Source organism: Bacillus sp. XF8 (assembly GCF_017498755.1).
GTDB classification, from domain to species: domain Bacteria; phylum Bacillota; class Bacilli; order Bacillales; family Bacillaceae_G; genus Bacillus_A; species Bacillus_A bingmayongensis.
This window is the reverse complement of sequence record NZ_JAGDQK010000021.1, coordinates 115,343-173,013: the sequence shown is the minus strand read 5'-3', so window position 1 is coordinate 173,013 and position 57,671 is coordinate 115,343. Positions and strand designations below refer to the sequence as shown.

58 protein-coding genes, 3 pseudogenes and 1 other annotated feature (1 of these 62 cut by a window edge) are annotated in these 57,671 nt (G+C 36.7%); of the genes and pseudogenes, 44 read left to right on the top strand and 17 right to left on the bottom strand.

What is annotated here, in order from left to right; translation table 11 throughout:
- The 9 genes and pseudogenes from J4P91_RS15070 to J4P91_RS15030 form a co-directional block, all read left to right on the top strand.
- Positions 1-1,608: the 3' portion of a polyketide synthase gene (locus J4P91_RS15070; RefSeq protein WP_207994781.1), read on the top strand. The gene continues 225 nt to the left of window position 1, outside the view; only the last 1,608 of its 1,833 coding nucleotides appear in the window; its start codon lies beyond the left edge, outside the window; the stop codon is at positions 1,606-1,608.
- A 30-nt stretch (positions 1,609-1,638) separates the two neighbouring features.
- The gene (locus tag J4P91_RS15065) at positions 1,639-2,487 is read left to right on the top strand and encodes a sugar phosphate isomerase/epimerase family protein (RefSeq protein WP_207994780.1); all 849 of its coding nucleotides are present in this window, start codon (positions 1,639-1,641) and stop codon (positions 2,485-2,487) included.
- Between the two features lie 45 nt (positions 2,488-2,532).
- Positions 2,533-3,735 (top strand): macrolide family glycosyltransferase, encoded by a 1,203-nt coding sequence (locus tag J4P91_RS15060; protein WP_207994779.1) that lies wholly within the window; start codon positions 2,533-2,535, stop codon positions 3,733-3,735.
- 212 nt (positions 3,736-3,947) lie between these two features.
- Complete coding sequence (locus J4P91_RS15055) at positions 3,948-4,415, top strand: DUF6323 family protein (RefSeq protein ID WP_207994778.1); 468 nt, start codon at positions 3,948-3,950, stop codon at positions 4,413-4,415.
- 2 nt (positions 4,416-4,417) lie between these two features.
- The gene (locus J4P91_RS15050) at positions 4,418-5,854 is read left to right on the top strand and encodes a DUF6179 domain-containing protein (RefSeq protein WP_207994777.1); all 1,437 of its coding nucleotides are present in this window, start codon (positions 4,418-4,420) and stop codon (positions 5,852-5,854) included.
- A gap of 29 nt (positions 5,855-5,883) precedes the next feature.
- On the top strand, positions 5,884-7,284 hold the full coding sequence (locus J4P91_RS15045; protein ID WP_207994776.1) for an MATE family efflux transporter: 1,401 nt from the start codon (positions 5,884-5,886) through the stop codon (positions 7,282-7,284).
- An 83-nt stretch (positions 7,285-7,367) separates the two neighbouring features.
- On the top strand, positions 7,368-8,189 hold the full coding sequence (locus tag J4P91_RS15040) for a methyltransferase domain-containing protein (RefSeq protein WP_207994775.1): 822 nt from the start codon (positions 7,368-7,370) through the stop codon (positions 8,187-8,189).
- 272 nt (positions 8,190-8,461) lie between these two features.
- A complete protein-coding gene (locus J4P91_RS15035; RefSeq protein WP_207994774.1) occupies positions 8,462-8,809 on the top strand; it encodes a YkgJ family cysteine cluster protein in 348 nt (115 codons plus the stop codon).
- A gap of 324 nt (positions 8,810-9,133) precedes the next feature.
- Positions 9,134-9,568, top strand: a pseudogene (locus J4P91_RS15030) (IS6 family transposase); the annotation flags it as partial.
- A 93-nt stretch (positions 9,569-9,661) separates the two neighbouring features.
- Here the strand turns inward: J4P91_RS15030 and J4P91_RS15025 are convergent.
- The gene (locus J4P91_RS15025; RefSeq protein ID WP_207994773.1) at positions 9,662-10,099 is read right to left on the bottom strand and encodes an IS3 family transposase; all 438 of its coding nucleotides are present in this window, start codon (positions 10,097-10,099) and stop codon (positions 9,662-9,664) included.
- Positions 10,100-10,273: 174 nt separating this feature from the next.
- Positions 10,274-10,522, bottom strand: a complete 249-nt coding sequence (locus J4P91_RS15020; RefSeq protein WP_207994772.1) for a hypothetical protein — start codon at positions 10,520-10,522, stop codon at positions 10,274-10,276.
- A 357-nt stretch (positions 10,523-10,879) separates the two neighbouring features.
- Between J4P91_RS15020 and J4P91_RS15015 the strand changes: the two genes are divergently transcribed.
- The 3 genes from J4P91_RS15015 to J4P91_RS15005 all read left to right on the top strand — a co-directional run bounded on the left by J4P91_RS15015 (position 10,880) and on the right by J4P91_RS15005 (position 14,361).
- On the top strand, positions 10,880-12,337 hold the full coding sequence (locus J4P91_RS15015) for a sensor histidine kinase (RefSeq protein ID WP_207994771.1): 1,458 nt from the start codon (positions 10,880-10,882) through the stop codon (positions 12,335-12,337).
- Between the two features lies 1 nt (position 12,338).
- The gene (locus J4P91_RS15010) at positions 12,339-13,028 is read left to right on the top strand and encodes a response regulator transcription factor (protein ID WP_207994770.1); all 690 of its coding nucleotides are present in this window, start codon (positions 12,339-12,341) and stop codon (positions 13,026-13,028) included.
- Between the two features lie 247 nt (positions 13,029-13,275).
- The gene (locus J4P91_RS15005; RefSeq protein WP_207994769.1) at positions 13,276-14,361 is read left to right on the top strand and encodes a hypothetical protein; all 1,086 of its coding nucleotides are present in this window, start codon (positions 13,276-13,278) and stop codon (positions 14,359-14,361) included.
- Positions 14,362-14,566: 205 nt separating this feature from the next.
- On the opposite strand, the gene J4P91_RS15000 is transcribed toward J4P91_RS15005, so the two are convergent.
- From J4P91_RS15000 to J4P91_RS14985, 4 genes are read right to left on the bottom strand one after another with little or no spacing between them, the layout of a single operon-like run.
- Complete coding sequence (locus J4P91_RS15000) at positions 14,567-15,406, bottom strand: alpha/beta fold hydrolase (RefSeq protein ID WP_207994768.1); 840 nt, start codon at positions 15,404-15,406, stop codon at positions 14,567-14,569.
- Between the two features lie 53 nt (positions 15,407-15,459).
- Positions 15,460-16,626 carry an acetoin utilization protein AcuC gene (locus J4P91_RS14995; protein ID WP_207994767.1) on the bottom strand — a complete coding sequence of 389 codons (1,167 nt, stop codon included), beginning with the start codon at positions 16,624-16,626 and terminating at the stop codon, positions 15,460-15,462.
- Entirely contained in the window at positions 16,623-17,267 is a 645-nt protein-coding gene (locus J4P91_RS14990; protein WP_207994766.1) for an acetoin utilization AcuB family protein, read from the bottom strand. Before J4P91_RS14990 ends, J4P91_RS14995 begins: the two co-directional genes overlap by 4 nt.
- Positions 17,268-17,284: 17 nt before the next feature.
- A complete protein-coding gene (locus J4P91_RS14985) occupies positions 17,285-17,917 on the bottom strand; it encodes a GNAT family N-acetyltransferase (RefSeq protein ID WP_017153859.1) in 633 nt (210 codons plus the stop codon).
- A 177-nt stretch (positions 17,918-18,094) separates the two neighbouring features.
- Here J4P91_RS14985 and acsA point away from each other — a divergent pair, with 177 nt between their 5' ends.
- The 10 genes and pseudogenes from acsA (at position 18,095) to J4P91_RS14935 (ending at position 25,591) form a co-directional block, all read left to right on the top strand.
- Positions 18,095-19,813, top strand: coding sequence for an acetate--CoA ligase (acsA, locus tag J4P91_RS14980; protein WP_207994765.1), 1,719 nt, complete (start codon positions 18,095-18,097; stop codon positions 19,811-19,813).
- Positions 19,814-20,013: 200 nt separating this feature from the next.
- Positions 20,014-20,571 carry a maltose acetyltransferase domain-containing protein gene (locus tag J4P91_RS14975; protein ID WP_207994789.1) on the top strand — a complete coding sequence of 186 codons (558 nt, stop codon included), beginning with the start codon at positions 20,014-20,016 and terminating at the stop codon, positions 20,569-20,571.
- Positions 20,572-20,859: 288 nt separating this feature from the next.
- On the top strand, positions 20,860-21,216 hold the full coding sequence (locus J4P91_RS14970) for a hypothetical protein (protein ID WP_207994764.1): 357 nt from the start codon (positions 20,860-20,862) through the stop codon (positions 21,214-21,216).
- A 1-nt stretch (position 21,217) separates the two neighbouring features.
- Complete coding sequence (locus J4P91_RS14965) at positions 21,218-21,856, top strand: O-methyltransferase (protein WP_207994763.1); 639 nt, start codon at positions 21,218-21,220, stop codon at positions 21,854-21,856.
- 59 nt (positions 21,857-21,915) lie between these two features.
- Positions 21,916-22,095: pseudogene (locus J4P91_RS14960) on the top strand (RNA polymerase sigma factor); the annotation flags it as partial.
- Positions 22,088-22,333, top strand: a complete 246-nt coding sequence (locus tag J4P91_RS14955) for a hypothetical protein (protein WP_207994762.1) — start codon at positions 22,088-22,090, stop codon at positions 22,331-22,333. The pseudogene J4P91_RS14960 and the gene J4P91_RS14955, both read left to right, overlap by 8 nt.
- Positions 22,334-22,411: 78 nt before the next feature.
- Positions 22,412-22,637: a binding site (T-box leader), on the top strand.
- A 68-nt stretch (positions 22,638-22,705) separates the two neighbouring features.
- Positions 22,706-23,962 (top strand): tyrosine--tRNA ligase, encoded by a 1,257-nt coding sequence (tyrS, locus tag J4P91_RS14950; RefSeq protein ID WP_207994761.1) that lies wholly within the window; start codon positions 22,706-22,708, stop codon positions 23,960-23,962.
- 147 nt (positions 23,963-24,109) lie between these two features.
- Positions 24,110-24,241, top strand: coding sequence for a transporter (locus J4P91_RS14945; protein ID WP_207994760.1), 132 nt, complete (start codon positions 24,110-24,112; stop codon positions 24,239-24,241).
- A gap of 93 nt (positions 24,242-24,334) precedes the next feature.
- Positions 24,335-24,870, top strand: a pseudogene (locus J4P91_RS14940) (helix-turn-helix domain-containing protein); the annotation flags it as partial.
- 316 nt (positions 24,871-25,186) lie between these two features.
- Positions 25,187-25,591 (top strand): DUF3942 family protein, encoded by a 405-nt coding sequence (locus J4P91_RS14935; RefSeq protein WP_207994759.1) that lies wholly within the window; start codon positions 25,187-25,189, stop codon positions 25,589-25,591.
- A gap of 703 nt (positions 25,592-26,294) precedes the next feature.
- Here the strand turns inward: J4P91_RS14935 and rpsD are convergent.
- Positions 26,295-26,897, bottom strand: coding sequence for a 30S ribosomal protein S4 (rpsD, locus tag J4P91_RS14930; protein WP_003201150.1), 603 nt, complete (start codon positions 26,895-26,897; stop codon positions 26,295-26,297).
- Positions 26,898-27,247: 350 nt separating this feature from the next.
- Here rpsD and megL point away from each other — a divergent pair, with 350 nt between their 5' ends.
- Positions 27,248-28,438 (top strand): methionine gamma-lyase, encoded by a 1,191-nt coding sequence (megL, locus tag J4P91_RS14925; protein WP_207994758.1) that lies wholly within the window; start codon positions 27,248-27,250, stop codon positions 28,436-28,438.
- 42 nt (positions 28,439-28,480) lie between these two features.
- Here megL and J4P91_RS14920 read toward each other — a convergent pair whose 3' ends face one another.
- The gene (locus J4P91_RS14920; protein WP_207994757.1) at positions 28,481-28,960 is read right to left on the bottom strand and encodes a GAF domain-containing protein; all 480 of its coding nucleotides are present in this window, start codon (positions 28,958-28,960) and stop codon (positions 28,481-28,483) included.
- A gap of 149 nt (positions 28,961-29,109) precedes the next feature.
- Between J4P91_RS14920 and refZ the strand changes: the two genes are divergently transcribed.
- Entirely contained in the window at positions 29,110-29,748 is a 639-nt protein-coding gene (gene refZ, locus J4P91_RS14915) for a forespore capture DNA-binding protein RefZ (RefSeq protein WP_207994756.1), read from the top strand.
- Positions 29,749-29,793: 45 nt separating this feature from the next.
- Here the strand turns inward: refZ and J4P91_RS14910 are convergent, their stop codons facing one another.
- Positions 29,794-30,738 (bottom strand): DMT family transporter, encoded by a 945-nt coding sequence (locus tag J4P91_RS14910; protein WP_207994755.1) that lies wholly within the window; start codon positions 30,736-30,738, stop codon positions 29,794-29,796.
- Positions 30,739-30,876: 138 nt separating this feature from the next.
- Between J4P91_RS14910 and J4P91_RS14905 the strand changes: the two genes are divergently transcribed.
- The 8 genes from J4P91_RS14905 (at position 30,877) to J4P91_RS14870 (ending at position 40,585) form a co-directional block, all read left to right on the top strand.
- Positions 30,877-31,704: a LysR family transcriptional regulator gene (locus J4P91_RS14905; RefSeq protein ID WP_207994754.1), complete on the top strand. Its 828-nt coding sequence runs from the start codon at positions 30,877-30,879 to the stop codon at positions 31,702-31,704.
- 381 nt (positions 31,705-32,085) lie between these two features.
- Complete coding sequence (ezrA, locus tag J4P91_RS14900) at positions 32,086-33,795, top strand: septation ring formation regulator EzrA (protein ID WP_207994753.1); 1,710 nt, start codon at positions 32,086-32,088, stop codon at positions 33,793-33,795.
- Positions 33,796-34,006: 211 nt separating this feature from the next.
- A complete protein-coding gene (locus tag J4P91_RS14895) occupies positions 34,007-35,149 on the top strand; it encodes a cysteine desulfurase family protein (protein ID WP_207994752.1) in 1,143 nt (380 codons plus the stop codon).
- A 6-nt stretch (positions 35,150-35,155) separates the two neighbouring features.
- A complete protein-coding gene (gene thiI, locus J4P91_RS14890; RefSeq protein ID WP_207994751.1) occupies positions 35,156-36,367 on the top strand; it encodes a tRNA uracil 4-sulfurtransferase ThiI in 1,212 nt (403 codons plus the stop codon).
- Positions 36,368-36,446: 79 nt separating this feature from the next.
- Complete coding sequence (locus J4P91_RS14885) at positions 36,447-36,644, top strand: alpha/beta-type small acid-soluble spore protein (protein WP_017153881.1); 198 nt, start codon at positions 36,447-36,449, stop codon at positions 36,642-36,644.
- 150 nt (positions 36,645-36,794) lie between these two features.
- Positions 36,795-38,381, top strand: coding sequence for an acyl-CoA synthetase MbcS (gene mbcS / locus J4P91_RS14880; RefSeq protein WP_207994750.1), 1,587 nt, complete (start codon positions 36,795-36,797; stop codon positions 38,379-38,381).
- Positions 38,382-38,504: 123 nt separating this feature from the next.
- Positions 38,505-38,936, top strand: coding sequence for a VOC family protein (locus tag J4P91_RS14875; protein WP_017153883.1), 432 nt, complete (start codon positions 38,505-38,507; stop codon positions 38,934-38,936).
- A gap of 86 nt (positions 38,937-39,022) precedes the next feature.
- Positions 39,023-40,585, top strand: coding sequence for an amidohydrolase (locus tag J4P91_RS14870; RefSeq protein ID WP_207994749.1), 1,563 nt, complete (start codon positions 39,023-39,025; stop codon positions 40,583-40,585).
- Positions 40,586-40,651: 66 nt separating this feature from the next.
- Here J4P91_RS14870 and J4P91_RS14865 read toward each other — a convergent pair whose 3' ends face one another.
- A complete protein-coding gene (locus J4P91_RS14865; RefSeq protein ID WP_207994748.1) occupies positions 40,652-41,455 on the bottom strand; it encodes an NAD kinase in 804 nt (267 codons plus the stop codon).
- 194 nt (positions 41,456-41,649) lie between these two features.
- Between J4P91_RS14865 and J4P91_RS14860 the strand changes: the two genes are divergently transcribed.
- The 5 genes from J4P91_RS14860 (at position 41,650) to ackA (ending at position 46,002) form a co-directional block, all read left to right on the top strand.
- On the top strand, positions 41,650-42,288 hold the full coding sequence (locus J4P91_RS14860) for a DUF2953 domain-containing protein (RefSeq protein ID WP_207994747.1): 639 nt from the start codon (positions 41,650-41,652) through the stop codon (positions 42,286-42,288).
- Positions 42,289-42,298: 10 nt separating this feature from the next.
- Complete coding sequence (gene ytfJ, locus J4P91_RS14855) at positions 42,299-42,694, top strand: GerW family sporulation protein (protein ID WP_207994746.1); 396 nt, start codon at positions 42,299-42,301, stop codon at positions 42,692-42,694.
- A gap of 134 nt (positions 42,695-42,828) precedes the next feature.
- Positions 42,829-43,329 carry a thiol peroxidase gene (tpx, locus tag J4P91_RS14850; RefSeq protein ID WP_207994745.1) on the top strand — a complete coding sequence of 167 codons (501 nt, stop codon included), beginning with the start codon at positions 42,829-42,831 and terminating at the stop codon, positions 43,327-43,329.
- A 196-nt stretch (positions 43,330-43,525) separates the two neighbouring features.
- Positions 43,526-44,515: a class I SAM-dependent methyltransferase gene (locus J4P91_RS14845; protein ID WP_207994744.1), complete on the top strand. Its 990-nt coding sequence runs from the start codon at positions 43,526-43,528 to the stop codon at positions 44,513-44,515.
- Positions 44,516-44,808: 293 nt separating this feature from the next.
- A complete protein-coding gene (ackA, locus tag J4P91_RS14840) occupies positions 44,809-46,002 on the top strand; it encodes an acetate kinase (protein WP_207994743.1) in 1,194 nt (397 codons plus the stop codon).
- 22 nt (positions 46,003-46,024) lie between these two features.
- On the opposite strand, the gene J4P91_RS14835 is transcribed toward ackA, so the two are convergent.
- Complete coding sequence (locus tag J4P91_RS14835; RefSeq protein ID WP_207994742.1) at positions 46,025-46,462, bottom strand: NUDIX hydrolase; 438 nt, start codon at positions 46,460-46,462, stop codon at positions 46,025-46,027.
- A 109-nt stretch (positions 46,463-46,571) separates the two neighbouring features.
- Between J4P91_RS14835 and J4P91_RS14830 the strand changes: the two genes are divergently transcribed.
- Entirely contained in the window at positions 46,572-47,405 is an 834-nt protein-coding gene (locus J4P91_RS14830) for an EcsC family protein (protein WP_207994741.1), read from the top strand.
- A gap of 31 nt (positions 47,406-47,436) precedes the next feature.
- Here the strand turns inward: J4P91_RS14830 and J4P91_RS14825 are convergent, their stop codons facing one another.
- A complete protein-coding gene (locus tag J4P91_RS14825) occupies positions 47,437-48,087 on the bottom strand; it encodes a YitT family protein (protein ID WP_017153894.1) in 651 nt (216 codons plus the stop codon).
- A gap of 1,081 nt (positions 48,088-49,168) precedes the next feature.
- Entirely contained in the window at positions 49,169-49,486 is a 318-nt protein-coding gene (locus tag J4P91_RS14820; RefSeq protein ID WP_207994740.1) for a radical SAM protein, read from the bottom strand.
- Between the two features lie 167 nt (positions 49,487-49,653).
- Here J4P91_RS14820 and J4P91_RS14815 point away from each other — a divergent pair, with 167 nt between their 5' ends.
- From J4P91_RS14815 to J4P91_RS14805, 3 genes are all read left to right on the top strand, one after another.
- Positions 49,654-50,859, top strand: a complete 1,206-nt coding sequence (locus J4P91_RS14815) for an argininosuccinate synthase (protein WP_017153897.1) — start codon at positions 49,654-49,656, stop codon at positions 50,857-50,859.
- The gene (gene argH, locus J4P91_RS14810; protein ID WP_207994739.1) at positions 50,856-52,244 is read left to right on the top strand and encodes an argininosuccinate lyase; all 1,389 of its coding nucleotides are present in this window, start codon (positions 50,856-50,858) and stop codon (positions 52,242-52,244) included. Before J4P91_RS14815 ends, argH begins: the two co-directional genes overlap by 4 nt.
- 220 nt (positions 52,245-52,464) lie before the next feature.
- Positions 52,465-52,806 (top strand): zinc ribbon domain-containing protein YjdM, encoded by a 342-nt coding sequence (locus tag J4P91_RS14805; protein WP_207994738.1) that lies wholly within the window; start codon positions 52,465-52,467, stop codon positions 52,804-52,806.
- A gap of 245 nt (positions 52,807-53,051) precedes the next feature.
- Here the strand turns inward: J4P91_RS14805 and J4P91_RS14800 are convergent, their stop codons facing one another.
- Complete coding sequence (locus J4P91_RS14800) at positions 53,052-53,231, bottom strand: ProA domain protein (RefSeq protein WP_207994737.1); 180 nt, start codon at positions 53,229-53,231, stop codon at positions 53,052-53,054.
- Positions 53,232-53,410: 179 nt separating this feature from the next.
- The gene (locus J4P91_RS14795; RefSeq protein WP_017153901.1) at positions 53,411-53,869 is read right to left on the bottom strand and encodes a universal stress protein; all 459 of its coding nucleotides are present in this window, start codon (positions 53,867-53,869) and stop codon (positions 53,411-53,413) included.
- Between the two features lie 148 nt (positions 53,870-54,017).
- Here J4P91_RS14795 and J4P91_RS14790 point away from each other — a divergent pair, with 148 nt between their 5' ends.
- The gene (locus J4P91_RS14790; RefSeq protein ID WP_207994736.1) at positions 54,018-54,815 is read left to right on the top strand and encodes an SDR family oxidoreductase; all 798 of its coding nucleotides are present in this window, start codon (positions 54,018-54,020) and stop codon (positions 54,813-54,815) included.
- A 129-nt stretch (positions 54,816-54,944) separates the two neighbouring features.
- On the top strand, positions 54,945-56,078 hold the full coding sequence (gene ald / locus J4P91_RS14785) for an alanine dehydrogenase (protein ID WP_207994735.1): 1,134 nt from the start codon (positions 54,945-54,947) through the stop codon (positions 56,076-56,078).
- Positions 56,079-56,219: 141 nt separating this feature from the next.
- Here ald and J4P91_RS14780 read toward each other — a convergent pair whose 3' ends face one another.
- Positions 56,220-56,654, bottom strand: coding sequence for a hypothetical protein (locus tag J4P91_RS14780; RefSeq protein WP_207994734.1), 435 nt, complete (start codon positions 56,652-56,654; stop codon positions 56,220-56,222).
- 2 nt (positions 56,655-56,656) lie between these two features.
- A complete protein-coding gene (locus J4P91_RS14775; RefSeq protein ID WP_207994733.1) occupies positions 56,657-56,914 on the bottom strand; it encodes a helix-turn-helix transcriptional regulator in 258 nt (85 codons plus the stop codon).
- A gap of 308 nt (positions 56,915-57,222) precedes the next feature.
- Here J4P91_RS14775 and J4P91_RS14770 point away from each other — a divergent pair, with 308 nt between their 5' ends.
- Positions 57,223-57,657: a hypothetical protein gene (locus tag J4P91_RS14770; protein ID WP_207994732.1), complete on the top strand. Its 435-nt coding sequence runs from the start codon at positions 57,223-57,225 to the stop codon at positions 57,655-57,657.
- The last annotated feature ends 14 nt before the right edge of the window (positions 57,658-57,671 follow it).

Sequence of the window (57,671 nt, the reverse complement as noted above, 5' to 3'; positions counted from 1 at the left end):
CGTATGCATAAAAACACTTTCTCCCCAGAATTGATTACGGGACTTATACAAGCCTTTGATTCCTTACGTACCAATAAGGACTGTAAGGTGGTAATCCTTACAGGTTATGATACCTACTTTGCTTGTGGGGGGACACAAGAAGGATTAATGGCACTATATGAGGGAAAAGCGAAAATGACTGATCTTCATCTTTATAGTATGCCGCTTGAGTGTGATGTACCTATTATCGCTGCAATGCAGGGGCATGGTTTGGGGGGAGGACTATGTCTAGGATTGTTTTGTGATTTTGTTATTATGAGTAGGGAAAGTACATATGCCTGTAATCATATGAATTATGGCTTTACCCCTGGTGATGGAGCGACGCTAATTTTACCCCGTGTTTTGGGTCATCCTTTGGCGCAGGAACTTTTATTTACTGGAAAGAACTTTAAGGGTGCTAATTTAGCTGAACGAGGAGCTTTAGTGCCTATTCTTCCTAGAAAGGAAGTCTTGAACCATGCAATCAAGATGGCAAAGGAATTGGCAGAAAAACCAAAGGAATCTTTGATGTTATTAAAGCAACATATGGTGTCTTCCTTAAAGGAGAACTTAAGTGAGGTAGTAGAAAAAGAATGGGCGATGCAAGAGAAATCTTTGGTTAATAGACCGGAAGTGCTAGAAAAAATGTTGCCGGCTTTTGATTCGTCGTCCAACTCATTGTCTAATTCATTGTCCTTTCCTGAACTTCTCCATTTGAATCAACATTTTAAAGGTCAACCGGTATTTTGGCTACATAGTGAAGGGGGGGGCGTAGAAGGGTATCAATGGTTGGCAGAGAAAAGTAGGCGGCCGTTTTATGGAATTCAGGCAAAAGGGCATATGACAGAACATGCTCTCATAAAGGGAGTAAAATCAATGGCTGCTTATTATGTAACAATGATACAAAGTAAACAGGCAAAGGGTCCTTATGATTTAGGTGGGTATTCAATGGGAGGAATATTGGCTTATGAAGTGGCCCGTCAGCTTCAGGAGATGGGGGAAACGGTTCGCAGTCTAGTGATGTTGGACACGCCGGATCTCTTAAGTTGGGAAAAAATTCGACTTAGTCCTCAAAGTAGGGCACTACAGGCGGTTAACATGGCCTTGTTAAATCGTAATCGAAAGGATGGGGATGGAATTTTACAAAAGCTGATTCATCATAAAGAAGTCTCTGAGTATACCGATGAAGAATCACTTTTGATGAAACTGATTTGCTTGGGAAGAGAGAGGGGATTGTCTTTAACGTTGTCTGAATCGGCATTATTGAAATTGTTTCAGCGTCATTTACGAATGCAGGAGGCTTTTGAGCTGGAACAATACACTCTATTACCCCTTCCTGATGCTTCTGAGGTTACTTGCTATTATGTCCGAAATCAAAGCGGTTTATTTTATGGTGAACTCGCGCCCTATCTAACGATGAATACCGATGAAATTACTATTGATCAGACATGTTACTGGGAGGAATGGGATCGGGTGTTTCCTCGTTTTCAGCTATTAGATGCAGCATCAACTAGTCATATGACACTCTTATTCGATCCAGCTGCACAAGTGGATATTATGTCGTTGTGTGAAAAGATATATAACTCATAAATAGTATAAACAAGAAAGGATGAAAGATAGATGAAATTTAGTTTAATGACCTATTCACTGGTTTCTCTGATGAGATCAGGTGAAATGAAACTTGAAGATGTGATTGCGTTTGCTGCAAATGAAGGATTTGATGCAATTGAATTATTGATGTTTGATTTTAGTAGGCCAAGCGATGAAATTAATACATTGTTGGAAAAACATCAGATGAAGATTTCATGTATTGATGCCTTTGTGGATTTAGCGGTTAAGGAGGAAGAGACTTATTTAGACAATATTGTATTATGCCAGCGGATTATTGACAAGGCGGTGGAGCTTTCTGCGCCGATGGTGATGTTAGTGCCAGCCTTTCCAGACCATATTGTCAGTGAAGAAGATAAACATCAAGCGCTTCCGCGTATTATTTCTGCGTTGCAGAGGATTACACCTTATGCGCAATCCAAAGGGATTGTACTAACCATAGAAAATTATCCTGCACTTCAGATGCCTTTTTGTAGTGCTGCTGAAGTGACAAATATTCTGGAACAAGTCCCTGGACTCAAGCTAACACTTGATTACGGCAATATGTTGGTGGCGGGAGATGATCCTCTTGAAGCCTATCAAAAACTTAAGGCATACATTGTGAATGCCCATTTGAAAGATTGGCAGTTGATAACGGATAAATTAGGAACGCGATGCGCGGACGATCGTTACCTGAAACCTACGGTTCATGGCGAAGGGATCATGGATTATTTGTCTTTATTTGACAAAATGGTGTCTGATGGCTATGAGGGGTATCTTTCTTTTGAATATGAAGGGGAGTTAAACGCAAAAGAAGCCACAAGAAAAGGGATGATGCATCTAAGGGAACAATTGAATCAAGTGGTAGTACAACGAGGATAAACAACATTTATAATTTTGAAAATTAAGAAAGGAGTGAAATATAAGATGGCAACAGTGTTATTTTTAAATGGTCCTTCGCATGGCCATGTAAATCCAACATTAGGTTTGGTAAATAAATTGGTTCAGCAAGGGGAACGAGTGATTTACTTTTGTACAGATGATTTTCAGTCGAAAATTTCCAAAACTGGAGCATTTTTTAGAAGTCTAGGGGAGAATGCTAAGCTTCCTAAAGGAAACCCTAATCTGGAAAAGAATCAACAATTATTTGATATTGCCCTAAGAATGATGTTATCAACGGAAAAGGTGGTTCATCATATTTTAGATGAAATTGCAGATGAACAAATTGATTATCTAATCTATGATTCTATGTATCCTATTGGTTATATCATTGGCCAAATTTTAAAGGTACCTACTGTGGCCTCTCATGCAGTGTTTGCCAAGCCAGAGGAAATGATGCCGCAAAATAAGAATACGGTTGGCATGGAGATGATGCATGATCATCCGGCTCTTAGTGAATACAGAATGATGGTAAAACGAATGAATGAAACTTATGGTATAGAAATTCCAAATCTAACGGGAATGACTCAAAATGATGGTGATCTGAATATAGCTTATACATCTGCTTATTTTGTCACTAATCATGCTGATTATGATGAGAGTTTTCGTTTTATTGGTGGACCTGCTAGTATGCTACAAGAAACAATCGATTTTCCTTTTGATCGGCTGAAAGACAAAAAAGTGATCTTTATTTCCCTAGGAACAGCCTTTAATAAGGTAAACTTAGATATTTATAATGTATTTTTTGATGCCTTTCGTGATGAAAAAGATACTGTGGTTGTTATTGCGGCTTATAATATAGATCTTTCATTTTTTGATATACCAGATAATGTGATTATGAGGCAATATGTACCGCAAGAAGAGATACTCAAATATACGAATATTGCTGTTACCCATGGGGGATTAAATACCACTAGTGATCTGGTTTATCATAATATTCCTTTCGTGGTGATGCCTATTGGTGGTGACCAACCTTATATGGCGGATCGATTTGCCAAGCTGGGAGCATCAGTTATCTTGAATAAAGATACACTAACATCAGCCGAGTTAAAAGAGGCGATTACTATCGTACAAAGCCCGAAATATCTTGATAATTTGAGAAAAATTAAACGTACCTTTGAAGAATCAGGTGGTTATGAAAAAGCGGTTGAAGCTATAGATATTTTTAAGAAAGAAAGGGGGATATCCTAATAGATTTATATAGCAATATAAAACCTGTTAGCATCGCTAACAGGTTTTTTTCATAAGCATTAAACCTATTGACATCTTTACATAAATCGGTTAAAATTCGAAATACACAACCGAAAAATAAACCATATATAAATATCATAACACACTTCATCGGTTGAGTCAATTGTTTTTTTATTTTTTTTAAAAACGTTTTATAGGAAGGGAGTGAAGCCATGGATTTATCCCGTATTTTGAATAATATCCAATTATCCCCCCAGTCCAAAACAATGAAGGAATTACTCAGTTTAAATGAAAAAACTAAAGAACGGGGTTTGGTTCTAACACCAAATGATGTGCAAACGTTGGTGGTGTCGAGAAATAAAGTGCTTCGTGATCATGCGAGAGTTGAACTGGGAATTGGAGTGTTAAAGGAATTAATTGAGGTGTTTTCTACTTCACCCTATATGGATCGGGATCAATATGTTGATACACTAAATGAACTTCAGGAGATTTTTTATTATCTTAGAAATGAAACGGAAGATAAGATTGGGGATGTGAAACTTATTCAGCAGATGAATGATTATTTTAACGGACCATGTGCGGGTTCTTTAGAACTATTAAGAAGTAAAATGGAAGAACTTGCAGAGAATTTCAGAAGGGATATGATGCGTCGTGACTCTTTATTTGAAGGTGATGAATAAGCGTGGAAATAGATAACTCACAAGATCGTTTTCGTTCGATTTCTAATATTACGATTGATCGGTCGCAGTTAAAACGAAATCAATATGTACTAACTCTTCTACAGGAAGGTCAACGGGTGGGGGTTATTACCAGTCAGAAGGCTTATCAGATACAAGTAGAGATTATAGAGATTCTACAGCAATTGATACGGCGGTATACTCAAGGAGAAAGCACGTCGGTGACATCGGAGACAGCAGAAGGGATCATGGTATCTTTGATGTACGCTATGGATGCCTATGCCCTTCATTTTAAGAATCCTGAAGAAGCAATTGCTCATTTGAATTTTGAGAGTATAAAGGATATACATGCTAAGGGTGTTAAGTTACTGCGTCACTACTTTGAGGAAGCTAAACAAATATATCAAGAAATAAAAAAGATCAGATTAGATGTACCAGTCGATGCTTATAATATGACGATTGATGAATCATTACCTGTATTTATGAACCATTATAATATTATTTTTGAGGCCCAAAACACCATGGCAAGTATTGACTATCCTTTAGCAACTGATGATATGCGACTTCAGGGTGTTTTTTATATTAAACAGTATTTAGAAAGATTGCTAATGGAGACGAGGTTCTGTCAATTTTTTAATCATGAGGACTTAATGTATATCCTGACAAATTTCGGGAAAATATGCCGCTTTAATTATCGTATTGAACTGTTTAACATATTTGAATTAATGGTAAACAATGCTGTTTTTTCACTCTTGTGTGGTGAGAAAGCCAAGCGGGTTAGGATTTCAGAAATTCAACATAATCAGTTGAACCAAATGTTAATAGCTTGTAATGCAGATCAAAGGGCTAAGTTAATTCATAAAGCGGTTGACCGACTACAAGAGGAGTTTCAAACAGATCAAGCACTTACCTATTATATTGATCTGTACCGCGATGAATTGATTCAAAGGGTAAATAATGCCGCTGAAATTGGTAGCTTTGAAATGCTGATAATTAGAGAAATCGATGAACACAAAAAGCCAATGGTGTTAACATTAAATGAGAATGACCGTATGAATGATATTCAAATGCGGGATTTAGTGAATCGCATCATGGAAAATGACAATACAGAAGAAAAAGTACAACTAATCCGAGGACATTTTGTTTCATTACATGATTATCTAGATTTACTAAACTCAGGATGTCTGTTCGGTGATGAATATACTGCACTTTTTGCTGCTTTTGGGGATATTGAATTAGCTATTTTATCAAAAATTGTATTTTATGAGGAGTTACGAGGGGGAATTCGGGAGTTTCCAGATATTGTTGCTGATGGTATTGAAGCAAATAATGAGTGGGAAACATATTATATTAAATTTATGCAAGAGTTAGACGATGAGCGAATTGAGGGCATCGGACGGCTAATCTATGATATTGATTATGAAGAGATATCGTTTTATTGAGGGAAATCTTTAAAAGCGGAGGGGAAAAAATGGATAAAACAGATGCTTTGCGTGAGGAAAATACACTTAAGTTACTCTTTACTTATTCATTACCAGTGATTATTGGTTTGTTTGTAGGTGCATCCTATAACATCATTGACAGGGTGTTTATTGGTAATGGGGTTGGCGACATTGGTATGGCTGGCGTTGCCATATCTTTCCCTATTATGATGGGTATTATGGCTTTTTCAAATCTCATTGGTACAGGTGCAACTGCATTGACGTCCATACGCCTAGGGGAGAAAAATAATGCTGAGGCCGAGCGGGTAATGGGAAATGCGTTAACCCTCTTGATATCAGTTTCCGTTTTGTTTACAGTTTTATGTTGGTTCTTTTTAGAGCCTTTACTTACTGCGTTTGGTGCCAACCAGGAAATATTGCCTCCTGCTACGGAATATACACGCATTATTCTTTTAGCTAGCATTTTTATGATTGTTGGATCAGGTATGAATAACTTTATTAGAGCTGATGGAAATCCAAAAAAGTCGATGTTAACCTTATTAATTGGCTCTATCCTTAATATAATTTTAGCTCCCATCTTTATTTTTGGCTTTGATTGGGGAATGAAAGGAGCTGCTCTGGCTACAGCGATTGCTCAATTAATATCATTCATTTGGGTAATGTCGCACTTTTTTACAGGCAAAAGCGTATTAAAGATTCGCGCTAAAAATATGCGACTCAGTGGAACTCTGGTCGGGAAAATTTTTGCATTAGGAGTGGGATCTTTTATTACACAGATGGCAACCAGTGTACAGATTATCGTTATAAACAATGTAATGTTAAACCATGGTGGAAGTACGGCAATTGCAGGAATGAATGTGGTTAATGCTGTACAAACCTTTATTATGTTACCTATCTGGGGGATTAGCTTGGGGATTCAACCGATCATTGGCTATAATTTTGGTGCTAAAAATTATGAAAGAGTAAAAAGTATTCTTGTTTCAGCGATTGCATTTTCCACTGTTATTGCTGTTGTTGCTTCTCTTTTCATTTATTTGATTCCAGAAAGCCTTGTAGCTATATTTAATCAAAACGAAGAACTAATTCGTTTCGGCAGTCATGCTATGGTGGTTTTCCTGCTCTTTACTCCGCTACTTGGTTTACAAATTATTGGAGCGGGATATTTTCAAGCATTGGGTAAAGCTAAACAATCCATTTTTCTTAGCTTAGTCCGACAAGTGGTGATCCTAATCCCAGCATTGCTTATTCTACCCCAATTCTTTGGATTTCAAGGGGTATTAATTTCTGGTCCTATTTCAGACTTTTGCTCGGCAGCTATTTCAGTAGTACTTGTTTCTATCAGTTTAAGACAGATGCGAAAAGGAATGAATCAGGAAGCTAACCTTGGACAAACAACTGAAACCACGAGTATTGAAGAATCAAAGATTTAAAATGCTCGACCTGCAGGGTTGCCTTTCTCGTATTTTCTTGAAAGGAGGAATGGCAGGAGTAACCGCTCTTCTGCCGAAAAATTATGAATCTATCTGGATCCTATCAGATTTCATCTATTGCTAATAATATAGAAGGAGAAATTAACAGATTAAAGGCACAAGTGGACTTATTTTGGGACAATGAATGGAAGCACTATCAGGCTCTTGGTTTAGCAAACGCAGATACCATTATAGAATTAGGTTCCGGTCCAGGCTTTCTTCTAGAGAAGCTGTTAACTCATATTCCCCAAGTGAAAGTAACTGGAGTAGAAATTGACCCCTTGTTGGTTAACTATGCCACTGAGTATCTAAAAAAGGAAGACCAAAGCAGATGGCAGGTACATGAGGGGGATATCATGCAAACTGGCATGAAGGATAACACTTATGATTTCGCTATTACTCGCTTGGTGTTGGAACATTTACCTGACCCGATAAAAGCGATGCAGGAGATATATCGTATTGTGAAGCCCGGAGGAAAAGTAATCGTAGTGGATAATGACTTTGAAATGCATATTATGACTTATCCACCTGTTTTAGGCTTAAGAGAGCTATATGACGCTTACTGTAAGGCAAGGTTTGCCGAAGGGGGGAATCCAAAAATTGGTCGGGAATTGCCACATATTTTAAAGGATGGAGGTTTTTCTGATGTGCAGTTTAATATAATTAGCGCACATAGTACCATTTTAGGAGATGAGATGTTTTTTCAATCCGAAGGCGTTGGTATCCCGTATAAGTTGATGCAAGATGGTTTTTTATCTAGTAAAGACCTTGGAAAGATATCTATAGGTTGGCGCAACATGATACAGGATGAGAAACATGCAATTGTCCGTCAGTTGTGTTTGGCTGTTGGCGAAAAATCTATGTAAAAGTTTAATTATAACCTTATTTTTAAGAGTATTAGATAAACAAGAGTACGAAAATAGAGGCCACTCTGGAAATGGTTCTGGAGTAAAAAATTAAAGGATATACAGAAAAAATATTAAATTGCACAGGTCTAATATTCTCCAACGCCCTTGGCAAGTGCAGCAGCGTATTGCAATAAAAGTATTACTTAATGAAGTTTAGCTATTTAACTAGAAAATCCATATCATTAAATGGGTCATAACCACCTTACTTATTTCAGGAGATGATTAAATTAATGGAAAGTTTACCTTGTAAAGGTTGCAGAGGACTATGTTGCGGTCCTGTTCCAATTACAAAAGATGAATTGAAGCAAATAAAAAAGAAGATAAAATCTATGCCTCAAAAAAAACGTATGGAATTAAAAAACCAACAACGTTATTTTGGGACTTGTATTTTTTTCGATGAAATAAACGATCGGTGCGGTATTCATTCAGTACGTCCATCAATTTGTCGCGCGTTTGGTTATTATAATAATCTTCTTTGTTTTCGCAAACCGAAATTAGCTTCTAGAAAAAATTATACGGCTAGCACAAATCCTGTCGGTATCTTAAGTGTTGATTTTACATGGAACGACTTTACTTAAGTCAAAAAGTCAACTCTTTTTTACGGGTTTATAAGTAAGGAAGAGAAGATATAAATGGTTCAGCTGTAAAGTTTATTAAAAAATAGAGTAATTCAGCTAAAGACGCTTTATATTATGGGATTGTTAATAGATTTTGTAGTTCATTATACGAGGAAAGAATAAAACCTGAGCCAGGGGTTCGGTTATATAAAGTATGAAAAATCTGGATGCGTTTCAAGGTTCATGAGGCATACCAAAGATTTTGAAATCCGTCAGATTTGGAAAATCATCGTTTTACATGCCTATGGTTAGAATTATGGTTCTGGTGCAAAAGTTGTAGGCAACCTTTATCGTGCCGTTGATTCGGAAGGGGATGCGATTGATTTTTATTTAAGCAAAACAAGAGACCATAAGGCTGCAAAGCGCTTTTTCAAGAAAGCTTTGCGGTCTTTTCATGTTTCAAGGCCCCATTTTATCACAGCAGACAAGAACCCAGCCTATCCTATAGCCATCGAAGGGTTAAAGAAAGAAAAAAAGATGCCTGTAGGCATCCAACTAAGACAAGTGAAATATCTTAATAACATCGTAGAACAAGATCATCTTTGTATTAAGAAGCGAGTTCGCCCGATGTTGGGGTTGAAATCACTTCGTACAGCGACCTATATACTCTGCGGCATAGAAGTCATGCATATGATTAAAAAGAAACAGATTCACCAAAGGATGACGTCTGCTCAAAATCAAAAAGAATTCATCCATCAACGGTTTGGATTAGCTTCATAAACTAGCAACTTAAAGAAAACAGACTCTCTAGGTTTCTAGCGAATGTTTTTGCATCAGAACCTCAGGATGAATTGCATCTCCTAATCTATTTTTTTATTTATCTAATGTTTGATAGACGATATCCAGCTGTAAAGAAGAGGAAACATGATAAGCTAAAATCTCTCGTGTTGTACTATCCTTTACGCAAGATAAATAAGCTTTCTTCCCTTTTCCATAAAATAAATATGTAATATCCGTTAACATACTTTTTTTCGGCTCTTCTTGGTTGAATTGACGTTGTAATAAGTTCGGACAAGTTTTGTTCTTGCGTCGTTTTTGCGATTTGTTTGTTTTGTAAGGATTCACACGACGAATCTTTGTCACAAGATTATATTTACGCATAATCCGAAAAATACACTTTAGATTCATTGTAGTGCCCTTTGTGTTTTCGAACGTCATTTTGATGAATCGTGCACCACATTTTTTCTTTTTTCGGTTGAAGATTTCTTGAATCAATTCATAATCTTTCTCATCATTTGCTTCTTTTTCCATGTACATGTCTACCTTGCGAAGCCAAGCGTAATAGCCACTTCGACTTACAACAGTTAGTGCAAAAAATAACGCACCATGCGTGGGAATTTGAGGCGACGAATTGTTTGTTCAATGAGTCTATATTTCTCAGATGGTGTTAACGTTTCTTTTTCAGTGCCTGCCTTTCGAGTTCGTCTAACTTTTTAAGAATGCTAGTTCCGCTTCTAGAAAAGCAATACGTGCTTCTGCTTTCTTTAGCTTATCATCGGAAGATAACATTTTTATAGAAGGACGCCCCGCACTTCCTTTTCCACTTTGATTTTCTTTCACAGCTTTTATTTTAAAATCTGCACAGTAGGTAATCGAACGTTCAGATACCCTTACGACATTTTCATTCTTCTCTAGTTGTTTCATTTGTATTTCATTAAAAATAATTTTACTCATTTCCCGTATCTCATTTTTATCATTGTTTCCATTATAACGAGGAATACGTGTGAAAATACACAAGAACCCTGAATCATGGACTTTTTTTAGTGTCCACGGTTCGGGGGACGGTTCAAGGTCATACTTAATGTTCTTTTTAACATTGAATTTCACCACCTTCTCATTGATAAGTATAAGGATTTATGCTTTTGTAAGAATCGTTTTAAAATATAGGTGCTTCACTATATATTGTAAAATATAAGTATTAATTTTTCATAAACTATCGCTAAAATAACTATAAAATCCCTTGAGTATTCGGAAGTATCTTCTTATGCTTATGAATAAAATAGGAAAGTTTATAAAGTGAGGAATTGAGCCATGTCTATTAAAACAAGGTTTCTGTTGTCTTATATTGCAGTTGTTTTTGTTTCGATTACTCTGTTGTTAGTTACGGGTTTTTTAATTGTTTTTTCTATAACGGGGAATTTAGAATCAGTGAAAAATTTTTATAAGAGTTCTTATATTCAAAAGCCACTGACGCCAGAGGAGGAAAATGCTTTTCTTGAATTGAAGGTAGCAGCTAAGCAGAACCAATCGCAACTATTGGATGAAGCAATGATGCCGCTCTTAGAGAAAAAAGGTGTGAAAATAGTTGTAAGAAAAGGAGAGGCAATTTCATATGCATCAAAAGCAATTGAAAGTTCAAATTTGAAAGGAGCTCTCCCTAAATTTGAATCAACGAATATTAATAGCCGCGGTACGGCGGAACTAAATGATACATTTTATCGCTATGTAAAGTTTGATTTTTATTTTCCTCATCTTGAGGAAGGAAGTATATTCGTATTAAATAAGCAAAGCTCATATGTAGATTTAACACAAAAGTTATTTCCTATTTTATTTATATCGTTATTGCTTTTAGCTATTTTTATCATTGGATTATTAAGTTACTTTGTTTCAAGAAGTGTGATAAAACCTATTCTGATCTTGAAAGATGCGACTGGGAGAATTAAAGACGGAGATTTGCAATTTCAAATTCCAGTTACGTCTCATGATGAAATTGGGCAGTTAAATCAAGCTTTTGAAGAGATGAGGCAGAAATTAAAAGAATCAATTGAAGTGCAGGCGCAATATGAAGAAAATCGAAAAGAACTCATTTCGAATATCTCTCATGATTTAAAAACACCAATTACATCTATTATTGGTTATGTAGAAGGGATAAAAGATGGAGTTGCAAATACACCGGAGAAAATGGATAGATATTTAACAACAATTTATACAAAGGCAAGACATATGGATACACTCATTGATGAGCTATTTTTATTTTCGAAATTAGATTTGAATCGGGTGCCGTTTCGATTTGAAACGATAGAATTGTATACATTTATGGAAGATTTAATAGAAGAAATACAGATGGATTTAAGTAAAGATGGAATATATTTATCCTTACAATCATTTCGTGAATCGTCATTATATGTAACCGCTGATCGAGAAAAAGTAAAGCGGGTTATATCGAATTTAATTCATAATAGTGTGAAGTACATGGATAAGCCACAGAAAGAAATTACAGTTACATTACTAGAGGAAGCGGATATGGCAATCGTGAGAGTGACAGATAATGGATCCGGTATAGAAGCTGATACACTTCCCTATATCTTTGAACGGTTTTATCGTGCGGAACAGTCTCGCAACTCTAGTACAGGTGGAAGTGGCCTCGGCTTAGCGATTGCAAAGCAAATCGTTGAAGAACATGGCGGGGGCATTTGGGCGGAAAGTGAACTAGGAGAAAGTACAAGTATTTTCTTTTCATTGAAAAAAGTACAGGAATGTGGTGAGTAAATTGAAGCGAGTGTTATTAATTGAAGATGAAGTAAGTATTGCGGAATTACAGCGAGATTATTTAGAGATTCATGATTTTCAAGTTGATGTACAACATTCAGGTGAAACAGGACTGCACTGTGCTTTACAGGAACAATATGATCTAATTATTTTAGATATCATGCTTCCAAAAATAAATGGATTTGAAATTTGTAAACAAATACGTGCTGTGAAAGATATTCCTATTTTGCTTGTATCAGCTAAAAAAGAAGATATTGATAAAATTCGTGGGCTTGGGCTAGGGGCTGATGATTATATTACAAAGCCTTTCAGTCCAAGTGAATTAGTTGCAAGAGTAAAAGCACATATCGCGCGTTACGAGCGGTTATCTGGAAATATGATCAAGCAGCGAGATACGTTATATATTCATGGAATTTCTATCGATCAACGGGCTAGAAAAGTATTCATAAACAACGAAGAAGTTGCGTTTACAACAAAAGAATTTGATCTACTTACATTTTTTGTGTTGAACCCGAATCAAGTGTTAAGTAAGGAACAGTTATTTGAACGGATTTGGGGGTTAGATTCAGCGGGAGATTTAGCTACAGTTGTTGTTCATGTCCGAAAGTTACGTGAGAAAATTGAAAGAGATCCTGCCCATCCGCAATATATTGAAACGGTATGGGGAGCTGGATATCGCTTTAACGTATAGTGAACCTGTCAAAGTACTGACAGGTTTTTTTATGTTTAAGGGTAGTCAAATTAACAAAATTAAAAAATATATTACCATTATTTTATCTTTTTTTAAGAATTTATTTATTGGCAATTTATACTTGCCATCTACTATAGGGATCACAGAAAGAAAGTGAACAGATAAGGGGATATGAGAAAACTGTTATCTGTTGAGTATTAGATGATTGAATCTGAAAGAAAAATAATCATTTGGAGGTTTGATGAGGATGAAAAAAATGAAATTTTTAGTGCCAGCTATGATTGGATTTACAGTAATGGTAACAGGTTGTGCACAAGGAGAAACAAAAGCAGAAGCAAAACAGGAGACAAAACAAGGAGAGAAAAAAGAAAAGAAGCAGCAAGAAGCACAGATTACAAAATTACAGCCATTAAACGCAATGACATTGCAACTAACATTTTCTAAACCTTTATCAGAAGAAGAGGTGAAGTTAGAAAATTTAGAGACGATTAAGAAAAATTTTGTATTTGATAATGGCCTAGAAATTGTGAATGTACCACGATTGAAAACGGGAGCTACAAGTACATATATTGTACCTGTTACAGTTCAAAAACCAGGAGCAAAATATAAATTAAGTTATAAAGGTGGAAAAAAAGAAAAATTTGAGGCAAGTACGGAAAAAATTAATGTTCGTCAAGCAAAACAAGTGACTAATGATACGTTTGAAATTGAATCATTTTTAGAAGATGGTGTGACAGATTATGCAAATATTATTGAAGCGTATAAAGCAGGGCGAGGAGATCAGGCGTTTCAATTAGATGAAGAAAATAAAGATAAAGAAGGGAAACAATATCAAATTATTTCTTCCTTACGTGATCGGAAATTAACAATTACATCTAGCTCAGGAGAACAAATTGTAGCTGGGTATGTTCCATTTACACAAGCGGCAGATGGCAGACAAGCACCGAAGTTTCGACTACCTGTCGGTCAAACATTACAACCAGGTATGACGTATACAATCACATCTGATTGGTCAACAGTTAAAAATCCAACGTTTACTGCAGAAACGATTGCACCACTTGTGATTCAAAGTGCAGAAGCGATAGATAATAAGTCGATCCAAATCGCGTTAGAGAACGATCCGAATATGGAGCTGTTTGCTGGACGAAAAGTAGAATTACAAAGTGAAGATGGAAATAAACTAGAAGCACAATATCGTTTTTCTTCTCGAAAAGGAGCAGTAGGAATCTTTGATTTACAAAATGGTGCAACATTACAACCAGGTAAGAAATATACGGTTGTACCGATGAATGGCTGGGCAACTGCAAATCAGGTTACGTTTGTAGCAAAATAAAGAAGGATTTTACACTTACACAAGCAGCAGGTGATTTAGTACCTGCTGCTTTCGTGCTGTAATGATTTATCCCGCATTAACGGGCAGTAATACTCCCACCTCAAAATTCGGCGGAAGCAAAGCAGTTAGGTGGGAGATAAACTGCCCGTAAAAGCCCGATTGGTTCAACTAATAATCAGTGGGGGATGAAGAGAACCCCCACTGATTAAAGTTTCAATTTATAAAAAGTTTTCATGATAGATGTAAAACGACTGCTTTCTTCTAAAAAAGGATAATGGTTGCTGTACTCAAATGGAATAAATATAGAACCTGATATACTTTCGTGTATCTCTATTGAATATTGCAATGGGCACTGAACATCGTGCTTCCCGCAAATGATTAATGTTTTTGCTGTAATAGATGAAAGCTGATCTCTTAAGTCAAATTGTGAGTATTCTTTAGCGAAAGCGTTCATCCGACTTACAGCCATTGTTTTATAAATCGGTTTCGAGAAGTATGTTTTATAGTGTTCTGGTTTATATAAAGATAATTTTGTCCGTTCAGCTGATAATGTACCTCGCTCTTCTGGTGTAAGATGAGGGAGTTTCAATTCTTCGATGATGTCTTGCATATATTGAAATCTTGGATGGTCAGGATGGTAAATACAATCTGGTGTTTTCGTGTAGTTACTAGCAGCAGCACTGACAACAACTAAGGATTGCAAGGAATCTGGGTAGGTAATAGCGTATAGAAGTCCAATCATACCGCCTGTAGAATGTCCGGCGAAATGCCATGATGTAAGTTGCAATGCTTCTTTTATCGCCTCTAAATCTTCAATTGTTTCAAGCAAGCTTAATTCAGTTTCTTTTGTGGCTTTTATAGAATTGCCAGCATCTCTTAAATTGATTAAAAATACACGATGAGTGGGAGTAAAACTCTCAGCAAAATAATCACCAGTTTCGTTAAAGACGGAGTAGTGATGAGTAACGCAGAGTGGCTCACCATTCCCTTTTATAAATAGTTCAAAAGTACCACGTTTTGTATGGATGAGCTGCCCTTTCCACATAAAAGATCACCTTTCATAAAAAAGAATAGGAGAAAACCTCCTATTCTTATAAATTAATATAAAGCTTTTTTTGTATTATTCCGAATAATTTCAAGGGATTTTGCCACTGTTAATGCATTTTTTTCTTCAATTTCTGGTTTTCGAGGGATGGGATTATACATGTTGTTAGGGTCTTCCCATGTGAGGGGAAGGTCAATAGGTGCTTGTCCTTTCCAAGCTTCAATCCATTCTGGAGGGAGATAACCTGAGATGTTTTGGATGTTGTTCATTTCGAGCCAAATGAGTGCCCATGCTCTTGGAACGACGCGCCATATGTCGTAGCCGCCACCACCAACAGCAATCCAGCGCCCGTCGCAGTATTCATTGGCGATTTCATGAGCAAGCTTTGGAATTTCACGATAAATTTGCATCGTTGCACAAAGGTGAGTAAGAGGATCATAATAATGTGCGTCGGCTCCATTTTGCGTTAAAACGATGTCCGGTTTAAAGTAAGCTGCGACTTCTTTCACCACGGTACGATAAGATTGTAAAAAAGATTCGTCTTCTGTAAAGGCATCGAGTGGAACGTTGAAAGAATAACTGTATCCAACACCTTGCCCTCGCTCGTTTACAGCGCCGGTTCCCGGAAATAAATAGCGCCCAGTTTCATGTAATGAGATGGTGCAGACGTTAGGATCATCATAAAAGGACCATTGTACACCATCGCCGTGATGGGCATCCGTATCAATGTATAAAACACGCAATCCATATTTTTTTTGCATATATTTTATAGCGATAGAGCTATCGTTATAGATACAAAATCCAGATGCTTTGCCCCGGAATCCGTGGTGTAACCCACCACCTAAATTTAATGCATGCTTTACTTGACCTGAAAGAACAGCATCTACAGCTGTTAATGTACCGCCAACAAGTAATGCGCTCGCTTCATGCATATTTGGAAACATCGGTGTATCTTCTGTTCCAAGACCGTATGACATGGCGATTGATTGTTCTAATTTCCCTTCTCCAGCACGTTTTACCGCATTTATGTATTCCTCTGTATGAATGAAAGCAATCTCCTCATCTGTTGCCATCCGTGGAGGAATGACTTGAGAAGGATGAATGAATCCACTTTTTAGTAATAAATCATAAGTAAGTGTAACGCGAAGCTGATTAAAAGGATGCTCAGGGCTAAAGGAATAGCCCCGAAAATCATCTGAATAAATGAAGGCGCTCTTCATGCCTGCATCCCCATTATATTTGGCCATAAAACATGATAGCCCTTTTGTTCTAGTGCTTCAATCACCCTGAGAGGATTCATCGTTTGAATGCGGAAAACGAGTACTTTATCATTCTCATCTTTTGCTGGATAGACGAGAACGCTCACAATATTAATTTGTAGTTCGCTAAAAATAGCAACTACTTTTCCGAGAATACCAGGTTCATTTTTTACTTGAATCTCAATTTGTGAACTTGGCTGATGAGCACCTGTCAGTTTGACGAGTGTATGCAGTACTATGGATTCTGATATGATTCCAACAAGCTTTCCTCCCTTTGTAACAGGAAGACAGCCAATTTTATTTTCAAAAAATAACGTCGCAATTTCCTCAACAAAATCGAGAGGATGACATGTCATCACGGGCTGTTTCATAATGACTTGAATAGGTTGTTTTAATATATCGAGTGAAACTTCTTCATCAAGAATGGATGGACTTGCATCTCGGACGTCGCGGTCGGAAATAATACCGACTACGTTGTTATCTTGATTAATAATAGGAATATGCCGAATGCTCTTTGTACGTATTGTTCGTATTGCTGTTTCTATCGTATCGTCTGGGTGCAGTGTGATTACATCATGATTCATAATTTCTTCTACAATCATTGAATATGCCTCCCTTCTTAATACATAAAACGATTTTGAAAGCGTAAACGGTCAAATGCTTGGATGGAATTTGGATCAACGCGGTTGCCGATGCGAACCATTAAACAGTTAGCGGGATGAGAACAAATTTCTGGATCATCTGTTGCCATCCATTCTAGGCCTCCTGCGTTCATCATCTTTTCCATCACTTTACGGTATTCCCAAACATTCAAACCAGTTTGTTTTAAATCCCAGTGCCAGTAATATTCAGTCGTTAATATAATATAATCTTCCATATGATCATCCATCATAGAAACTTCTAATAGATTTTTTCCAACAGAGCATCCACGGAATGCTGGAATGACTTCAATTGCTCCGAGTTCAATTAAATTCTCCATGTTTCCTTCTGACCATCGTTCTAGCGGATCAGGATATAGGTATGTAACATATCCGACAATTGTTTGGTCTTGTCTCGCAATAATGAGACGAGCTTCTGGTAATTTAGAAATTTCGACAATTGCTTTATATTGCTGATCAGCAGGACGGAATGCAACTAAGTCTGGATGAAATTCATACATTTCGAGATTATGTGTAGACACAGGGCCTTCAATAATTAAAGTTCCTCGCGCCGTTTTTAAGTTTCTTGCATTATATATTTTTCTATGAATCAATGTTTTACTCACCACCTTGAGGGTTTGTGAATCTACAATCTATCGTACTTTATAATATATGCGATGTGAATCGAATTTTGTCAGTAAAAATTTGTCTAAAAATCAACAAAAATACTGAAAATTTTAAATAATGTTATTATAATAGATAATAGAATACATAGGAGGGGGATGTAAAGTATGAAAGTGGAAACGCTTCCTGTCATTAAAGGAGAAAATAATTTACCCGATTATGAAGAAGCATATGCAGGTTTCAACTGGGAAGAGGTTAATAAAAACTTTTCTTGGTATGAAACAGGCCGAGTAAATATGGCATATGAGGCAATTGATAAGCATGCGAAATCTGATCGAAAAAATAAAGTGGCCCTTTATTATCAAGATGGAGCACGCAAAGAAAAATATACATTTAAAGAAATGAAGGAGTTCTCTAATAAAGCAGGAAATGTTCTGAAAAACTATGGTGATGTAGAAAAAGGAGATCGCGTTTTTATTTTCATGCCGCGTTCACCAGAATTATATTTCGCACTTCTTGGTGCAGTAAAATTAGGAGCAATTGTTGGTCCGTTATTTGAAGCATTTATGGAAGGAGCAGTACGCGATCGCTTAGAAGATAGCGAAGCAAAGGTGTTAATTACAACACCTGAATTGTTAGAACGTGTACCGCTTAATGATTTACCAGCATTAAAAACAGTCTTTCTTGTTGGCGATAATGTAGAAGAAGGCGGAAAACTTATTGCGTTTAATCCATTATTTGAGCAAGCCTCTAATAAACTGCAAATTGAATGGTTAGACCGCGAAGATGGATTAATTCTTCATTATACGTCCGGCTCTACAGGGAAACCAAAAGGAGTTCTTCATGCACAAAATGCAATGGTGCAGCATTATCAAACGGCAAAATGGGTGCTTGATTTAAAAGAGGATGATGTATATTGGTGCACAGCTGACCCAGGCTGGGTGACAGGAACTGCTTACGGTATTTTTGCACCGTGGTTAGTAGGTGGATCAAATGTCGTTTTAGGAGGACGTTTTAGTCCAGAGGCATGGTACGAAGCGCTGCAAGATTACGGTGTAACAGTTTGGTATAGTGCACCAACAGCATTCCGTATGTTAATGGGAGCGGGCGAAGGAGCGATTAAGAAATACGATTTATCAGCACTCCGTCACGTACTAAGTGTTGGTGAACCATTAAACCCAGAAGTAATTCGCTGGGGAATGAATGCATTCGGTCTTCGCATTCATGATACATGGTGGATGACAGAAACAGGCGGACAAGTTATTTGTAACTATCCTTGTATGGAAATTCGCCCGGGATCAATGGGGAAACCAATTCCAGGTGTGAAGGCAGCGATTGTTGATAATGAAGGAAATGAAGTACCGCCATATACAATGGGGAACTTAGCGATTGCAAAAGGTTGGCCATCTATGATGCGCGCGGTTTGGAACAATCCGCAAAAATATGAGTCTTACTTTATGCCAGGAGATTGGTATGTATCAGGTGACTCTGCTTATATGGATGAAGATGGATATTTCTGGTTCCAAGGGCGTATTGATGATGTCATTATGACTTCTGGTGAGCGCGTTGGTCCATTTGAAGTAGAAAGTAAATTAATTGAACACGCTGCTGTAGCAGAAGCTGGTGTAATTGGTATTCCAGATCCAGTACGCGGTGAAATTATTAAAGCATTTATCGCACTTCGAGCTGGATATGAAGCATCTGATGAATTAAAAGAAGATATTCGTCAATTTGTGAAAAAGGGCCTTGCAGCTCATGCAGCGCCAAGACAAATTGAATTCCGAGATAAATTACCGAAAACAAGAAGCGGTAAAATTATGCGACGCGTGTTAAAAGCGTGGGAGTTAAACTTGCCAACAGGCGATTTATCAACGATGGAAGATTAAAAAAGAAAGGTCTGAACGTATACTTCGTTCAGACTTTTCTTTTTGTGCTAGGTATTGAATTGAAATGATAGAAGGGAAGATAGGGAGAATTTATAAATATTCTTTAGCAAATTAATACGGTTTCCTATAGCTTAAAACATCTTTTGATGAGACAATGGTAATGTATAACTCGTATATACGAGTTGGGAAGGAAGGATATGATGAAAACAGAAAAAGAAAAAATGATACAAGGAGAAATGTACATACCTGCTGATCCAGTATTAGTACAGGAAAGGGAGCAGGCCCGTATATTAACAAGAAAATTAAATGAAACACCGGAAACAAAATATGAAGAGCGCAGTTTAATCGTAAAAGAGCTATTCGGAACGACAGGAGATAATATTCATGTTGAATCTTCCTTTAAGTGTGATTACGGTTATAACATTCATGTTGGCGAAAACTTTTACGCGAACTTTGATTGTGTCATTTTAGATGTATGCCCAGTTACAATCGGTGAGAACTGTATGTTAGCTCCTGGTGTGCACATTTATACAGCAACCCATCCACTTGACTGGGTCGAGCGCATAAGCGGTGCCGAGTTTGGTAAGCCAGTAACAATTGGGAATAACGTTTGGATTGGCGGGCGAGCTATTATTAATCCTGGTGTAACAATTGGTGATAATGCCGTAATTGCTTCAGGTGCAGTTGTAACGAAGGATGTGCCTGGTAACGTTGTAGTTGGCGGGAATCCTGCGAAATTTATAAAAAGAATAAAATAGCTTTTGAATCATTTATATCTGCCTGTTGTGTTTTTATATAAAAACATAACGGACAGATATTTTTTTGCATGTTTGGAAAATTTGTTAATTGAAATAAACAATGAGAATAGGGAGAGCCACTTTGATCAATCTATTTTAGCGGAGTTTAGAATTTGATTGTGTTTTAAATTATTTTAAGTACCAAAAATAATTGATTTGAATTCAAATTTTGACATTTTGTATACAAATGTATACAATTGATACAAATAATGATATGTATACATTTGTATACGAAGGAGTGATTTTATAATGAGAAAAGAAACATTTCAGGACTTTAAGAGAGAAGGGCATCACCGTGGTGACCGTCACAAAAGAAAGGATAGTTCACAACACCGTGGACCAAAAACTTTCCGCCGAGGAAGAGCCATTGCTTTTTTAGAGATGATGAATCTGAAACGTTCAACGATTAAACAACAGTTAGATGCGCCAGAGTTTCAATCGATTCACCAAATTTTAGTCGGTGAATTAAAAGCTATCGATATGGTAATTAACGAATTCACTCAATTATTTGAAATACATGAAAGTGAAACAGTAGAAGTACATAGTGAGAAAAATGAAGTAACAGAAGCTTCTGCAATTGATCGTAATGAGAAAGGGGGCGCATAAAATGAATCAAATGAACAGTTACATTGATTCAGTGTTCCAAAAACAAGATGCTCTTTTGGAAGAAGTTATTTTGTCCATAAAAGAAAATGAAATGCCTCCTATATCAGTATCTCCCTCTTCTGGAAAACTGCTAACGATGCTTGTATCCATTTCAGGAGCTAAAAATGTTCTAGAAATAGGAGCTCTTGGAGGCTATAGCGGAATTTGTCTTGCTAGAGGATTTGGTGGGGAAGGGAAGTTAACTTCTCTTGAATTAGAGGAGAAATATGCAAAGTTAGCGTACAGTAATTTATTGAAAGCTGGCTTTGGTGATCAAGTATCATATATGACCGGATCTGCTTTACAAAGCCTTGAAAAACTAGTTGGCGATAATAAGCGATTTGATTTTTTCTTTATTGATGCAGACAAAGAAAACTATGAAAATTACTTGAACTATTGCATTAAGCTGGCGCAACCAGATGCTGTAATCGTTACTGATAATGTACTTGCAGGCGGTAGTGTAGCAGATTCAGGCGCTAAACCGAAACGTTATACGGAATTAATGAAGAAATTTAATGAAACTGTGGCCAAGCATCCTCAGTTAGAATCTCTGCTTATTCCAATTGGCGATGGGATGACTGTTTCAAAAGTGAAAAAATAAATTAATTTTTGAACCAATTGCCTTCTTTGTTTGTATAAGTTTATGACACGAGAGATTGGGAGGCGATTTTGAAAGTTCCTGAAGATCAGAGGGCTGTCCTTATTCTTTCTTATTATCATGATATGCCACAAAAAGAGATTGCGCAGATACTTGGTATTCCTGTAGGAACGGTAAAATCGAGACTTCATACTGGTATGAAGAAATTGAAGCAATTACTGGAGGTAGATGACATTGAGTGAAAATCCCTTTGAGAAAGAGTATAAACTGAAACAACATTTAGATAGCGATTATGTAGAAGTACCAGACTTTTCAAAGAAAGTAAATCGTTTTGAACGATTGCTTCGGTTTCTTGCTTCTCCAGCAAAAGATCCCGTAGAAGCGACGATTGGAAATGATTTATCAATTGTGTTTCATATGTCTCTATTAGCAAGTGTACCGATTCTTTCCTTAGTTACGATACTCGTTGCGAGCTTGTAAGGAAATTGACCGACTGGGAAATTATACCTCTATTTGACATGCCTATATAAATGATGGTATAAAGAAAAGTATATAAATAACTGAGCGTGGAAAGGGAGAAGTAGTGATCATTTCCCTGTTTTAGAGAGCTGATGGTCGGTGGAAATCAGCACATAGATGATCGCGAATTACGCCCCTAGAGCATCTTTTTTCGATTGAATCGTATTCAAAAGGGAAAAGACGGTGCTGAGCCGTTATGTGAATGAGGTGGTGGGCTTTTGCCTGCAACTAGGGTGGTAACGCGATAATCAAAATCGTCCCTTATTTGAGGGACGATTTTTTTATGTTTTCACATTTCACGCTCTATTTAATTTAAAGGAGAGTATGTAGGATATGGGTATTTTACAAGATCTTGAATTTCGCGGACTAATTAATCAGCAAACAGATGCTGAAGGTTTACAACAATTATTAGAGAAAGAAAGTGTAAAATTATACTGTGGTTTTGACCCAACAGCAGACAGCTTACATATCGGTCATATGCTACCGGTATTAATGTTACGTCGTTTCCAATTAGCTGGTCATCAACCAATCGCACTTGTTGGTGGTGGTACAGGTATGATCGGAGACCCAAGTGGTAAAAAAGCAGAACGTACATTAAATACGAAAGATACAGTTGCTTACTACACAGAAAGTATTAAAAATCAACTTTCAAACTTCTTAGAGTTTGAAAATGTAGAAAACCCAGCAACGATGGCAAATAACTATGACTGGCTTGGAAACTTAGATGTGATTACATTCTTACGTGACATCGGTAAAAACTTCGGTTTAAACTACATGTTAGCAAAAGATACAGTAGCATCTCGTTTAGAGACAGGTATTTCATTTACTGAATTTAGTTACATGATTTTACAATCATACGACTTCTTAAATCTGTACCAACAACACGGTTGCCGCTTACAAATTGGTGGTAGTGACCAATGGGGTAACATTACAGCAGGTCTTGAATTAATTCGTAAATCAGAAGAAGATGCGAAAGCATTCGGTTTAACAATTCCGCTTGTTACAAAATCTGATGGTACGAAGTTTGGTAAAACAGAAGGCGGCGCAATTTGGCTAGATCCAGAGAAAACAACGCCTTACGAGTTCTACCAATTCTGGATTAACACAGACGACCGCGATGTTGTGAAATACTTAAAATACTTCACATTCTTATCTCATGAAGAAATTCTTGAGCTAGAAAAACAAGTAGCTGAAGCACCAGAAAAACGTGCAGCACAAAAAGCTCTAGCTTCTGAAATGACAAAACTTGTTCACGGTGAGGAAGCATTAGAGCAAGCAATTAAAATTTCTGCAGCATTATTTAGTGGTTCTGTAGCTGAACTAACTGCAAGTGAAATCGAGCAAGGTTTCAAAGATGTACCATCTGTAGAACGCAGTGCAGAAGATACTGGATTAATCGACTTACTTGTAGAAAGCAAAATTTCACCATCAAAACGTCAAGCACGTGAAGATGTAACAAATGGTGCAATTTACGTAAACGGTGAGCGTACACAAGCATTAGATTATGTTGTAACAGAAAATGACCGCATTGAAGGTAAGTTTACAATTATCCGCCGCGGTAAGAAGAAATATTTCTTAATTCGTTACTAATCAATAAAGGTTTATAAAAAAGGCTTTGGGGGGACGTACTCTTCAAAGTCTTTTTTGTTTTAATCTTCTTTCTATGTTCATACGGAAATCACAAGTGAGGAGTATGATGTATGTATAAGGTAAAAATGAAAGGAGTGGTAAAACGAAATGTCACTAGAAGCGCTCATTATTTTTTCTTTGCTAAATGCTGGTCAGCTTGCGGAGAATGCACAAAGTGATGTACATAAAAGTCCTAAAGATGCTTATGTATATGTGGAAAAACAAGAAGAGAATAAATAATAATATTTATATATATACACGAAAAAAGCCGATCCAAAGTGAAGTGCACCCCGATTGTTAGACACAGTCTAACAATTGGAGGTGCACTTTTTTATGGCTGAATTTTCTTCAAAAGAAAAAATACGAGCGGTGAGACGATATTTAGAGGGAGCTGAAGGTGGAAAAACAATTGCTAAATCTATTGGTGTTCACTCCAGTATGCTCTATCAGTGGATTAGACAATATGAATCTTTAGGTGAAAATGCTTTTGAAAAGCGCTATACATCCTACTGCTCCCAGTATAAACTAGATGTACTTAATTATATGAACGAACAAGGGACATCTATTAGGGAAACAGCGGCGATTTTCAACATTCCGTCTTACGAAACACTTCGGAAATGGAAAATAGCTTATGACTCAGGAGGATTTGATGCCCTACAATCAAAGAAAAAGGGGCGTCTATCCATGAAAAATAAAAACCTTAATACCACCAAAAATCAAGGAGTAGCTGAAGGCTCAGTAGAAGCACTACAAGCGGAAAATGAGCGTTTACGTATGGAAAATGCGTATTTAAAAAAGTTGAATGCCTTAGTTCAAAACAAGGAAAAATCACGAAACAAGACAAAGCACAAGTAGTCTATGAATTAAGGTAAAACTAAAGGGCATGAGCCCGGTACAATACCGAACCCATGCCTAAGAAGTTGCCTAATGAAATAACCTGTCTAACTTTTTAGGATCACTTCAGTTTGTGGATGAGTTATAAGGTGACTTTTTGGTGAGTTACTTTTGGGGCAACGAAACTATTGAAAAAATGATTTATAGTAATAACATAAGATTTTGACGAAAGGGCAACTGATGCATGGTTGCTCTTTTTATTTACTTTTAATGGGAAGTTGTTTTTCGCTATGATACAATTATATTAATTCATAATTCTGACATTAAATGTAGAAAGGAGCGTCGGAAAAAATGAGCTTCCCAGATGAATTTGCAATAAGAATAAAAGAATATTTAGAAGACGAGAAGGATAAAAAAATTATCAAGAACGGGCACAGAGATGTAATCTTTCAATATTTATATGAACTAGAAATTAAAATAGGTGTTGTAAAGAATCCTAATTTTAATTTTTTTACATCTGGTAGACGTTCGCATATAGTAGTAGAAAATATTGAATTTAAAACGGAAGTACATACTGAAAATAATATAATTGAAATTACAAAAATTGTTGATGAAGTAGTTACTCCTCTTGATACAATTATTGTAAAAGATGGAGAATTGTTTGCTTTAGGTCGTAATGAAAAATTTACGACAAAGATCTTAGAAGACTATCTGCGTGAAACATTTAGTGAAAAGTTAGGACTATCACTAGATTAATTATTTTAAAGCATTCCTTATGGAGTGCTTTTTTATCATTTCCCGACAGAAAACTCCCACCTCAAGGAATGGGTAGGACATGGTCCAATGAGTAGGTGGGAGATGAATGGCGGTTAGGCAAAAGCCTAACGGTTCTTCTTGTTGAAGAGTTAGTATGAGGTATCGGAATCAGTTCGTTCCTATAGAAGGAATTGTTCCATCATAAAAGTTCGTCCATATGTATACATTTTTGAAGGGTGACAGAGGGATTTCGACAAAAAAGAAGAAATGATACGAGAGAAGTATTTTTTGGGGTACATTCTGATATCGTTCTCATAAATATCGTGAAAAAAGCATGTAGAAAAACCAAAATAGGAAGTGAGGTGGAAAGTGGTATTTTCCAGTATTAGAAGCAGAAAAATTTCTTCATATGTGGATAAAAGAACAATGAAAATTTTTGAAGAAAAGAGGGCTAATAATCGTCAGATACAAATAAGATAAATCTGCTTTATTAGAAAATCTACAGTACTTTTTATTATTTTGTTTACATTTACTCATTCCTATACACACGTCAGCCCATTGTAATTTTTTCCCCAAACTCGCCCCAGGTACATTCTTTTTTATGCTTTATTTTGCATTATTAATGATAATAAAAAAAGCCCAGGAACCTTGAATTAACAAGGTTTCTAAGGCTTTTAATACTACTCTTTGCAGAGTACCGAGATTAACGAGAGTAGAACTCTACGATTAACGCTTCGTTGATTTCAGCAGCTAATTCAGCGCGCTCTGGTAAGCGAGTGAAAGTAGCTTCTAATTTATCAGCATCGAAAGTTAAGTATTCTGGTACGAAGTTGTTAACTTCGATCGCTTCTTTAACAACAACAAGGTTGTTAGATTTTTCGCGAACGCTGATAGTTTGACCAGGTTTTACGCGGTAAGATGGGATGTCTACGCGAGCGCCATCAACCATGATGTGACCGTGGTTTACTAATTGGCGAGCTGCACGACGAGTGCGAGCTAAGCCCATGCGGTAAACTAGGTTGTCAAGACGAGCTTCAAGAAGGATCATGAAGTTTTCGCCGTGTTTACCTGGCATTTTACCTGCTTGGTCAAATGTGCGACGGAATTGACGCTCAGTCATGCCGTACATGTGACGAAGTTTTTGTTTCTCTTGTAATTGTAAACCGTATTCTGAAAGTTTCTTACGTTGGTTCGGACCGTGAGGACCTGGTGCGTAAGGGCGTTTTTCTAATTCTTTACCTGTGCCGCTTAGAGAGATTCCAAGACGACGAGACAGTTTCCAAGCTGGACCTGTATAACGAGCCATAGTTGACTCCTCCTTTAGTGTTTTTATTTTCGTAAAATAAAAACAGACGTAATCGACATTTATGCGCATTTTGTTTTCATGTACCTTCGCTCCAGCAGCAGGGAGTTACGAGATACACCTCAGAATGGAGGAACAAAATACAAACAATAAACTCACATTACAAGGCTGCCTTTTTATTTTACACAAACGCTATTATATCTTTTTGCTGGAATTTCGTCAAGTGAGTTCTTTTTTGTTTTATGCATAGAAATTTTGGAAATTGCAAGAAGGAATTCAAATCAGTATGAAAGAAAGGATAGCAACAGACAGAAAGCGTTTACATAAAATGGAAATATAAGGGGGATGTTTGTATGAAAAAGAAACATATAGAAACAGCGCTTATTCATCACGGGTATGAGTCTAAGATGCATAAAGGGAGTTTAACGCCACCGCTATTTCAAACTTCAACTTTTACGTTTGAAACAGCGCAGCAAGGAGAAGCGAGTTTTGCTGGGCAGGATCCGTCTTACATTTATTCAAGACTTGGAAATCCGACTGTGGAATTGTTTGAAGAGCGTATGGCTGCTTTAGAAGAGGGAGAAGTAGCGCTAGCGTTTGGCTCTGGAATGGCAGCAATTTCGGCGACGCTTCTCGCATTTTTACGTGCTGGAGATCATATTATTTGCTCGAATGGGTTATATGGGTGTACGTATGGTTTTTTAGAAGTACTAGAAGAGAAATTTATGATTACTCATTCACTATGTGATATGGAAACAGAAGAAGAAATTGAGGCGGAAATTCGTCCGAATACAAAATTAATATTTGTTGAAACACCGATTAATCCAACAATGAGGCTGATCGATTTAGAGAAGGTTATCAAAGTTGCAAAACAAAACGAACTGCTTGTCATTGTCGATAATACATTTTGCTCGCCTTATCTACAAACGCCTCTTACACTCGGCTCTGATGTTGTTCTTCATAGTGCTACTAAATATATTGGTGGGCATGGAGATGTTGTTGCAGGTGTGACGGTTTGTAAAACGAAGGAGCTAGCTGAACAAATTCGTCCGATTCGAAAAGATATCGGGGGAATTATGGCACCTTTTGATGCCTGGCTTTTGCTACGGGGGTTAAAGACGTTAGCTGTACGAATGGATCGGCACTGTGATAATGCGGAAAAAGTGGTGGGTTTTTTAAAAAACCACGAAAGTGTTGAAGCGGTTTGGTATCCAGAAGGAGAGATTGCATCTTCTCAAATGAAGCGCGGGGGCGGTGTGATTTCATTTACGATTAAAGGTGGAAAAGAAGAAGCGCAGGCCTTTATGAATGAATTGCAATTTATTACAATTGCGGTGAGTCTTGGTGATACAGAGACGTTAGTCCAACATCCAGGAACGATGACGCACGCTGTCATCCCAGCGGCAGTGCGCCATGAAATGGGCATTGCTGATAATTTAATACGCTTATCTGTCGGATTAGAATCATGGGAGGATATTGTCTCAGATTTGGCATATGCATTACAGAAGCTATCGAATACATTTTCTCATGCGAATGGAGAATGAAAAAAAGAGCCATCGATTTACTAAATTGATGGCTCTCGTCTTTTACATATGTTTTAGGAGTGTTTCCACAAATTTCTCTAAGTAGTGCTGATCTACTTTGTCGAAACGATTTTTTTCTGGACTATCGATATCTAGTACTCCGATGACGTTGTCTTCTTTTATAATTGGTACAACAATTTCAGAATTAGACGCACTATCGCAAGCGATATGTCCTGGGAATTGATGAACATCTGCTATAAGCTGCGTTGTTTTTGTTTCAGCTGCTACGCCGCAAACACCGCGTCCAAATGGAATACGAACGCACGCTGGCATTCCTTGAAAAGGTCCAAGTACAAGTTGATTTCCTTCTGTTACATAAAAGCCAACCCAATTAATGCGCTCTAAAAATTGGTTTAGAAGAGCCGAAGCATTTGCTAAATTAGCGACTACATTTGATTCACCAGTTAATAATGCATCAAGTTGTTTAATTACCGTTTCATATTGCTGCTCACGCGATTCTGTATAACTTTCTTTTGTAAACATGGAAACGTCACCCTTTCTATCGAGAAATGTAAAATCATAGCAAAATACGGTGTATTTCATATGACTTTGTCGATAGAAAATTAAAGGAATTTGTCTTAAAAGTCAAGAAATTTACACTATAGCTGTTCAAGGTGAGAGGAAGTGAGCGCATGAAGCAGACGAAACAAAAGGTAATTGATGCGGCAATTTCATTGTTTAATACGAAAGGGTACGATGGAACATCGGTGCGAGATATTGCAAAGCGGGCGGATGTGAATGTGGCTAATATTTCATATTATTTTGCTGGAAAGCAAGGTTTATTAGAACAGCTTATAACGGATTTTTTAGAAGGATATATCGGAGTAATTGAGAGGTCATTTGAACAAAGAGAGTATTTGCCAGCTAAAGAAGTGATGAATCATATTGTAAGGGGAATTTTGCGCTATCAGTTTGAGCATAGGGAACTTACTCGATTCTTTTACCGAGAGCTTTCACTTGATACAACGTTAATCCGAGAAGTGATGACCGTTTATTTTTCTAAAGAAAGATACTATATAGAGCAAATCATTAAACAAGGACAAGTGCAGCAGGAGTTTCAAAAGGTGTCTTTTACAATGTTTATGACGCAATTAAAAGGCATGATAAATATGCCGTATTTATACCCACAGTATATATCGGAGGTGCTGCATTCGTTTCCGTCAGAGATATTCTTTTTGGAAATGTATACGAAAGAAGTAGAGCAATGGATGGAACAAATATTATGTGTAACACATATGTATTATTCGTTACCACGAGCGGTTCATATGTAAGATACCCCCGCCATATTTTAGGTGGGGGTATCTTATAGCGTGTTTTCAAGAAGTGATTTCTTCTTGTATACGCTCTTGTTTTCGTTGCCATAAGTTATTGCATAGTAAAGCGATAATGGTAATTATCGCTCCAATGATTTCAATTTTTTCAATTTCATAGCCTCGAAAAATGGACCCTATAAGTGCGAGCACAGGGACTAAGTTCATAAATAAGATGCCGTTAATAGATGAAATAAGGCGATTGCCCATGTTCCAGCAAAAGACTGCGACAACTCCGGCAATAATGGACATATACAGTAGTTCAAAGCGCACTGTAGCAATAGTATGGAATGTAGGTATAAAAATGAATTTCATATGTGTTAGTAAAGCGACAGTCAGAACTAGCGAAATAGATCCAAATAAACATGTAAGTGTTGTATAACGAAGTGGCGACCAATTTGGAAAATGAGAGCCGCCGTTTGTGTAAATAACCCAGCAAATAACGCCAGAGAGCATGAATATATTTGTTGAGATATTACTTGCGGCTCCAAATAACATATGAACATCGCCTTTGGAAATTACAAGCAGTACACCTATAAGTGCACAAAACATGCAAAGAAATGTATAGTTTTGTGGTTTTTTATTTTTTAAACCCCATTGTAATAATAAGGCAAGCAGTGGCATAAGGGATTGAATCATGGCTGCGTGAATAGCCCCTGAAGGTCCTGCTAATTGCTGTCCATAGAAAACAAGAAATCCGTATCCGGCAAAACCGACTGTACCATAAAATAATAAATAGAAAGCTTGTTTTTCTAAGTGAAAAGCGCGTTTTCCTTCAATCATGAAGAGAAGAACGGTAAAAATAATAGCTGCTGATCCGTAACGAAAGGTAGTGAAAAAGAATGGATCTATAAATTGCAGAGCACTGGCCATAACTGGAAACATAAATCCCCAAGCTGTTACAGCAAGTAAGCATAAAAGAGAGCCGAATAGTATTTGTTTTTTATCCAAGAGTATCTTTCTCCTTCTTGTTTCGATATAGTAAGTTCATAAAAATAAGCATGAGATGAGTATAGTGCTCCTTTTCTATGGACAGGAAATATTGATTTGTTATAGCGGTTATAATTTTTTGTTAGAGGTGTATATCAGATGGATTTTGAAGCGGTACAATCGTTTATTGAGGTGAAACAGACGAGAAGTTTATCGAAAGCGAGTAAACTTCTACATATTTCGCAGCCGGCCCTCAGTAAACAAATTCAAAGGTTAGAGGCGGACTTAGGAGTTAAGTTATTAAAACGGTCTGCACAAGGAGTAGAGTTAACAGAAGCTGGGGAACTATTTATAAAACGAATTGAGCCAATTATAGAGCAAATAAATGATTTGAAAGGAGAGATGAAAGAGTATCAAGAAAAGAAAAAGGTTTCAATTGGAGTATTGCCCAGTTTAGCTGCCCATTACATATCAAAATGCAGAGATTCATTAGAAACATACGAAGTAGAATGGCAAATTGAACATACAACAGTTTTAATGGAATTATTTCGAGAGCGAAAGATTGATGCGATGTTAATTGATTCAGTTGTGGAAGGGGCAAAGCTTGTACAAGAAATAAAAAGGGAAAATATTATTTGCGTTGTTTCAAGTGAACATGCGTATAAAGATGAACATACGATTCAAATAAAGAATTTACAGCATGAAAAGCTTATTATTTATCCGGAGATTTGCGATATTAGAAAAATGATTATGACAACGTTCAAAGGAATGGGTGTTAAGCCTACTATTGCTATAGAAACATCATACGCTGAACCGATGCTTGCTATGGTTCGGGCTGGCCTTGGTATTACGTTATTGCCAGAAATTGCAGTGGAGCAGGCAGTACAAGATGGGATTAGCGTTATACATGTGGAACCAGCATTAACGAGAGTCATTTATTTTATATCACATAGGGAAGATACATCCTTATTACAATCGTTACAGTAAACGTTTATCCCGCATTAACGGACAGTAACACTCCCATCTCAGAATTCAGCGGAATCAAAGAAGTTAGGTGGGGGATGAAGAAACCCCCACTGATTAAAGTTTCACTTTATAAATATATGATAACGAAGAGAATAACGAAATTATGTAAAAATATAGTGGAGTATGAAAGAGAAGATACAGAAACTTTTAGGAAGCGATATTACAGAGGCAACAAAAGAAACATGAAATTTTAAAAAAACTAGGTCAAAAACACGTCATTACATGGTATGATTAGTACATTGTTAGTTGTTAAATATAGGGGATTTCCCTTTTTATACATAATGCCTTCCATTTCATAAACGGAACGGACAAAAAAAGAGATATAATAGGAGGCTATTTTGCATGGATTCTATCCTGACGATCGTTATCATCGTAGTAAGCTCTATTCTTGTGCTGCTCATGATAGAGCTCGTGATAAGAAATCGTTTATATAAAGATATTGAAGCACTTGAGCAGTGGAAACAAGAAATAAAAGATAAACCTGTTGCAGATGAATTGAAACGGGTTAAGGATTTAAATATGACTGGACAAACAGAAGAACTGTTTGGAAAGTGGCGTGAAGAATGGGATGAAATTGTTACAAACCTTCTGCCAAAAGCTGATAAAACATTAGAAAGCGCCCAAAAATCAGCCTCACAATTTTCCTTCCGAAAAGCAAAGCGTTTGATGAGTGAATCCATTCGTGATTTAGATGAAGCGGATAACCGCATTACGGAGATTTTAAATGAACTGCAACAATTGCTAGAGAGCTATGAGAAAAATAGTTCGGAAATTGAAGGTTTACGTGATACATATCGTAGTATGAAAAAGAGTGTACTCGCTCATCGTCATATGTTTGGACAATCCGAACAGAAAATTGAAGAGTTACTTGATATAGAACTGGCGAAGTTTCAAGAATTTGACGAGGCAACGGAAAACGGTGATTATTTAAAGGCGCGTGACATTGTAAAAAGTTTGGAAGATGGATTAACGAACTTAGAAATTATTATTCATGAAGTTCCTGATTTATTAGTGGAGTGTCAAGCAACATTACCAGTGCAATTAGATGATTTATTACAAGGTCATGATGATATGAAAAGACAAGGATATGTATTAAATCATTTAGAAATCCCTAAAGAAGTACGAGATATGAACAAACAACTACAAACATGTTTAATTGATTTGGAAGAGCTTCATATAACAGAAGCAACCGAGAAAATAGAAGGATTAAAAAAGCGTCTGGATGCGTTATATGATCAATTAGAACAAGAAGTGCATGCGAAGCATTATGTAGAGAAAAAGTCAGTTAGTGTTTACGAAGATTTAGCAGAAATTCATGAAAAAGCAATTGAGACAAAATCCGAAACGCAATTTGTGAAACAAAGTTATCAGTTGCAAGACAAAGACATTGAATCACAAAAATTGATCGAAAAACAAATGCATATTTTAATGAAACGCTTTGAAGTATTACAATTACGTATTGCAGAGCAAGATATTGCTTTCTCTGTCATTCGCGAAGAACTGGAAGAGATTTATGAGCAATGTGAAACATTAAAGGTACTTCATGTAGAATATAAAGAGATGCTGCAAACGATGCGTAAGGAAGAATTTGAGGCACGTGAACAGTTACAAGAAATGCGTCATATGATTGTAGAAGCAAAACGCTTTATGCAAAAGTCTAACTTACCAGGTCTTCCAGAAAGCATTATGGAAGATTTACAAAGAGGACAAGAAGCGATGCAAGGTGTTTATGAACAGTTGGAATTAAAACCGCTGAATATGAATGCTGTAAATAGCATGTTAGAAGAAGCGTATACAATCGTAAATGGTGTATTTGAAAAGACGCAGGAGTTAATTGGACAGGCGTACTTAGTAGAAAAGCTAATCCAATACGGTAATCGCTATCGCAGTCACGATACTGATTTGGCACAAAGTTTAGAAAATGCAGAGAGGTTGTTCCGCGAATATGAATATGATGCAGCTTTAGAACAAGCAGCTTCTGTTTTGGAACAACTCGAACCTGGTGTTGTACAAAAAATTGCTGAATTTGTTGATAATGAACAAACCCCTTGATGAAAAAGGGGTTTGTTTTTTTGCACTGGACCTGTGTAAATTCTAGAGCGATATTGCTATAATGAATAGCGGAATACAGCAGTGTTTTTCGTTTCAAAATATAAAAGTATACTTCTGTATTGAAAAAATGGAACCTTTGAGTATGTTTAGCGTAATTGCATGTATTTGTGATATGATTATATGATGTGACAGCGCTGAAAGGGGAAGAACGATGATCTATTTTGATAATAGTGCGACGACGAAACCATATCCAGAAGTCCTTCAATCTTATGTAACGGTTGCAGGAAAATATTTTGGGAATCCTTCTTCTATTCATTCGCTCGGGGGAGAAGCAGAGCGTTTATTAACACAATCAAGAACGATTGCAGCGCAGCTCCTTCATGTTAAGCCTTCCGAGATTATTTTCACATCGGGTGGAACGGAAGGAAATAACCTTGCGATTAAAGGAATAGCGATGAAGAATCGCTCTCGTGGTAAACATATTATTACAACAAATATTGAACACGCGTCTGTGTTTGAAGCATATAAACAATTAGAAGGGCTCGGCTTTGATGTTACTTATTTACCTGTAAACGAACATGGTATTGTATCAGTAGAAAATGTAAAACAAGCGCTTCGTGAGGATACAATCCTTGTGTCAATGATCCATGTGAATAATGAAACCGGGGCGATTCAACCTATTTCTGAAGTTGGTGAATTGCTAGCGAACTATCCGAAAATAAGATTCCATGTAGATCACGTGCAAGGAATTGGAAAAGTACCACTTGACTTGTATGCTTCTCATATTGATCTTTGTTCGATATCTGGACATAAATTTCATAGCGTAAAGGGAACAGGACTTTTATATGTACGTGACGGCGTAAGGTTAGATCCGATTTTATCAGGTGGTCAGCAGGAGCTTCGTTATCGTTCGGGTACAGAGAACTTACCTGGTATTGTCGCGATGGTAAAGGCACTACGTATGACAATGGAACGTATGAGAGAAAAGAGAGACCACTTACAGAAGTTACAAGCAGAACTTGTACGTTTCTTTAAGGAAATGGAAGATGTAACAATTAATACATCGCTTCCGTATGCGGCACCACATATTTTAAATGTGTCATTCGTTGGTTTAAAACCAGAAGTAGTGGTTCATGCTCTAGAAGAGCGTGACGTATATGTATCAACAAAATCAGCTTGTTCTTCAAAAGCAAATGAAGTGAGTCGTGTGTTAGTATCAATGGGAGTACCACATGCTGCAGCAGCAAGTGCGATTCGCATTAGTTTAGCACCAGAGAATACGATAGAAGAAGTAACACAATTCGAAGGAATTATAAAAGAAACATTGCCAAAATTATATGAAGTGATGAGGTAAAGAAATATGATGACATATGAATATATTTTAGTTCGTTACGGTGAAATGACGACAAAAGGAAAAAATCGTTCCAAGTTTGTAAACACGTTAAAAGATAACGTGAAATTTAAATTAAAGAAATTCCCAAATATCAAAATCGATGCGACACATGATCGCATGTACATTCAGTTAAATGGTGAAGATCATGAGGCGATTGCAGAGAGATTAAAAGATGTATTTGGTATTCATAAGTTTAACTTAGCAATGAAAGTACCATCAGAATTAAAAGACATTAAAAAAGGTGCGCTTGCTGCTTTCTTACAAGTAAAAGGCGATGTAAAAACATTTAAAATTACAGTGCACCGTTCTTATAAGCATTTCCCGATGCAAACGATGGAGTTACTTCCTGAGATTGGTGGCTATATTTTAGAGAATACAGAAGACATCACAGTAGACGTTCATAACCCAGATGTGAATGTTCGCGTAGAAATTCGCAGCGGTTATAGCTATATTATGTGTGATGAGCGCATGGGAGCAGGCGGATTACCAGTTGGCGTTGGCGGAAAAGTAATGGTACTTCTTTCTGGTGGTATCGACAGCCCAGTAGCTGCTTTCTTAACAATGAAGCGCGGTGTATCAGTGGAAGCAGTTCACTTCCATAGTCCGCCATTCACAAGTGAGCGTGCGAAGCAAAAAGTAATTGATTTAGCACAAGAGTTAACGAAGTATTGCAAACGTTTGACGCTTCACCTTGTTCCATTTACTGAAGTACAAAAAACAATTAATAAAGAAATTCCATCTAGTTATTCTATGACAGTTATGCGCCGTATGATGATGCGTATTACAGAGCGCATTGCAGAAGAGCGTAATGCACTTGCGATTACAACTGGTGAAAGTCTTGGACAAGTAGCGAGCCAAACGTTAGATAGTATGCATACGATTAATGAAGTTACAAACTATCCAGTAATTCGCCCGCTTATTACGATGGATAAACTAGAAATTATTAAAATTGCAAATGAAATTGGAACGTATGATATTTCGATTCGTCCGTATGAAGACTGCTGTACAGTATTCACACCAGCAAGTCCAGCAACAAAACCGAAGCGTGAAAAAGCAAATCGCTTTGAATCAAAATATGACTTTACACCACTTATTGAATCCGCTGTTGCTAATACAGAAAAAATGGTATTACAAACAGTAGAAGTGGCTGAAGAAGAACAATTTGAAGATTTATTCTAAAACCATAAATTACCATCACTAGATATGTATGAAGTCCTATGGTTTATCACACTCTATACTCACAAGGAGGTGATACCATATGGCACGAAGCACAAATAAATTAGCGGTTCCTGGTGCTGAATCAGCATTAGACCAAATGAAATACGAAATCGCTCAAGAGTTCGGTGTTCAACTTGGAGCTGATTCAACATCTCGCGCTAACGGATCTGTTGGTGGCGAAATTACAAAACGTCTAGTTTCACTAGCTGAGCAACAATTAGGCGGTTTCCATAAATAATCCCATATACGATGGCTGAGAAGGAGCGGGTTTTCCCGCTCCTTCTTTTTGTCGACATATAACTAAAAAATTTGTCAAAAGAAGTATGTTTAAAATTTACTGAAAATTCTTTATTATAGAAGGGAGGCATAGATAAAGGAGGATTAGATTATGAATAGAGAAGAATTGATAGCGCCACCGTCTTATAACTTAGTTGCAGAGATAGAGAAATATACAAGTGAAAAAGAGAAGCTTGCTTTAATTTGGCAGGATGACGAAGGGAATAGACGGGAGGTTACATATCTTGAATTAATAAAAGGTGCAAATAAAATTGGAAACGCTTTTATAAAGAGTGGCCTGCAAAAAGGGGACAAGCTTCTTATTATGATGCCGCGTTTAATTGAAGCGTATATGACGTATATAGCGGCAATTAAAGCGGGATTTGTAGTCATTCCAAGTTCAGAAATGCTTCGCAAAAAAGATATTGAATATCGTATTCAGCACGGAGAAGTAAAAGCAATTGTTAGTTATGAACCGTATATCCAGCAATTTGAAGATGTAGAGATGATGGAATCTCTTCAAAAGTTCGTGCTTAGCGAGCAGTCGGTAGAAGGGTGGATCAATTTAAAAAATGCATTAGAAACAGAAAGTGATGAATTAGCAATCGCAAAGACAGATCGAGAAGATATGGTCTTTTTATCCTATACATCAGGGACGACGGGGAATCCGAAGGGAGTTGTACATACGCATGCTTGGGCGTATGCACATTTACGTACAAGCGCCCCGAATTGGCTCGGCATCGAGGAGAATGATGTTGTGTGGGCAACAGCTAGCCCAGGGTGGCAAAAGTGGATTTGGAGCCCGTTCTTAGCGACGCTTGGTTCAGGAGCGACAGGATTTGTCTATCACGGTAAATTTGAACCGAAAACATATTTACAGTTATTAGATGATAATAAAGTGAATGTGCTTTGCTGTACGCCGACAGAATACCGTTTAATGGCAAAAGTAGAGAACTTACAGCAGTATAATTTAGAAGCGTTACATAGTGCTGTATCAGCAGGAGAGCCGCTAAACCGAGAGGTAATAGAAACATTCCAAAATCATTTTAATGTTACAGTCAGGGATGGTTATGGACAAACAGAAAATACATTACTCGTTGGTGTTATGAAAGGAATGGGAATTAAGCCGGGATCCATGGGGAAACCAACGCCAGGTAATCATGTAGACATTGTAAATGAAGAAGGACAACCTGTATCTGTTGGAGAAGTGGGAGATATTGCTGTTCATATTGAAACACCAGCACTCTTTAAACAATATTATAAAGATGATGAGCGGACAGCAATGCAATTCCGTGGTGATTATTATATTACAGGCGATAAAGCAAAAAAAGATGAAGAAGGTTATTTTTGGTTTGAGGGCCGCGGTGATGATATTATCATTAGCTCTGGTTACACAATTGGCCCATTTGAAGTTGAAGATGCGCTTGTGAAGCATCCGTATGTAAGAGAATGTGCTGTTGTGGCAAGTCCAGATGAAATCCGAGGAAGTGTCGTAAAGGCATTTATCGTCTTAAGAGACAATGTGCAAGAAAAAGAAGACACACTAATTCCTTTACTCCAAGAGCATGTTAAAGAATTAACAGCACCTTATAAATATCCTCGTAAAATTGAATTTGTAGACGAACTACCAAAAACAATTTCCGGAAAAATCAGACGTGTTGAACTTAGAAAACAAGAGATGGGACTGGCCTCAAAGTAAGAAATGTGGCATTTCTAATGATGAATTAGATTGTTGCGTGTGTATGTAATATATGATAATATCTACTAGAACAAACGTTCTGTTAAAGTGTATGGTAAAAAATTTAAAAAAGAGGTGTCTTTTATGATTTTAGGTATTAACCCATATTTAGTTTTGAATGGTAATGGACAAGAAGCAGTGAAGTTTTATGAACATGCGTTGGATGCAAAAGTTGAAATCATTCAAACGTTTGGAGAAATGCCTGAAACTCCAGAATTTACTGTTCCAGATGAAGTGAAAGACCGTATTTTACATGCACATTTAAAAGTCGGTAATACGGAACTTATGATTTCTGATACATTCCCAGGTAAACCGTACGAAATTGGATCGCAAGTAACTGTCGCTATTAGGATAAGTGATGCAGAAAAAGCAAAAGAAGTATTTGAGAAATTACAAGATGGTGGCGAAATTTTAATGCCACTTCAAGAAACTTTCTGGAGCCCAGCATATGGACAGGTGAAAGATAAATTTAACGTAGAATGGCAAATTTCAACAGTTCCTGCTAATAATAATTAATTTTGGGAAAAGCACCATGTTACTTAAAGTGGTGCTTTTTTTCTACGCTTCAATTTCGTAGACTAAAAAGAAAAGGGGCTGAGAAGATGGGAGAGATTTGGCACGGCGGACATATTTACACAATGAATGAAGAGAAAGAAAAAGTTGAAGCTATTTATGTAGAAAATGGAATGATTCTCGATACAGGAAACAAAGAGGATCTGGAGAGTCGGTATCAGGCTGAGGAGATCCATCATTTAGAGGGAAGAACTATGATTCCAGGTCTTGTTGATAGTCATATGCATCTCATTGGACATGGAGAAAGGTTACTTCGGTTAGATTTGTCTGCATGTACATCTTATCAGGAAATGCTTAAGCTCGTTATAGAACGGGTGAACGAAACCGCAGAAGATACATGGATTATTGGTGAAGGTTGGAATGAAAATAATTTTATAGATACAAAAAGCGTCCATGTCCGTGATTTAGATGCGATTTCGAAAAAACATCCAATCTTATTAAAACGGGTTTGCCGTCATGTAACATGGGTGAATTCTTATATACTAGAAAAATCAAATATAAAAGCAGAAACGCCAGATCCAAAAGGAGGAAAGATTGGCCGCGAAATATCTGGAGAATTAACAGGGCTGTTGTATGAACAGGCGCAAGATTTAATCAAGCACGTGCAGCCGGAAATAAATGCAGCATATTTACAAAGAGCATTGCAAACAGCCATTCAAGATTGTTGGAAATATGGACTAGTAGGAGGGCATACAGAAGACCTAAATTATTACGGTGGCTTTCGAAAAACATATCATGCGTTTTCGCACGTAATAAAAGAAATGCCGTTCAAAGCCCATTTACTTGTACATCATGAGGTAGCAAGTGAACGAAAGGAACATGAGAATCAGCATTATATTGAATTTGGAGCAATGAAGATTTTTTCAGATGGCTCTTTTGGGGGAAGAACAGCATTATTAAGTGAGCCGTATGCAGACGCTAAAGAAACAAATGGTGTAGCAATTTTTTCTCGTGAAGAATTAGCCGATCTTGTAAAAAAAGCACGCAACTTACATATGCCAGTTGCGATTCATACAATCGGTGATCTATCACTTGAATATGTCATTGATGCGCTAGAGCTATATCCACCTGCAGAAGGATTGCGCGATCGTATTATTCATTGCCAGCTTGCGCGTGAAGAGTTAATTGAGCGGATGAAGTCCTTGCCGGCTATCATTGATATTCAGCCTGTATTTGTCTCATCTGATTTTCCGTCAGTTATGGAAAAGTTAGGGGAGCATCGTCTAAGGTATGCGTATGCTTGGAAAACATTACTTGGAGCCGGACTAAATTGTTCAGGTGGATCAGATGCTCCAATTGAACAAGTGAATCCATTTTTAGGAATCTATAGTGCAGTAACGCGGCGAAGTTTTATTGATGGAATATGTTACATACCCGAAGAGATATTATCTGTATTTGAAGCTGTCTCTTTATTTACGACTGGAAGTGCATATGCAATTGGAAAAGAAAACAAGCGTGGTAAAATTGCAAAAGGATATGAGGCGGACTTTACCATAATGGACCGCGATATATTTAATATTGAAGTAGAGGAAATATTAAATATACAAGTTGCCGCAACTATAATAGATGGTCAGATGGTCTACCAAAAATAATATCAGCGCTTCTGCGATATAGGAAAAAAATGAGTGCTGGGGAATCCCTCGGCACTCATTTTTTTCTTATAAAAACGTTCTCTGTACTTTTTCCCAGAACGAATTGTTTTTTAGTTTTACTGTTTTAATTTGCTTATTACTTAAACGTATGACAGCTTTTTCAACTTGCTTAATGCTAAGTGCTTCGTTATCCATGCCGATAACAGGATAATCATTACCGTCTGGAGCAAGTTTTAATGTTAATGTACGTTCATGGTTTAAAATAAACGGTGATCCAAGTGTACGGTATGTGTTGTTATTTAAAGAAGCAAGTTCGCTTATTTGGAAGCATGGAATGAGTGGATCAACAACAGCCCCGTGCAATGACTTATTATAAGCTGTACTTCCTGTCGGTGTAGAAATAACTAAGCCGTCCCCTCTAAATGTTTCAAAATATAAATCATCAACGTGCACATCTACTACAAATGTTTTAATGATGCTAGAGCGTAAAGAAAACTCGTTTAAACAATGGAAAGATGTGTCATGATCAACATCTATTTGAATTGTTGGGTATTTTCGCACTTCAATTTCATTTTGAGTAATTTCTTGAAGGGCTGTATCGACATGGTCAATATGGAAATCACAGTAGAAAGAAATTTCATCTTTCGTAGAAACACCTGCATATAAGCAATCTTCTCTGAATCCTGTTTTACGAACGGCTTGTAAGAAGGTTCCATCAGCTCCGACACTGACGATAGCGTTTGCATTTTTTGGATGATCTAATATGGTAAATCCATTTTCCTCTAAAATACGATATATTGGCTTCATTTTTTCGACAAGCGCTGCTTTGTCATCACCATAAAAGAAAAATAAATTGCGACGATCTGCCATTGTGTATCCCTCCATTGCAGTCAAATTTAGCGTTGTGCTCCATTAGAAAAAATTCTGATGGTATGCTCAAATAGTATATTTCGATATAAAATGTCAAAATCCCTCTTTATTTTTAGAAGAATTTTTATATTCAATTTTATTGAAACTTGTTTAATACTGTTTGAACCTGTCGATAATGGATGTGGAGTGAAAGGATGGTAGGAATGAATTGGCTTGTAATTGGAATTGGAATTCTTCTCTTGCTCGTTTTACTTATACTATTGTCGAAACTATCGCTTAAAGTGACGTTTTTATATTCAGAAATGGAGAAGCGATGTTTATTTCAAGTGAAAATATGGATGATTCACTATACGTTTGATATTTTAGAAAGAATGGAAAAACAGCAAAAAAAGATCGGACAAAAAATTGAAAAAGCAGAAGAAGATGGTGGAATTGAGAATAAAATCATGGCGCAGCTTGATAGTATCGGTGAACTGATAAAAAAGCTACAAGAGACCCATACTATCATTAAAGATTTTCTTAAAAAAGTGAAAATCAATAGGTGGAAATGGCATTCACAAATTGGAACTGGGGATGCAGCTAGCACCGGAATTGTCACTGGATATGCATGGGGGACAAAAGGAATTGTCGCTGGGGTCTTAGGGCAATATATGCATGTTATTGATATACCTGAGTTCGAAATTACACCTGTGTTTCAAGGGAAAGGATTTGCATCGAAAGGCGAATTGACAGCATCCTTTCGGGTATATCGTGCTGCAGTGGCAGGAGTAAAAATACTGTGGTTTATGAGAAAACAAAGATCTAGTGCAGCTGAAAAATCTGCACAAGCATAGGGGTGATAAAATGGAACATCCTATTCAAGGATTAATGACAACTGCGATGCAGCATTTAAAACAAATGACTGATGTAAATACAATTATCGGTGATCCGATTAAAGCGGCGGATGGAAGCGTCATTTTAACGGTTTCTAAAGTGAGTTTTGGATTTGCTGCTGGCGGGAGCGAATTTGGAAGAATAGATAGCTCTGGCCGTCATCCATTTGGAGGAGGTAGTGGTGGGGGTGTTTCAATTAACCCCGTTGCTTTTCTCGTTATAAATGGAGAAGGGGTAAAAGTATTACATTTAGATAAACAGACACATGTGATGGATAAAATCATTGAGTTAGCACCACAAGCTGTCGACAAAGTGAAGGAAATGATGGAGAAGCGAAAAGGCGATGAACCAGAATTTGAAATCTAACAGCGAAAAGAAGCTAATCGATTGATTAGCTTCTTTATTTTTTTGTAAATAAAGCGATTTTATTTGCATTCTGAATAGGGACAAATTATCATTTACAGTGTACATATTTTGTTTAAATAAGGGAGGATTTTCAAGTGGCAAACGTAACTTTTAAAGGTAACCCAATTACTTTAGTTGGAACAGAAGTTAAAGTTGGCGATCAAGCGCCAAACTTCCAAGTGCTAGCAAACGACTTATCTCCAGTAAGTTTAGAAACATACAAAGGTGAAGTGAAATTAATTAGCGTTGTACCATCTATCGATACAGGTGTGTGTGATGCACAAACTCGTCGTTTTAACCAAGATGCTGCTGGTATTGAAAACGCAAAAGTATTAACAATCAGTGTTGATTTACCATTCGCTCAAAAACGCTGGTGCGCAGCAAACGGTTTAGAAAACGTAGCAACACTTTCTGACCACCGTGATCTTTCATTCGGTGAAGCTTACGGCGTAGTAATGAAAGAACTTCGTTTACTTGCTCGTGCAGTATTCGTAGTAGATAGCAATGACAAAGTAGTTTACGTAGAATACGTAAGCGAAGGTACAAGCCATCCAAACTACGAAGCAGCATTAGAAGCGGCAAAATCGGCGAAGTAATGCAAAGGAAAGCGACCTCTTTCTAAGAGGTCGTTTTTCCTTATATATCGACGATGCGACAATATATAAGGAAAACAGAGATATAATTTTCATGTTCAAAAGGGAGCTCTAAAAAAGAGGTCGCTTTTTCTTTTGGGAAAAAATCAGATTATGGTATGATATAAGTTATGTGTAATTGACTGAAGGAGGAATGTTTGTGAGTCAGACAGTAGAAACATTATTTTCTATTTTTGATTCTTCTACCGTAATTTTACGTAAAGAATTAGATGTAACATATTTAGAAGCGCTTGTGGAAACAGGAGATAATTTGTTTGAAGGAGCGATTCTGCAAGAGGAATTATCTGAATCAACAATTGAACGATTGAATCGTGAATATAGTAAATTTAATGAAGAAAAATATAAAAGCGAGGAAATTCGCAAAGCATTTCAGCTTGCCATTTTAAAGGGAATGAAAGAGGGCGTGCAAGCCAATCATGAAATGACGCCTGATGCAGTTGGAATGTTTATGAGCTACTTATTCCATAAATTTATGAAAAATCAAAAAGAAATCGTTGTTTTAGATCCTGCTATTGGGACAGGCAACTTAATGACGACAATCTTTAATGGTGCTCAAGAAGGGACAACGATAAATGGATTTGGTGTAGAAGTGGATGATTTACTTGTTAGACTTGCTTTAGTGAATGCAAATTTACAAAAGCAAGCAATCGAGTTCTTCAATCAAGATGGACTAGCACCCCTTTATATTGACCCAGTAGATGCAGTAGTTTGTGATTTACCAGTTGGGTTTTATCCAAACGAAATTGGTGCAAGTGAATATACTTTAAAAGCAGATGAAGGAATGTCCTATGCGCATCACTTATTTATTGAACAAAGTGTGAAGCATACAAAAGAAGGAGGATATTTATTCTTCTTAGTACCAAACTTCATCTTTGAAAGTGATCAAGCGCCAAAATTACATGCGTTTATTAAAGAAACAAGCTTTATTCAAGGACTATTACAGCTTCCTGTTTCCATGTTTAAAAACGAGAAAAATGCAAAAAGTATATTTGTTCTCCAAAAGAAAGGTCCAAATGTAACGATGCCAAAACAGGCGTTGTTAGTAGAATTACCTAAGTTTTCCAATATGAAAGCGATGGAGAATATAATGGATCAATTGAATACTTGGTTTGCAACTCATAAGTCATAAAATATGTAACAGATGAACTGGTTGATATAATACAGTTTTTATATCATGTGTGTTTACTTTTAATATATACAAGATAAAACTGAATTTTTTTGAAATCTGTAATATATATTTTTTCTTGGTGTTACAATTTTTTCACTTGAAATATATGTCGGACGATGTTTAAATTAAACTCGTGAGTATAAAATTTACTAGGAATGAAACGTTTTCATCTTTGGTAAATTTAATCAGATAAAATCGAGCGGTTTGTGGGTTAATCCACACAACTACCAAGAGAAAAAGGGGCGAAAGACTAGATGTCAAAAATCATCGCGATTAATGCAGGAAGCTCTTCCTTAAAATTCCAATTGTTTGAAATGCCAAGTGAAACAGTATTAACAAAAGGTTTAGTAGAACGTATCGGTTTAGAAGATAGCATTTTCACAATTACTGTAAACGGTGAAAAACAAAAAGAAATTACAAATATTCCAGATCATGCAGTAGCAGTTAATATGCTTCTTAACAAATTAACTGAAAACGGAATCGTAAAATCTCTTGATGAGATTAGCGGTATCGGTCACCGCGTAGTACACGGCGGCGAAAAATTTGCTGATTCTGTTTTAATTACTGACCAAGTATTAGCAGATATCGAAGATTTAAGCGACTTAGCACCACTTCATAACCCAGCAAACATTGTAGGTATTAAAGCGTTCCAAGAAGTGCTTCCAAACGTACCAGCAGTAGCAGTATTCGATACAGCATTCCATCAAACAATGCCAGAATCTGCTTTCTTATACAGCTTACCATATGAATACTATGAGAAATATGGCATCCGTAAATACGGTTTCCACGGAACTTCTCATAAATATGTAACTGAGCGTGCGGCTGAATTATTAGGTCGCCCACTTGAAAGCTTACGTTTACTTTCTTGCCACTTAGGTAACGGTGCAAGTATCGCTGCTGTAGAAGGCGGAAAATCTATCGATACTTCTATGGGCTTCACTCCACTTGCTGGTGTAACAATGGGTACACGTTCTGGTAACATTGACCCTGCGTTAATTCCATACATCATGGAAAAAACAGGCCAAAATGTAGAAGAAGTAGTTAACGTATTAAACAAGAAAAGTGGTATGTTAGGTCTTACTGGATACTCTAGTGACTTACGTGACATCATCGCGAAAGAAGAAGAAGGCGACGATCGTGCGAAAGTAGCATTAGACGTATTCGTAAGCCGTATTCATAAATATATCGGTTCTTATGCAGCTCGTATGAAAGGCGTTGACGCAATCATCTTTACAGCTGGTATCGGTGAAAACAGTGCAATCGTACGTGAGCGCGTATTAGAAGGTCTTGAATTTATGGGCGTATACTTTGATGCAAAACGCAACAACGTATTCGGTGAAGAAGCATTCATCAGCTTCCCTCACTCTCCAGTAAAAATTATCGTAATTCCAACTGACGAAGAAGTTATGATTGCTCGTGACGTATTACGTCTTGGAAATATTGGTTAATATATTTGAAAAAAGCGGAATCCTATTGGATTCCGTTTTTTATTTTTGCTCTAAGCAACTCCGTTAGTCCATTTGGATATAATACTTTTTCTTGATTCAGAAATGCTGTAATCGGAATCCACGTTGCATATGCATTTGGTTCTCCATCTATAATAGGAATTGTTTCGATTTCATAAAGCGATGTATCTACAAAACGAAGAGAATACAATTGAATGATCTCATGGCCGATTTCTTCGTTTACGTAAAAGATATTTTCAAGACATCCTAAGTAATCTGTAACCTCTACTTGTGCGCTAATTTCTTCTCTAAATTCACGAATAACTGTGTCGTTTGATTTTTCTCCAAGTTCAATAGAACCGCCCAGTGGTCTATAATATATGTCGTTTTCTATGTTGTATTCTTGAACAAGAATTCGTTCGTAATGAATGATAATTCCGAATGCCTTTGCAAGTGGATACACAAACATACCTCCCGTATATTGGATAAATATATGTTTAGCATAGCAGGTTTATAAAGAAAAAGAGGAAATATGTTACAATAGAAAAAAATTGAGCGAGGTGGTTGTTACGATGCAATCAAAGCGAGAACAGGCCATTTTACAAGAGGTTAAAAATTGGGAAGGGCAATTGTTAGAACAGGAGTCTACCGATTTTCAAAAGGTGTTTGATAAGTGGTTGCATGCCTCAGTTGCGAAGGTTCCTGAGAAAAAGCGAAAAGAGTTTTTTGCGAAAGCAGACGGATGGTTATTCCATCTCCATGCATTAATTCAAAGCTCACAATCACAGCTTGATGCACGAAATCGTATTTTAGGAACGGCGCGGTTGTTTGATGAATCGATTGAACAACTGGAAGAATTGAAAGGATTATCCATCGATCAATTAACATACATAGCAGAGCAGCAGACGGCGCGTCATCGTTTATATTCTTTCGTGCAGGGAGGAGCAACTGGAGTAGGTGGTTTGTTATTATTAACAGCTGACTTTCCTGTCATGATTGCATTAAATGTAAAGGCTGTTCAGCTTATTGCAACATCGTTTGGTCATGATGTGAACAAGCCCTATGAAATGATGCTTGCTTTAAAAGTGTTCCATGCGGCCCTACTGCCAGCAAGACTCCAGCAATATGCTTGGTATAACTTGCTTCAGGAGCTAGAACAAGAAGATTCGTTCTTTTATGAAGGGGAAGAAGAAGTATTAAAACCAGCTTCTACAGAAGTTGTGTTAAAACAAATTTTGAAGACTTTTTCCATCTATGCGCTTCGTCGTAAACTATTCCAAGGTATTCCTGTGTTAGGGATTGCGATTGGCTCTACGGTGAATTATCGTCTAACGCGGAATGTAACGGAATTTGCAAACAGGTTCTACCAAGTGCGTTACATATTAGAAAAGGAAAAAAGAGCATGAAAAAAAGCGAGAGGCCGAAGCCTTTCGCTTTTTAGTTTGTTGCATGTTTTTTTGACATTGGAATAGATACTGCTTTCTTTTCCGTTTTTGGATAATAAATTAAATCCAATGTTTTTGCCTGAACGGCAATGGAAAGAATAGTAAAAGCAATTTCTGTCCATGTTAAATAATATAATGAAAGCGCAAGAACAATCGCGTCAAAAACGAAGAAAATTTGCCCAATTGTAAATCGAGTTTTTTTGCTTAGTACAATTGTTAAAATATCGTCTCCACCGGTTGCACCGCCAAATCGCAATATAAAACCGAGTCCAATACCAGCTAGCGCGCCGCCCACTACTGCGGCTATCCATAAATGATTTGATAAATCTACCGTAAATGGAGAATAATTTTCCATTAAAGAATAAAATACTCCGAATGAAATCGAACCCATAAATGAATAACCAACCATCTTTTTACCTAAAAATGTAGCGCATAGTAAAATGACCGGGATATCCATTAATACAGTTGAAATTGACGGTGAAATATCAAAAAAGTTTTGTATAAATAGCGCGATTCCTACAAAGCCACCTTCTGTTAAGTGATTTTGAAAATGAATGTGGTATAGCGCTGCAGATAAAATAAATGAACCGATTAAAACCATAAAAATTTCTTTAATAATTTGTCGACTTTGGATGTTCCTCATCGTTATTCCTTCTTTCCGTAGTTAGTAGTTTTTTTCATCTTGTAAACTAACTACGAGCCTTATAGCCTTCAGTTAGTTTACATCAAACTAACTACGCTATATGTCGCTGAAGAAATAACGAATAATCCTCTCGTCCATCAATTCTCCCTACCTTCGTTTTAGTTTAAGTCTAAAAACGACTAAACAAAACTTTGAGTAGGATTTGTTATTTAGCAATCCTGCTCTCTTCTTTGTTTTGTTTAGCGAGTAACAATAAAGGCTTAAACAAAACGCTATGTGTAAGAAGAGTCTTTTCGTTGCCAAATTATCCTTCGGGCAATCATAGTTTCCCCACTCTCGTATTTTTTTCGCTAGACTAAAGGATCTAAGCTGGAAAAATACGCTACGTGTAAGATTCATCAATTCGATGCCACATGCTCCTTCGAGCGATCATGATATCTAAATCCTTTCTGTAAAAGATTTTATATTATTATATCATACTTTCAAAAAATGTATGTGGATGGAAACCGACAATAGACGAAGAAAAACCTACATAATTTGCAGTTTTATAGCGATTGAATATTCATTCTTATATATTTTTGTAGAATAATCTTGTTTGTTCAGGATTCATAAGTAATAAGTAGGTAGTATTCATAATAATGATGACAAGTTGTGTATAGGGAATAAAGAGGGGAGAATCATGGGAAGACAAAATTATTCATTTTGCTGATTTGTATTGTCTTTATCTGCTTTTTCTTTAAAGAAAGCCTCCCAACTAATTACACTAAGAAAAGTTAGAACGATAATGACAAAAGCTTTCACGAATTGTATGCTCCTTTCAAAATCTCTTTTATTTATTATATGAAATTAAGTGGAAAATTCACAAGTGTTTTTAGGGAATAAATGGTACTTTTTAACGTAATAAAAGTACATTTATATAGAAAGGTGTGATAAGGAAGAATTAGCTCCACCAAATCTAGCAGAGCAAATAGAGAAGCTTAACGATGACAGTCGTCGTTATCCAATTGCTAATAAATAATATATTGAAAAGCTTGTGACGAAAAGAAGCCTGCCCCTAATTAAAATGAGGGACAGGCTTTTTTTATTGATGCGCCTTCCCTTCAGACACGTTTTGAGTAAGGCGATACCAAAGCCATAAATCATTAATGATGGAGGCAAGATCTGCAATTTCAGAATTGAGTCTACAGGAAATTTCAAAGTTTTCCTCGTTATTTAAACGATGTTGTTTTTGATTAATATGATATTCAAGTTCTTTTATACGATCAGGTATTTTTCCGCGAATTTGTTCCCACTTTAATAAAATAGCATGCTGCACTTTTTCAGGGATATCTTCCCATTCTTCTTGTAGCTCAGGCACTTCTATTCCTAGGTGTTCATCGTATATAAAGTATTGTTCCATATAGACACCCCCCATTTTCTGCTTCCATTGTACCGAAAAAAAGAAAGAAGTTCGACGAAATTGTTTGAAAAATTTTTACTAATATCTCTTGATTCATTTTGTAAAAGGTGTTAAAGTTTGAATTAATATAAATGATAATGAATATTTATTCTTTAGGGGGATGTAAAATGGAGAAGAAAAAAGTTGTGTTAGCATATTCTGGAGGTCTTGATACTTCCGTTGCAATTAAATGGTTACAAGAGAAAAATTATGATGTTATTGCACTTTGTTTAGATTTAGGGGAAGGTAAAGATTTAGCGTTTGTAAAAGAGAAGGCAATTTCAGTAGGTGCTGTTAAATCTTACATGATCGATGTTCAAGAAGAATTTGCGAATGAATATGCATTGATGGCATTGCAAGGTCATACGTTATACGAAGGGAAATACCCACTTGTTTCCGCATTGTCGCGTCCGTTAATTGCGAAAAAACTAGTAGAAATCGCAGAGCAGGAAGGAGCAAGTGCTGTTGCACATGGGTGTACAGGAAAAGGGAACGACCAAGTTCGTTTTGAAGTTTCTATTCAAGCATTAAATCCGTATTTAGAAGTCATTGCGCCAGTACGTGAATGGAAATGGTCACGTGAAGAAGAGATTGCGTATGCAAAAGAAAATGATGTACCGATTCCAATTAATTTAGATAGCCCATTTTCCATTGACCAAAATTTATGGGGACGCAGCAATGAATGTGGGATTTTAGAAGATCCATGGGCAGCACCCCCAGAAGATGCATATGAAATGACATTAGCACTAGAAGATACACCGAATAAACCAGAGTTTGTGGAAATTGGGTTTGAAGCAGGTGTACCAACAACATTAAATGGCACTTCTTATTCGCTTTCTGAACTAATCAAAACGTTAAACAATCTTGCTGGAAAACATGGTGTTGGACGTATTGATCATGTGGAAAACCGCCTTGTTGGGATTAAATCACGTGAAGTGTATGAGTGTCCAGCGGCAATGACGTTACTTACAGCGCATAAAGAGTTAGAAGATTTAACACTTGTAAAAGAAGTAGCTCATTTTAAACCGATGATTGAACAAAAATTAACCGAACTTATTTATAATGGTTTATGGTTCTCACCTTTAAAACAAGCACTTGCTGCCTTTTTACAAGAAACACAAAAATCAGTAACAGGTACAGTGCGTGTGAAATTGTTTAAGGGTCATGCAATTGTAGAAGGACGTAAATCAGAATACTCTCTATACGATGAAAAATTAGCAACATATACAGTGGATGATGAATTTAACCATGATGCAGCAGTTGGCTTTATTTCTTTATTTGGTCTTCCAACAAAAGTATACAGCCAAGTGAACCAGAAGAAGGTGGAAGCGTGAGCAAACTTTGGGGAGGTCGCTTTACAGCTGAAGCAGAAGCATGGGTCGAGGAGTTTGGAGCTTCCATCTCCTTTGACCAGCAATTAGTGGTAGAAGATATCGAAGGAAGTATTGCTCACGTCACGATGCTTGCGAAGCAGGGGATTGTGACAAAAGAAGAAGCAGAGAAAATTAAAGAGGGTTTACAACACTTACTAGAAAAAGCGCAAGAAAACGAATTAACTTTTTCAGTAGATGCTGAAGATATTCATTTAAATATTGAAAAGATGTTAATTGAGCAAATTGGTGATGTTGGCGGGAAACTTCATACAGGAAGAAGCCGTAATGATCAAGTCGCGACAGATATGCATTTATATTTACGTAATAAAGTGAAAGATATTATAAAGGCAACGAAACAACTGCAATCGGTTCTTGTGCATCAAGCAGAGAAAAACATTGAAACGATTATGCCAGGATATACACATTTGCAGCGTGCACAGCCAATCTCGTTCGCTCATCATGTACTTGCATATTTTTGGATGTTAGAGCGCGATGTAAATCGTTATGAAGATTCACTTGGACGCATTAATATTTCTCCGCTTGGCGCAGGTGCTCTTGCAGGGACGACATTTCCGATTGATCGTGCGTATAGCGCAGAGCTTCTCGGTTTTGAAGGAATCTATGAAAATAGCTTAGATGCGGTAAGTGACCGTGATTTCATACTAGAGTTTCTTAGCAATTCATCCATATTAATGATGCATTTATCTCGCTTTTGCGAAGAGCTCATTTTATGGAGCAGTCAGGAGTTTCAATTTATTGAAATGAGCGATCAGTATGCAACAGGAAGCAGCATTATGCCGCAAAAGAAAAATCCTGATATGGCTGAACTCATCCGTGGCAAAACAGGGAGAGTATACGGCAATCTATTTAGTTTATTAACGGTAATGAAAGGGTTGCCGCTTGCTTATAACAAAGATTTGCAAGAAGACAAAGAAGGAATGTTTGATACAGTTAAAACAGTAGAAGGCTGCCTGCACATTATGGCTGGCATGCTAGAAACGATGACTGTAAACAAAGAAAAAATGGGGCAAGCCGTAAAACAGGACTTCTCCAATGCAACAGAAATTGCTGATTACTTAGCAAGCAAAGGGCTTCCATTCCGTCAGGCACACGAAATTGTCGGAAAGCTCGTTCTTCATTGCACACAAAAAGGAATCTATTTATTAGATGTACCGCTAGAAACATATCGAGAAATGAGTCCATTATTTGAAGAGGACTTATATGAAGTTCTTTCACCTTATGCAGCGGTGAAACGTCGTAATAGTGCAGGTGGAACAGGGTTCGAACAAATTCAAAAAGCTTTGGAAAAAGCGAAGGTGTTAGTGGGAGAGACCGTAAATTTATAAGGATGAGAGGATACTAAGTTCCATACAGGAGCAGAGTATCCTCTTTTTATTTTTTAGAAAACGTGTTCACATAAAGTTAGCTTGTCAATCTGAAAATACTATGGCAGTATATAAGGAACATCCCTATTTTTCGTGAATTTCAAGTTCGTAATTGCTATGTTTACGAGGCTATAAGAAAGGGAATTGAAAGTAATTTTTATAATGGAGGAAATAAAAAAACATGCAAAACTTACCAAATTGCCCGAAATGTAATTCAGAATATACTTATGAAGATGGAAGTCTTTTTGTTTGTCCAGAGTGTGCTCATGAGTGGGCTTTAGAGTCAGAAACTGAAAATAGTGAAGATAAAAAAGTTGTTAAAGATGCAAATGGAAATATCTTAAACGATGGTGATGCTGTAACAGTAATTAAAGACCTTAAAGTAAAAGGAACTTCATCAGTTATAAAAATAGGTACAAAAGTAAAGAGTATCCGTTTAGTTGATGGAGATCATGATATCGATTGCAAAATTGACGGTTTTGGAGCTATGAAATTAAAATCTGAATTTGTTAAAAAGGCATAAGGATAATCGTATATAAGTAATTGGAAAGACGTTCATTAAGGTGATTTTGTCACGTGATGAACGTCTTTTTATGCGATAGAGAGCATCCGACCATGCATAGAAGCGGTCAGCCCCTTTTCCTGCCTCATGCCAAGTAAAAACAAAGAGAGGAAACGAGTGCGGGTCCCCTTTTGATCTCATAGCAGCGACTTATATGTTGGGAAAGTCAAAATGAATATAGATAATAGTATAGTGTTATGTTTTTCTTATTCATATTTATGTCTGTTTTCTGTAATGCGGATATACTCAATATCCATTAAGTCACGGAGGAGTGCACCATGGCTCAGGTCAACGCCATGTTTTTCTTTAAAATGAGAACAAATCGTATCGAGCATTTCAAGTTCTTCGTCATTTACATCTAAAATAATTCGTTCGTGATCTCCCAAGCAGTATCCCTCGTTTCATTTTTTTCTTAGCGTAACCGAACAGACATATTCTATCCTTCGATTTCTAAATTATGTATGCTAGCATGGTGATAAGTAAGGGAAAGGAATGGATTATAAGGAGTATCTATAGGGAAATAAAAAACACCAAATCTACATAAGACTTGGTGTTTCGTTATTTATTAAATGTCACCTTGTTCTTCTTCACCACGAACAACAAGGACATCGCATTTCGCATAGCGAATAATATGTTCAGAGACGCTACCGATTAAGAAGCGTTCTACGGCGTTTAAACCAGTTGCACCACACATAATTAAGTCTACTTTATGTTTTGGAGCAATTTCTTTTGAAATTTTAGATTTTGGATTACCGAATTCTAATACAAGTTCTACTTTTTCAAGACCAGCTTCAGTTGCAGTCTTTTTGTAGTCTTCTAATAGATCTTCTGCAAAGAGATTTGCACGCTCAGCAATTGCGCGGCTATACGCTTCAACTGCAGAGTATGCTTTTACATCAACGATATGAGCAATTGTTAATGTTGCGTTGTTACGCTTTGCGACTTGAATTGCTTTTTTAAAGGCTTTTTCTGCTTCTTTGGAACCGTCCACTGCAATTAAAATATTTGTATATGTATTATTCATAGTAGATTCCTCCCAATTCGTTTTTATAACCTTTTACAACTTAATTATAAAGCAAAATATGGTAACGTGCTTGCCAGAAACGTTACAGAATTTTGAAAACTCTGTTTCAATTCTTTTTAGTTGTAATTGGAGGGAGAACTTGTTACATATGAAGTATAGCAATTTAAAAGGAGGCATGTTTGTGAGACACGCGCTCATTACAGCCGGTACGAAAGGTTTAGGAAAGCAAGTAACAGAAAAATTATTAGCTAAAGGATATTCAGTAACCGTAACATATCACAGCGATGTAAGAGCCGCCCAAGTAATCCGGGAAAAATATAAACATATAGAAGAACGCCTGCAGTTTGTGCAAGCAGACGTCACGAAAAAAGAAGATTTACATAAAATAGTAGAAGAAGCAATGGACCGCTTTGGCAAAATCGATTTTTTAATTAATAATGCAGGTCCTTACGTATTTGAACGTAAAAATTTAATTGATTACGAAGAAGATGAATGGGATGAAATGATACAAGGAAATCTAACAGCAGTGTTTCGTTTATTAAAACTTGTCGTTCCGATTATGAGAAAACAACATTTTGGCCGAATTATTAACTACGGATTTCAAGGAGCAGATAGTGCTCCTGGTTGGATGTATCGTTCCGCATTCGCAGCTGCAAAGGTAGGGCTTGTTTCATTAACAAAGACAATTGCTTATGAAGAAGCAGAACATGGCATTACATCAAATATGGTTTGTCCAGGAGATATTGTTGGTGAAATGAAAGAGGCGACGATTCAGGAAGCGCGTACGATGAAAGACAGTAGGACGCCAATTGGTAGATCTGGAACAGGTGAAGATATCGCTCGCACAATTGCATTTCTATGCGAGGAAGATTCCGATATGATTACGGGTACCATTATAGAAGTAACAGGTGCAGTTGACGTAATTCATAAATATCGACAAAAATAGATAAAATCTATCGGAAAACTCGTACTATTTTTTGTAAAATATTGAGATATTATGTTAAAATATAAGAGCGTAGAAAGCGCTTTAAAAAATGATTCAGGGGTCATTTCATAACTCAAGGGGGAATTAATAATGCGTATCGGTATTCCAACAGAAATTAAAAACAATGAAAACCGCGTGGCAATGACGCCAGCTGGCGCTGTACATTTAGTACACAATGGCCATGAAGTTTTTGTTCAAAAAGGTGCAGGTTTAGGGTCTGGCTTTACAGATGAAGAATACGTACAAGCTGGAGCAAAACTTGTTGAAACTGCTGAAGAAGCATGGAATCAAGATATGGTTATGAAGGTAAAAGAGCCAATTGAAAGCGAATATGGTTATTTCCGCGAAGGTTTAATTTTATTCACATACTTACATTTAGCTCCAGAACCAGAATTAACAAAAGCTTTAATTGATAACAAAGTGGTATCAATTGCATATGAAACAGTACAATTAGACAATCGTTCTTTACCACTACTTGCACCTATGAGTGAAGTAGCGGGTCGTATGTCAGCGCAAATTGGTGCACAATTCCTTGAAAAAACAAAAGGCGGCAAAGGTATTTTACTTGCAGGCGTTCCAGGGGTAAAACGCGGTAAAGTAACAATTATCGGTGGTGGCCAAGCTGGTACAAATGCAGCGAAAATTGCAGTAGGTTTAGGTGCTGATGTAACAATTATTGACTTAAGTGCAGAACGTCTTCGTCAATTAGATGATATTTTCGGTAACCAAGTGAAAACTTTAATGTCTAATCCATACAACATTGCACAAGCTGTAAAGGAATCTGATCTTGTAATCGGCGCCGTTTTAATTCCAGGTGCAAAAGCGCCAAAACTTGTAACAGAAGAAATGATTAAATCAATGGAACCAGGTTCTGTTGTAGTAGATATCGCGATTGACCAAGGTGGTATTTTCGAAACAACTGACCGCATTACAACTCATGATAACCCAACTTATGAAAAACACGGCGTTGTTCATTATGCAGTTGCAAACATGCCTGGTGCCGTTCCGCGTACATCAACTCTTGCATTAACAAACGTAACAGTACCATATGCAGTACAAATTGCAAACAAAGGCTACAAACAAGCTTGCCTAGGCAACTCTGCATTATTAAAAGGTATTAACACATTAGATGGCTATGTAACATTCGAAGCAGTTGCAGAAGCACATGGTTTACAATATGCCGATGCGAAAGAGCTTCTTGAAAAAGCTCCTGCTTTATCATAATAGAAATGATTGTGAGACCCTCTTTGTATAAGGAGGGTCTTTTTGTATTTGACTGTGGAACATAAATAGGATGCTTTCTATCAATCAGGATTTGCTTTTTGTTCTAATTTTGTTGAAGAGTTGTTTTCTTTTCGTCACTTATTAATCTAGTTTCTTTACAATGTTTAAGCCGAAAAACATTGTAAAGAATAGAACTCCAAACACGTAATATAGAACATAATCGACCGAGATCGTTTGTTGTTTGCCTATATACAAAATAAGGAGAATCACAAAAGCGATAAAATGAGAAAGCCCAAAGACTTGAGCCATAAATTTTAAAGTCATCTTTTCAATTCTTTCGTCCATCGCAGGTAATGGATACTGTTCGGATTCTTTTTTCTTTTTCTTAAAGCCTTTAAATATTGCTATTAAGAATGAGAAAGCTATAAAACCTCCACAAAATATAAGGACACTGTGAAGACCTTCTTTATAATTGTTGAAATTCCATCCTCCATTGGTATCAAAAAAAATTAATGTAGCCCCTACTATTAAAATGACAATATATGATAAAATATTTTTCCCGAAAAACTCTTTCATGATTACTCCTCCCCAGTTTTATCTAATTGAAATAAATCTTCTACTTTACAATCAAAAAACTCACATAATTTTAAGGCTAATTCTAAGCTGGGGTTGTATTTGTTCTTCTCAATGGCGATGAGGGATTGGCTGGTGATGTTAACAGCGGAAGCAAGTTGCTCTTGGGTGATGTCTCTAACAACGCGGAATTGTTTTACTTTATTTGTAACCAAATCCACTATATCTCCTTTGTGTAAATTTATTACATTTATAATAACCAATTTTAGGTAATTTATAAATATAACTTTACGAAAAGTATATAAAACATTACAAAATGTAAAGGAAACACTACTATTGCATTGGCAATCAGTCTTTTACAATTAACCTATCCTTTAGCTACTATTTGGGTTTTTGCTTAGCTTTGAGGTGGGAGAAATGAGATACTCTTTAGTTTTACTCACAATAGGGGGGATTAGAGAGTATCTTTTTATTTTGAAAATCTCAAAATTGGAATTTTCTTCTTGTTAATGAGATCCCTCTTGTGATAGTTTGTAATTGTATGCGTAAGGAAAATAAAAGAGGGGATGTCATGGGGAGAAAAAGTAGTAAGAAAAAACAAATAAGAAGACAGAAATATATAAAGAAAAAGCAGGAACAGAATATACCATTTCAAAAGAAGTTGGCTCTTCGTATAGAGAAAATAGCTCGATATATCAGTATGATTTTATATGTGATTTTATCTATATATCTATTAGGTATATTTTATCAGTTAGAAATAACCCCTGAATTTTTGGAAGACATCTTACAGTGGATTGCTTTTTTGATACCAATTGGTATGTTTTTTGTGGTGTTTGATAAAGTATGGCCAAGCCGTGAAAGTGAAAAAGATAAGAAGAGAAAGTCGAAAAAGAAATATTCTTCTTATTCCTCCAATTCATCAAGTGGATTTGTAAACTATAGCGATAATGATTGCAGTAGTGCAAGCGATAGTGGGGGTGGAGATTGCGGAGGCGGCGGAGATTAAAACTGAAAGCAATT

Excerpts from the sequence above, each read along its gene's own strand:
- J4P91_RS15065 (WP_207994780.1), top strand. The coding sequence starts at position 1,639 with ATGAAATTTAGTTTAATGACCTATTCACTGGTTTCTCTGATGAGATCA.
- J4P91_RS15060 (WP_207994779.1), top strand. The coding sequence starts at position 2,533 with ATGGCAACAGTGTTATTTTTAAATGGTCCTTCGCATGGCCATGTAAAT.
- J4P91_RS15055 (WP_207994778.1), top strand. The coding sequence starts at position 3,948 with ATGGATTTATCCCGTATTTTGAATAATATCCAATTATCCCCCCAGTCC.
- J4P91_RS15045 (WP_207994776.1), top strand. The coding sequence starts at position 5,884 with ATGGATAAAACAGATGCTTTGCGTGAGGAAAATACACTTAAGTTACTC.
- J4P91_RS15040 (WP_207994775.1), top strand. The coding sequence starts at position 7,368 with ATGAATCTATCTGGATCCTATCAGATTTCATCTATTGCTAATAATATA.
- J4P91_RS15035 (WP_207994774.1), top strand. The coding sequence starts at position 8,462 with ATGGAAAGTTTACCTTGTAAAGGTTGCAGAGGACTATGTTGCGGTCCT.
- J4P91_RS15025 (WP_207994773.1), bottom strand. The coding sequence starts at position 10,099 with ATGGAAAAAGAAGCAAATGATGAGAAAGATTATGAATTGATTCAAGAA.
- J4P91_RS15020 (WP_207994772.1), bottom strand. The coding sequence starts at position 10,522 with ATGAGTAAAATTATTTTTAATGAAATACAAATGAAACAACTAGAGAAG.
- J4P91_RS15015 (WP_207994771.1), top strand. The coding sequence starts at position 10,880 with ATGTCTATTAAAACAAGGTTTCTGTTGTCTTATATTGCAGTTGTTTTT.
- J4P91_RS15005 (WP_207994769.1), top strand. The coding sequence starts at position 13,276 with ATGAAAAAAATGAAATTTTTAGTGCCAGCTATGATTGGATTTACAGTA.
- J4P91_RS15000 (WP_207994768.1), bottom strand. The coding sequence starts at position 15,406 with ATGTGGAAAGGGCAGCTCATCCATACAAAACGTGGTACTTTTGAACTA.
- J4P91_RS14995 (WP_207994767.1), bottom strand. The coding sequence starts at position 16,626 with ATGAAGAGCGCCTTCATTTATTCAGATGATTTTCGGGGCTATTCCTTT.
- J4P91_RS14990 (WP_207994766.1), bottom strand. The coding sequence starts at position 17,267 with ATGATTGTAGAAGAAATTATGAATCATGATGTAATCACACTGCACCCA.
- acsA (WP_207994765.1), top strand. The coding sequence starts at position 18,095 with ATGAAAGTGGAAACGCTTCCTGTCATTAAAGGAGAAAATAATTTACCC.
- J4P91_RS14975 (WP_207994789.1), top strand. The coding sequence starts at position 20,014 with ATGAAAACAGAAAAAGAAAAAATGATACAAGGAGAAATGTACATACCT.
- J4P91_RS14970 (WP_207994764.1), top strand. The coding sequence starts at position 20,860 with ATGAGAAAAGAAACATTTCAGGACTTTAAGAGAGAAGGGCATCACCGT.
- J4P91_RS14965 (WP_207994763.1), top strand. The coding sequence starts at position 21,218 with ATGAATCAAATGAACAGTTACATTGATTCAGTGTTCCAAAAACAAGAT.
- tyrS (WP_207994761.1), top strand. The coding sequence starts at position 22,706 with ATGGGTATTTTACAAGATCTTGAATTTCGCGGACTAATTAATCAGCAA.
- J4P91_RS14945 (WP_207994760.1), top strand. The coding sequence starts at position 24,110 with ATGTCACTAGAAGCGCTCATTATTTTTTCTTTGCTAAATGCTGGTCAG.
- J4P91_RS14935 (WP_207994759.1), top strand. The coding sequence starts at position 25,187 with ATGAGCTTCCCAGATGAATTTGCAATAAGAATAAAAGAATATTTAGAA.
- rpsD (WP_003201150.1), bottom strand. The coding sequence starts at position 26,897 with ATGGCTCGTTATACAGGTCCAGCTTGGAAACTGTCTCGTCGTCTTGGA.
- megL (WP_207994758.1), top strand. The coding sequence starts at position 27,248 with ATGAAAAAGAAACATATAGAAACAGCGCTTATTCATCACGGGTATGAG.
- J4P91_RS14920 (WP_207994757.1), bottom strand. The coding sequence starts at position 28,960 with ATGTTTACAAAAGAAAGTTATACAGAATCGCGTGAGCAGCAATATGAA.
- refZ (WP_207994756.1), top strand. The coding sequence starts at position 29,110 with ATGAAGCAGACGAAACAAAAGGTAATTGATGCGGCAATTTCATTGTTT.
- J4P91_RS14905 (WP_207994754.1), top strand. The coding sequence starts at position 30,877 with ATGGATTTTGAAGCGGTACAATCGTTTATTGAGGTGAAACAGACGAGA.
- ezrA (WP_207994753.1), top strand. The coding sequence starts at position 32,086 with ATGGATTCTATCCTGACGATCGTTATCATCGTAGTAAGCTCTATTCTT.
- J4P91_RS14895 (WP_207994752.1), top strand. The coding sequence starts at position 34,007 with ATGATCTATTTTGATAATAGTGCGACGACGAAACCATATCCAGAAGTC.
- thiI (WP_207994751.1), top strand. The coding sequence starts at position 35,156 with ATGATGACATATGAATATATTTTAGTTCGTTACGGTGAAATGACGACA.
- J4P91_RS14885 (WP_017153881.1), top strand. The coding sequence starts at position 36,447 with ATGGCACGAAGCACAAATAAATTAGCGGTTCCTGGTGCTGAATCAGCA.
- mbcS (WP_207994750.1), top strand. The coding sequence starts at position 36,795 with ATGAATAGAGAAGAATTGATAGCGCCACCGTCTTATAACTTAGTTGCA.
- J4P91_RS14875 (WP_017153883.1), top strand. The coding sequence starts at position 38,505 with ATGATTTTAGGTATTAACCCATATTTAGTTTTGAATGGTAATGGACAA.
- J4P91_RS14870 (WP_207994749.1), top strand. The coding sequence starts at position 39,023 with ATGGGAGAGATTTGGCACGGCGGACATATTTACACAATGAATGAAGAG.
- J4P91_RS14865 (WP_207994748.1), bottom strand. The coding sequence starts at position 41,455 with ATGGCAGATCGTCGCAATTTATTTTTCTTTTATGGTGATGACAAAGCA.
- J4P91_RS14860 (WP_207994747.1), top strand. The coding sequence starts at position 41,650 with ATGGTAGGAATGAATTGGCTTGTAATTGGAATTGGAATTCTTCTCTTG.
- ytfJ (WP_207994746.1), top strand. The coding sequence starts at position 42,299 with ATGGAACATCCTATTCAAGGATTAATGACAACTGCGATGCAGCATTTA.
- ackA (WP_207994743.1), top strand. The coding sequence starts at position 44,809 with ATGTCAAAAATCATCGCGATTAATGCAGGAAGCTCTTCCTTAAAATTC.
- J4P91_RS14830 (WP_207994741.1), top strand. The coding sequence starts at position 46,572 with ATGCAATCAAAGCGAGAACAGGCCATTTTACAAGAGGTTAAAAATTGG.
- J4P91_RS14825 (WP_017153894.1), bottom strand. The coding sequence starts at position 48,087 with ATGAGGAACATCCAAAGTCGACAAATTATTAAAGAAATTTTTATGGTT.
- J4P91_RS14820 (WP_207994740.1), bottom strand. The coding sequence starts at position 49,486 with ATGGAACAATACTTTATATACGATGAACACCTAGGAATAGAAGTGCCT.
- J4P91_RS14815 (WP_017153897.1), top strand. The coding sequence starts at position 49,654 with ATGGAGAAGAAAAAAGTTGTGTTAGCATATTCTGGAGGTCTTGATACT.
- J4P91_RS14805 (WP_207994738.1), top strand. The coding sequence starts at position 52,465 with ATGCAAAACTTACCAAATTGCCCGAAATGTAATTCAGAATATACTTAT.
- J4P91_RS14795 (WP_017153901.1), bottom strand. The coding sequence starts at position 53,869 with ATGAATAATACATATACAAATATTTTAATTGCAGTGGACGGTTCCAAA.
- J4P91_RS14790 (WP_207994736.1), top strand. The coding sequence starts at position 54,018 with ATGAAGTATAGCAATTTAAAAGGAGGCATGTTTGTGAGACACGCGCTC.
- ald (WP_207994735.1), top strand. The coding sequence starts at position 54,945 with ATGCGTATCGGTATTCCAACAGAAATTAAAAACAATGAAAACCGCGTG.
- J4P91_RS14780 (WP_207994734.1), bottom strand. The coding sequence starts at position 56,654 with ATGAAAGAGTTTTTCGGGAAAAATATTTTATCATATATTGTCATTTTA.
- J4P91_RS14770 (WP_207994732.1), top strand. The coding sequence starts at position 57,223 with ATGGGGAGAAAAAGTAGTAAGAAAAAACAAATAAGAAGACAGAAATAT.